Annotated in this window: 56 protein-coding genes (1 of these 56 cut by a window edge); 15 read left to right on the top strand and 41 right to left on the bottom strand. The window is 69.9% G+C overall.

Annotated features, from left to right (window positions below):
- Window positions 1–398: 398 nt before the first annotated feature.
- The gene (locus WME95_RS30105) at window positions 399–1,244 is read left to right on the top strand and encodes a helix-turn-helix domain-containing protein (protein WP_437902786.1); all 846 of its coding nucleotides are present in this window, start codon (window positions 399–401) and stop codon (window positions 1,242–1,244) included.
- A gap of 210 nt (window positions 1,245–1,454) precedes the next feature.
- Entirely contained in the window at window positions 1,455–1,808 is a 354-nt protein-coding gene (locus WME95_RS30100) for a DUF1428 domain-containing protein (RefSeq protein WP_437708444.1), read from the top strand.
- A gap of 50 nt (window positions 1,809–1,858) precedes the next feature.
- Here WME95_RS30100 and WME95_RS30095 read toward each other — a convergent pair whose 3' ends face one another.
- Both WME95_RS30095 and WME95_RS30090 read right to left on the bottom strand, forming a co-directional pair.
- The gene (locus WME95_RS30095; protein ID WP_437902785.1) at window positions 1,859–2,398 is read right to left on the bottom strand and encodes a hypothetical protein; all 540 of its coding nucleotides are present in this window, start codon (window positions 2,396–2,398) and stop codon (window positions 1,859–1,861) included.
- A complete protein-coding gene (locus WME95_RS30090) occupies window positions 2,395–2,766 on the bottom strand; it encodes a hypothetical protein (protein ID WP_437902784.1) in 372 nt (123 codons plus the stop codon). The genes WME95_RS30095 and WME95_RS30090 overlap by 4 nt, the downstream gene beginning before the upstream one ends.
- A 358-nt stretch (window positions 2,767–3,124) precedes the next feature.
- On the opposite strand from WME95_RS30090, the gene WME95_RS30085 reads away from it, so the two are divergent.
- Complete coding sequence (locus WME95_RS30085) at window positions 3,125–3,808, top strand: DUF2278 family protein (RefSeq protein ID WP_437902783.1); 684 nt, start codon at window positions 3,125–3,127, stop codon at window positions 3,806–3,808.
- A gap of 57 nt (window positions 3,809–3,865) precedes the next feature.
- On the opposite strand, the gene WME95_RS30080 is transcribed toward WME95_RS30085, so the two are convergent.
- From WME95_RS30080 to WME95_RS30060, 5 genes are all read right to left on the bottom strand, one after another.
- On the bottom strand, window positions 3,866–4,156 hold the full coding sequence (locus WME95_RS30080; protein ID WP_437902782.1) for a hypothetical protein: 291 nt from the start codon (window positions 4,154–4,156) through the stop codon (window positions 3,866–3,868).
- 84 nt (window positions 4,157–4,240) lie between these two features.
- Window positions 4,241–4,606 carry a hypothetical protein gene (locus tag WME95_RS30075; protein WP_437902781.1) on the bottom strand — a complete coding sequence of 122 codons (366 nt, stop codon included), beginning with the start codon at window positions 4,604–4,606 and terminating at the stop codon, window positions 4,241–4,243.
- Window positions 4,607–4,684: 78 nt separating this feature from the next.
- Window positions 4,685–7,189: a helicase HerA-like domain-containing protein gene (locus WME95_RS30070; RefSeq protein ID WP_437902780.1), complete on the bottom strand. Its 2,505-nt coding sequence runs from the start codon at window positions 7,187–7,189 to the stop codon at window positions 4,685–4,687.
- Window positions 7,186–9,381, bottom strand: coding sequence for a hypothetical protein (locus tag WME95_RS30065; protein ID WP_437902779.1), 2,196 nt, complete (start codon window positions 9,379–9,381; stop codon window positions 7,186–7,188). The genes WME95_RS30070 and WME95_RS30065 overlap by 4 nt, the downstream gene beginning before the upstream one ends.
- Complete coding sequence (locus WME95_RS30060) at window positions 9,378–10,247, bottom strand: hypothetical protein (protein ID WP_437902778.1); 870 nt, start codon at window positions 10,245–10,247, stop codon at window positions 9,378–9,380. Before WME95_RS30060 ends, WME95_RS30065 begins: the two co-directional genes overlap by 4 nt.
- Before the next feature lie 22 nt (window positions 10,248–10,269).
- Here WME95_RS30060 and WME95_RS30055 point away from each other — a divergent pair, with 22 nt between their 5' ends.
- Both WME95_RS30055 and WME95_RS30050 read left to right on the top strand, forming a co-directional pair.
- A complete protein-coding gene (locus WME95_RS30055) occupies window positions 10,270–10,530 on the top strand; it encodes a hypothetical protein (protein ID WP_437902777.1) in 261 nt (86 codons plus the stop codon).
- Between the two features lie 91 nt (window positions 10,531–10,621).
- Window positions 10,622–12,172 carry an outer membrane protein assembly factor BamB family protein gene (locus WME95_RS30050; protein WP_437902776.1) on the top strand — a complete coding sequence of 517 codons (1,551 nt, stop codon included), beginning with the start codon at window positions 10,622–10,624 and terminating at the stop codon, window positions 12,170–12,172.
- 173 nt (window positions 12,173–12,345) lie between these two features.
- Here the strand turns inward: WME95_RS30050 and WME95_RS30045 are convergent, their stop codons facing one another.
- The 8 genes from WME95_RS30045 to WME95_RS30010 all read right to left on the bottom strand — a co-directional run bounded on the left by WME95_RS30045 (window position 12,346) and on the right by WME95_RS30010 (window position 18,884).
- Window positions 12,346–12,897: a tyrosine-protein phosphatase gene (locus tag WME95_RS30045; protein ID WP_437902775.1), complete on the bottom strand. Its 552-nt coding sequence runs from the start codon at window positions 12,895–12,897 to the stop codon at window positions 12,346–12,348.
- A gap of 19 nt (window positions 12,898–12,916) precedes the next feature.
- Window positions 12,917–13,234, bottom strand: coding sequence for an exodeoxyribonuclease VII small subunit (xseB, locus tag WME95_RS30040; protein ID WP_437902774.1), 318 nt, complete (start codon window positions 13,232–13,234; stop codon window positions 12,917–12,919).
- Window positions 13,235–13,238: 4 nt separating this feature from the next.
- Window positions 13,239–14,882, bottom strand: coding sequence for an exodeoxyribonuclease VII large subunit (gene xseA, locus WME95_RS30035; protein WP_437902773.1), 1,644 nt, complete (start codon window positions 14,880–14,882; stop codon window positions 13,239–13,241).
- A gap of 109 nt (window positions 14,883–14,991) precedes the next feature.
- Complete coding sequence (locus WME95_RS30030) at window positions 14,992–15,183, bottom strand: YgiT-type zinc finger protein (RefSeq protein ID WP_269454255.1); 192 nt, start codon at window positions 15,181–15,183, stop codon at window positions 14,992–14,994.
- 11 nt (window positions 15,184–15,194) lie between these two features.
- Window positions 15,195–15,512: a DUF4258 domain-containing protein gene (locus WME95_RS30025; RefSeq protein ID WP_437902772.1), complete on the bottom strand. Its 318-nt coding sequence runs from the start codon at window positions 15,510–15,512 to the stop codon at window positions 15,195–15,197.
- A 194-nt stretch (window positions 15,513–15,706) separates the two neighbouring features.
- Window positions 15,707–16,330 (bottom strand): glutathione S-transferase family protein, encoded by a 624-nt coding sequence (locus WME95_RS30020; protein WP_437902771.1) that lies wholly within the window; start codon window positions 16,328–16,330, stop codon window positions 15,707–15,709.
- A gap of 205 nt (window positions 16,331–16,535) precedes the next feature.
- Window positions 16,536–17,900, bottom strand: coding sequence for an MATE family efflux transporter (locus WME95_RS30015; protein ID WP_437902770.1), 1,365 nt, complete (start codon window positions 17,898–17,900; stop codon window positions 16,536–16,538).
- 6 nt (window positions 17,901–17,906) lie between these two features.
- The gene (locus WME95_RS30010; protein WP_437902769.1) at window positions 17,907–18,884 is read right to left on the bottom strand and encodes a phosphotransferase family protein; all 978 of its coding nucleotides are present in this window, start codon (window positions 18,882–18,884) and stop codon (window positions 17,907–17,909) included.
- A 178-nt stretch (window positions 18,885–19,062) separates the two neighbouring features.
- Here WME95_RS30010 and lepB point away from each other — a divergent pair, with 178 nt between their 5' ends.
- The gene (gene lepB / locus WME95_RS30005; RefSeq protein WP_437902768.1) at window positions 19,063–20,514 is read left to right on the top strand and encodes a signal peptidase I; all 1,452 of its coding nucleotides are present in this window, start codon (window positions 19,063–19,065) and stop codon (window positions 20,512–20,514) included.
- Between the two features lie 289 nt (window positions 20,515–20,803).
- On the opposite strand, the gene WME95_RS30000 is transcribed toward lepB, so the two are convergent.
- Entirely contained in the window at window positions 20,804–21,430 is a 627-nt protein-coding gene (locus tag WME95_RS30000; RefSeq protein WP_437902767.1) for an ABC transporter permease, read from the bottom strand.
- A 288-nt stretch (window positions 21,431–21,718) separates the two neighbouring features.
- Between WME95_RS30000 and WME95_RS29995 the strand changes: the two genes are divergently transcribed.
- Together WME95_RS29995 and WME95_RS29990 are read left to right on the top strand one after the other, a co-directional pair.
- Complete coding sequence (locus tag WME95_RS29995; RefSeq protein WP_437542277.1) at window positions 21,719–22,372, top strand: TetR/AcrR family transcriptional regulator; 654 nt, start codon at window positions 21,719–21,721, stop codon at window positions 22,370–22,372.
- 17 nt (window positions 22,373–22,389) lie between these two features.
- Complete coding sequence (locus tag WME95_RS29990; RefSeq protein WP_437902766.1) at window positions 22,390–23,676, top strand: DUF3500 domain-containing protein; 1,287 nt, start codon at window positions 22,390–22,392, stop codon at window positions 23,674–23,676.
- A 14-nt stretch (window positions 23,677–23,690) separates the two neighbouring features.
- On the opposite strand, the gene WME95_RS29985 is transcribed toward WME95_RS29990, so the two are convergent.
- Window positions 23,691–24,740, bottom strand: coding sequence for an iron-containing alcohol dehydrogenase family protein (locus WME95_RS29985; protein WP_437902765.1), 1,050 nt, complete (start codon window positions 24,738–24,740; stop codon window positions 23,691–23,693).
- Between the two features lie 119 nt (window positions 24,741–24,859).
- On the opposite strand from WME95_RS29985, the gene WME95_RS29980 reads away from it, so the two are divergent.
- Window positions 24,860–25,984: an ATP-grasp domain-containing protein gene (locus tag WME95_RS29980; protein WP_437902764.1), complete on the top strand. Its 1,125-nt coding sequence runs from the start codon at window positions 24,860–24,862 to the stop codon at window positions 25,982–25,984.
- Between the two features lie 168 nt (window positions 25,985–26,152).
- Here the strand turns inward: WME95_RS29980 and msrB are convergent, their stop codons facing one another.
- Together msrB and WME95_RS29970 are read right to left on the bottom strand one after the other, a co-directional pair.
- Entirely contained in the window at window positions 26,153–26,551 is a 399-nt protein-coding gene (gene msrB / locus WME95_RS29975) for a peptide-methionine (R)-S-oxide reductase MsrB (protein WP_012238023.1), read from the bottom strand.
- A gap of 105 nt (window positions 26,552–26,656) precedes the next feature.
- On the bottom strand, window positions 26,657–27,304 hold the full coding sequence (locus tag WME95_RS29970) for an ATP-grasp domain-containing protein (RefSeq protein WP_437902763.1): 648 nt from the start codon (window positions 27,302–27,304) through the stop codon (window positions 26,657–26,659).
- A 987-nt stretch (window positions 27,305–28,291) separates the two neighbouring features.
- On the opposite strand from WME95_RS29970, the gene WME95_RS29965 reads away from it, so the two are divergent.
- A complete protein-coding gene (locus tag WME95_RS29965) occupies window positions 28,292–28,519 on the top strand; it encodes a hypothetical protein (RefSeq protein WP_437902762.1) in 228 nt (75 codons plus the stop codon).
- 50 nt (window positions 28,520–28,569) lie between these two features.
- On the opposite strand, the gene WME95_RS29960 is transcribed toward WME95_RS29965, so the two are convergent.
- The 15 genes from WME95_RS29960 to WME95_RS29890 form a co-directional block, all read right to left on the bottom strand.
- Window positions 28,570–29,031 carry a hypothetical protein gene (locus WME95_RS29960; RefSeq protein ID WP_437902761.1) on the bottom strand — a complete coding sequence of 154 codons (462 nt, stop codon included), beginning with the start codon at window positions 29,029–29,031 and terminating at the stop codon, window positions 28,570–28,572.
- Between the two features lie 361 nt (window positions 29,032–29,392).
- Window positions 29,393–29,797 (bottom strand): 1-deoxy-D-xylulose-5-phosphate synthase, encoded by a 405-nt coding sequence (locus tag WME95_RS29955; protein ID WP_437902760.1) that lies wholly within the window; start codon window positions 29,795–29,797, stop codon window positions 29,393–29,395.
- A 177-nt stretch (window positions 29,798–29,974) separates the two neighbouring features.
- Window positions 29,975–30,382, bottom strand: coding sequence for a VOC family protein (locus WME95_RS29950; RefSeq protein WP_437902759.1), 408 nt, complete (start codon window positions 30,380–30,382; stop codon window positions 29,975–29,977).
- A 168-nt stretch (window positions 30,383–30,550) separates the two neighbouring features.
- Window positions 30,551–30,967, bottom strand: a complete 417-nt coding sequence (locus WME95_RS29945) for a DUF6210 family protein (protein ID WP_437902758.1) — start codon at window positions 30,965–30,967, stop codon at window positions 30,551–30,553.
- A gap of 294 nt (window positions 30,968–31,261) precedes the next feature.
- Window positions 31,262–31,834, bottom strand: coding sequence for a hypothetical protein (locus tag WME95_RS29940; protein ID WP_437902757.1), 573 nt, complete (start codon window positions 31,832–31,834; stop codon window positions 31,262–31,264).
- A 113-nt stretch (window positions 31,835–31,947) separates the two neighbouring features.
- On the bottom strand, window positions 31,948–32,322 hold the full coding sequence (locus WME95_RS29935; RefSeq protein ID WP_437902756.1) for a hypothetical protein: 375 nt from the start codon (window positions 32,320–32,322) through the stop codon (window positions 31,948–31,950).
- Between the two features lie 249 nt (window positions 32,323–32,571).
- The gene (locus tag WME95_RS29930; protein WP_437902755.1) at window positions 32,572–34,002 is read right to left on the bottom strand and encodes an SPFH domain-containing protein; all 1,431 of its coding nucleotides are present in this window, start codon (window positions 34,000–34,002) and stop codon (window positions 32,572–32,574) included.
- A gap of 184 nt (window positions 34,003–34,186) precedes the next feature.
- Complete coding sequence (locus WME95_RS29925; protein ID WP_437902754.1) at window positions 34,187–35,026, bottom strand: SDR family NAD(P)-dependent oxidoreductase; 840 nt, start codon at window positions 35,024–35,026, stop codon at window positions 34,187–34,189.
- Window positions 35,027–35,136: 110 nt separating this feature from the next.
- Window positions 35,137–35,295: a hypothetical protein gene (locus WME95_RS29920; protein WP_437902753.1), complete on the bottom strand. Its 159-nt coding sequence runs from the start codon at window positions 35,293–35,295 to the stop codon at window positions 35,137–35,139.
- Window positions 35,296–35,316: 21 nt separating this feature from the next.
- Window positions 35,317–35,691, bottom strand: coding sequence for a hypothetical protein (locus WME95_RS29915; protein WP_437902752.1), 375 nt, complete (start codon window positions 35,689–35,691; stop codon window positions 35,317–35,319).
- A gap of 127 nt (window positions 35,692–35,818) precedes the next feature.
- A complete protein-coding gene (locus tag WME95_RS29910; RefSeq protein WP_437902751.1) occupies window positions 35,819–36,358 on the bottom strand; it encodes a carboxymuconolactone decarboxylase family protein in 540 nt (179 codons plus the stop codon).
- Window positions 36,359–36,433: 75 nt separating this feature from the next.
- Entirely contained in the window at window positions 36,434–36,898 is a 465-nt protein-coding gene (locus WME95_RS29905; protein ID WP_437902750.1) for a MarR family winged helix-turn-helix transcriptional regulator, read from the bottom strand.
- Window positions 36,899–36,994: 96 nt separating this feature from the next.
- Window positions 36,995–38,224 (bottom strand): hypothetical protein, encoded by a 1,230-nt coding sequence (locus tag WME95_RS29900; protein WP_437902749.1) that lies wholly within the window; start codon window positions 38,222–38,224, stop codon window positions 36,995–36,997.
- Between the two features lie 155 nt (window positions 38,225–38,379).
- Window positions 38,380–39,108: a HEAT repeat domain-containing protein gene (locus WME95_RS29895; protein ID WP_437902748.1), complete on the bottom strand. Its 729-nt coding sequence runs from the start codon at window positions 39,106–39,108 to the stop codon at window positions 38,380–38,382.
- A gap of 82 nt (window positions 39,109–39,190) precedes the next feature.
- Window positions 39,191–39,586, bottom strand: coding sequence for a type II toxin-antitoxin system PemK/MazF family toxin (locus WME95_RS29890; RefSeq protein WP_437555523.1), 396 nt, complete (start codon window positions 39,584–39,586; stop codon window positions 39,191–39,193).
- A gap of 337 nt (window positions 39,587–39,923) precedes the next feature.
- On the opposite strand from WME95_RS29890, the gene WME95_RS29885 reads away from it, so the two are divergent.
- Complete coding sequence (locus WME95_RS29885) at window positions 39,924–41,255, top strand: serpin family protein (protein WP_437902747.1); 1,332 nt, start codon at window positions 39,924–39,926, stop codon at window positions 41,253–41,255.
- 470 nt (window positions 41,256–41,725) lie between these two features.
- Window positions 41,726–43,324 (top strand): DUF885 domain-containing protein, encoded by a 1,599-nt coding sequence (locus WME95_RS29880; protein WP_437902746.1) that lies wholly within the window; start codon window positions 41,726–41,728, stop codon window positions 43,322–43,324.
- Window positions 43,325–43,352: 28 nt separating this feature from the next.
- On the opposite strand, the gene WME95_RS29875 is transcribed toward WME95_RS29880, so the two are convergent.
- The 5 genes from WME95_RS29875 to WME95_RS29855 form a co-directional block, all read right to left on the bottom strand.
- Window positions 43,353–44,291 carry an aldo/keto reductase gene (locus tag WME95_RS29875; RefSeq protein WP_437902745.1) on the bottom strand — a complete coding sequence of 313 codons (939 nt, stop codon included), beginning with the start codon at window positions 44,289–44,291 and terminating at the stop codon, window positions 43,353–43,355.
- A gap of 21 nt (window positions 44,292–44,312) precedes the next feature.
- Window positions 44,313–46,226 (bottom strand): RiPP maturation radical SAM C-methyltransferase, encoded by a 1,914-nt coding sequence (locus WME95_RS29870; RefSeq protein ID WP_437902744.1) that lies wholly within the window; start codon window positions 46,224–46,226, stop codon window positions 44,313–44,315.
- 15 nt (window positions 46,227–46,241) lie between these two features.
- Window positions 46,242–47,447: an aKG-HExxH-type peptide beta-hydroxylase gene (locus tag WME95_RS29865; protein WP_437902743.1), complete on the bottom strand. Its 1,206-nt coding sequence runs from the start codon at window positions 47,445–47,447 to the stop codon at window positions 46,242–46,244.
- A gap of 280 nt (window positions 47,448–47,727) precedes the next feature.
- The gene (locus tag WME95_RS29860; RefSeq protein ID WP_437542242.1) at window positions 47,728–47,946 is read right to left on the bottom strand and encodes a hypothetical protein; all 219 of its coding nucleotides are present in this window, start codon (window positions 47,944–47,946) and stop codon (window positions 47,728–47,730) included.
- Window positions 47,947–48,411: 465 nt separating this feature from the next.
- Window positions 48,412–49,929 carry a xylulokinase gene (locus tag WME95_RS29855; protein ID WP_437902742.1) on the bottom strand — a complete coding sequence of 506 codons (1,518 nt, stop codon included), beginning with the start codon at window positions 49,927–49,929 and terminating at the stop codon, window positions 48,412–48,414.
- Between the two features lie 136 nt (window positions 49,930–50,065).
- Here WME95_RS29855 and WME95_RS29850 point away from each other — a divergent pair, with 136 nt between their 5' ends.
- Both WME95_RS29850 and WME95_RS29845 read left to right on the top strand, forming a co-directional pair.
- Window positions 50,066–51,100: a zinc-dependent alcohol dehydrogenase gene (locus WME95_RS29850; protein ID WP_437902741.1), complete on the top strand. Its 1,035-nt coding sequence runs from the start codon at window positions 50,066–50,068 to the stop codon at window positions 51,098–51,100.
- 158 nt (window positions 51,101–51,258) lie between these two features.
- Window positions 51,259–52,017, top strand: coding sequence for an SDR family oxidoreductase (locus tag WME95_RS29845; RefSeq protein WP_437902740.1), 759 nt, complete (start codon window positions 51,259–51,261; stop codon window positions 52,015–52,017).
- A 55-nt stretch (window positions 52,018–52,072) separates the two neighbouring features.
- On the opposite strand, the gene WME95_RS29840 is transcribed toward WME95_RS29845, so the two are convergent.
- Complete coding sequence (locus WME95_RS29840) at window positions 52,073–52,234, bottom strand: hypothetical protein (protein WP_157906943.1); 162 nt, start codon at window positions 52,232–52,234, stop codon at window positions 52,073–52,075.
- A 613-nt stretch (window positions 52,235–52,847) separates the two neighbouring features.
- Between WME95_RS29840 and WME95_RS29835 the strand changes: the two genes are divergently transcribed.
- Entirely contained in the window at window positions 52,848–53,402 is a 555-nt protein-coding gene (locus WME95_RS29835) for an RBBP9/YdeN family alpha/beta hydrolase (protein ID WP_437542232.1), read from the top strand.
- A 664-nt stretch (window positions 53,403–54,066) separates the two neighbouring features.
- Here WME95_RS29835 and WME95_RS29830 read toward each other — a convergent pair.
- Window positions 54,067–54,716 carry the 3' portion of a hypothetical protein gene (locus tag WME95_RS29830; protein WP_437902739.1) on the bottom strand. 208 nt of this gene lie beyond the right edge of the window, so the window shows 650 of its 858 coding nt (coding positions 209–858); its start codon lies beyond the right edge, outside the window; it ends in the stop codon at window positions 54,067–54,069.

The raw sequence follows: 54,716 nt of genomic DNA, 5'->3' as shown, positions 1-54,716 counted from the left end.
TGAGCTTTACAGGGGAGCGTCGCCCGGAGCGAACACGGTGTCGTGATCGCGCCAGGCGAGGGACGCGCGCCCGAACGGGGCGCGCAGCCATCATGTTGGATCTAGAACACGGTGATTCGGGCGTCCGCGCGAGGTTGCGGCGCGCCGCGAAGAGGACCCCCGGGTGACCTCGCAAGCTTCAGAAAAAACGAATCGGTCTCCAGCTGTCAAGGGAGCTCAGCCGTGCGTGACCCATTCGCCATGATGTATGTGCCCGTGGGGTTCAGGTCGCCGGTGCGCGCCGGGGGCCGCCGCTGTGTGACGCCGCGTCGCCTGCCGGACCGAGGGAGCCTCGAGAGCCTGGGCAGGCCGGTCCAGGAGCCTGCCCCATCAACGCGTGTTACCTTGCGACGGTGGCCATGGAGTCGCAGCTCACGATGGACGCCCTCGAGACCGGCGTGATCCAGGTGCATGCCTGCCGCGCGCCGGAGATCTGCTCGATACAGCGCGCCGCCGTGCACACCTATTCGGTCCTCGCCTTTCACCTCGGCGGCCGGATGCGGGTGGAGCACCGGGGCGAGCTGGAGCTCACGGCTGGCCAGGTCCACCTCATCCCGGCCGGCGATGCCCACCGGTGGCTCGCGGCGAGCAAGGTGGATCTGCGCGGCGTGGCCTTCTGTCGCTCGTGCCTCCCTCAAGATCGTTTTCAGGAGCTGCTCGCCCCGCTCGATCGCGTCCGGCGCGGGGCTTTCCCGGTCGTCGAGCTGCCGACCAGCAGGCAGCCCCACGTGCTCGGCCTGCTCGAGGAGCTCGAGCGCGAGCTGTCGCGGTCGTCGGGCATGCTGCCCGTCGTGGCCGAGAGCCTCCTCGGGCTCCTGCTCGCCGAGATCGTGCGCGCCGCCCCGCGCGAGGCAGCTCCCCCCGAGGCCCCCTCGATCGTCGCCGAGGCGCTCGCCGTGATCGAGGCGCGCTGTCTGGGGCCGCTGACCCTCGGTGAGGTCGCCCGCGCTGTGCACCGATCTCCCGCCCATGTCACGACCGCGGTGAAGCGGTCGACGGGCCGCTCCGTGGTGGCGTGGATCCTCGAAGGCCGCCTCGCCGAGGCGCGGCGCCGCCTGCGCGACACGGATGAGCTCGTCGAGATCATCGCCGAGCGGGTCGGTTATGCCGACGCCAGCCAGTTCAGCCGCCTCTTCCGCCGCCGCCACGGCGTGGCCCCGGCCGCGTGGCGCGCCCGCGAGCGCGCGCTGCCTCGCCCTGGGTGATCGCCCGGCAGGCCTGTCGCGCCGAGCTCGCTTTCCGGCCCGCTCGAACGCCGTGAGCCATTGCGCGCGGCCGCCCGGTGGCCTTGCAGCGAAGTTGCCTTCGTCGATCGCGTTGAGGCATCACCCCGACCCCCGAGCTGGTCGGCGCGCCGCCGCGCGGGTCGCGGCGGCGGTCTGTTTGGAACGGGGCCGAACGAGAGGAGAACAACGATGAGCTACGTCGACGGTTTCGTTGTGCCCGTGCCCGCGGGCAAGAAGCAGGCTTATCGCGATCTGGCCGAGAAGGCCGCGGCGGTGTTCAAGGAGCACGGGGCGATCCGCGTCGTCGAGTGCTGGGGCGACGACGTGCCCGACGGCAAGATCACCGACTTCAAGGGCGCGGTGAAGGCGGAGGAAGGCGAGGTCGTCGTCTTCTCGTGGATCGTCTGGCCCTCGAAGGAGGTGCGGGACGAGGGCAACAAGAAGGTGATGGAGGACCCGCGCATGCAGATGAACAACGAGGACTCACCCTTCGACGCAAAGCGGATGATCTACGGCGGGTTCGACGTCCTCGTCGACGTCTGATCGGCAGGCCGCGGTCCTCGAGCCCCGCGGTCAGGCGGGCCCCGGGCCGGTCACGGCGGGGTGGCGTCGATGGGGTGGGTATCGATGACCGCATCCCAGAGGTCAACGTGGTGGACGAGGCTCACGGCAAAGTGCTCCTCGTCCAGCTCCACGAGGATGGGGTCGGACTCGTCCCAGCTCGCACCGGCGAGGACGGCGGCCACGCAGCCGGCGGCGAGCTCCTTGCGGCCTCCCTCCTTGAGCGCAGAGACCCTGGCGCGAGCCCATCCGGTACGAGCATCGAGCAGCAGAGCGACAGTCGCGGACGGGAATGCGCGCTCGAGGTGGGGGAGCGCTCGAGGGGCGGCTGACGGATCACCTCCAGGGGTGGCGATCAGGACGAAGAACTCCGAGGTACGGGGGTCGCCCTGGAGCGCGGCGCTGTAGCGAAAGTACTGAGGGCTGTGCTCGACGCCAGGGACCGGCAGCATGACGAAGCGGCTCGGCGTGACCTCACCCGCCCCAGGATGGCCGGGCGGAACGAGGAACCCGTCCTCGATCGGCTTCACCTGGGCCGACACGGCGTGCTGGCGCGCCGCGCGCGCCGTCATCCGGGGCCCCGCAGCGCCTCGACGAGCGCCTCGACGAGCGCGCGCACCGGGAGCGAAGACGACCGCTCGCCGAGCAGCTCGAGCACGTCCTCGTCGTCCTCGCCGCACGAGAGCTGCACGGCCGCGACAACGACCCCGTCGCGCTCGACCGCCAGGTCGAAGATCCCCTCCTCGTCGCTCACCGGCCCGCCGAGCAGCGCCGACAGCCGGCGACCCAGGAGCTCGGCCAGCGGCTCGTCACCGTCGAGGCTCGCCTCGTCGGGCTCGATGGTGGCCTGGACCGCGCGCGTCGGCGTCCCGCTCACCTCGGCGCCCTCGCGATCGAGCCGGAAACGAAAGCCACGTGCCTCGAAGAACCCCGTCGTCATGGGCTCGATCAAGGCACGCCGCGTGTGCCCGGGCAAGCGTGAACTTCGACAGACCGACCCCCCGAGTACGGGGGCGGTGGGGACATTGGCCTTTACTCAACCCCCGAGGACGCTCCTCAAAGCCCTCATCGAACGACCGGTGGCCGCGCGCTTGTCCTGCCGTTTGCGGCCCTGCACCGCTCGCGAGCACGACGGAAGAGCGGAGAACATTGGGCGGAGATCTTGCTTCCGTGCGCGTTTTGGTGAATTCTGGCGCGGCCCTCGACGTTGCGCGAGAGCGACCCGGTTCCTCAGAAGGATACGCCCGCGTCATGAGACAGCAGCTGGAACCAGCCAAGTTCGTCGGGAGAGGTGGAGCATGCTGAACGACGGTTACGGTGTACTGGCGGGAACGCTCGCGGGCTTCGAACGGGACAAGCCTGATAACCAGGGGCGGTGGTTCCACGTCAAGCTCTCCGTATCTGCGGCAGGGCACAGTTATCAATGTGCCGTGGACGTCGACAGCAAGCAGAGCAACATCGGGGTCCAGTGGAAAACGGTGGTCCTTCGACCGTCGGAATGGACGGCCATCACCGGTCTGGGCAGCGGGTTTCATCTGCTTCGCGCGGGCAACGTTCCGGGCCCTGGCGCGCCTGATGGAAAGGTCCTCGACTACTTGCGGGACGGTCGATTTCGCGCCAATCCGGGCTGTGTCTTCGTCATGCGCCCGTCGCCATTTGTCGAGTGGTTGAATAGCTTGCTCCGCCGCGTCGTGCCCCCCTGGGAGGCTGGCAACAACGTGCAGGCGGCAGAGGCTCTCGAGGCGCTGCTCTCGGTCGGTCAGCGGATCTGGGTCTTCGGCGAGCCGTACACGGACGGCTTCGGGGTCCACAATATTCATCAGAATCAAGGTGACCCCATCAATAGCCAATGGGCCCAGGAGAACGGCGTCTGGCAAGACGGGGCGACGGTCGTCGAAGTGCCCAGCGGCGGTCTCGTCGCATTTCTCAATAAATTCTCCAGTCAGTCGGACCAGACTGACCAGGATGGGCATCCCGTGTGAAGAGGTGGTCCGCGAGCGAAGACGGTCGACCGCAGGCGCAGCCAGCCCGGGGAAGCCTCACCAGACAGGCTTTCCCGTCCGCTTGAGCGACTGGAGGAAGCGCAGCCGATCAGCCTCGGGCGGCAGCGGATCCGGGCCCTGGGCTTCGACGATGAGGAAGCAGGTCATGTCCTCGAAGTCCACGGTCCGCTGATGTGCCGCCGGCGGCGTCCCCTTCACCTCGAGCCTGTCACCGCCGGGCGCGCGCCTCTCCGGCCCGAGCTTTCCATCTCGCCGCGCCATGCAGCTCGCGCTGAAGGCGAGCCGTCCGGGCGTCTTTCCGCCGACCGTGTGCGTGCGCAGCTCCACGTCGTCGGTCGCCCCGGCGCGGGTTCGAAAGTCGTTGAACGGGAGCCATCTCGTGTCGCGGGCTTTCTGGGGATGTCGCGATCCCTACTCGTCCGGCTGACGCTCGAGGCCGAGCTCGGCCGCGAGCCGGTAGAAGTGCTCGGCCTCCTCTCGGTTGCCAAGCAGCTCATGGGAGCGGCCGAGGTTCACATACAACGAAGGGTAGAAGCTCTGGACACGTTCATCGTCGACCTTCGTCGCGCGAACGAGCGCCTCTCGATTCCACGACATCGCCTCCTCCGGCGTGTCCTGAAACCGTGCGACGTAGTGCGCCGCCACGCAGGCGTCGTAGTCGTCCTTGCAGACAGCCCACGCCTGACGATAGAGCTCCCGGGCATCCTCTTTCCTGCCTTCGAACTCCGCCCGGGTGCCCTCCGCGCAGAGTCGAATCACGGGATTGTCCAGGTCCATGCACCACCTTCGTGCCTACCTCCATCCCGGCGAATGCCTTGCTTGTGAGGAGGCCTCGACCCCGCCGCGCCCGGCGCGTCACCCGCCTGTGCCACGGAGCCCCGCCTCGGTGACGGCCCGCTCCACGCGGTCGGGCGACCATGCGCCGGCGTGGCGCGTGAAGAGCGTTCGCCCCTTGAACGCGCGGCCCGCGAGCTCCGCGGGCATGTCGGGCCAGCGCGCGACGAAGCTCCCCTTCGGCGCCCCCTTCCGCGCGGCGACCCACGGAGGGGCCCCGCCCTCGACGGTGAACCAGTCGATCACGCGCTCCACGTCCTGGGCCGCCTCGAGCCGCCCGATGAGCTTCGTGCTCGTGTTGCCGAACACGTTGTAATCCACCGATCGAGGGCTCTGGGTGCACAGCAAGCAGCCGACGCCGTACTTCCGGCCCTGGGTGAAGAGCCGGATGAGCGGCTGCTTGGCGGGCGGCTTGCTGCCGCCGGCCGGGATCCAGTCGCGCGCCTCGTCGATGTAGAAGAGCAGGTTCACGCCGCCGGAGGTCGCGTCCACGGTCGTGATCATCCAGCGGTACAGCTCTGTCGCGAGGGCGGCGAGGAAGAAGTGTTTCTCGTCGTCGTTGCTGAGCGCGTTCAGGTAAACGACGTTGAGCGGCACGCGCCCCGGCTTCGAGGGCCGGAGCAGCTCGGTGAAGTCGAGGCGCGTCCCCCCCGAGAAGAGCCGCGCGGACGGGCCCTGCACGAACGTGTTGAGCTTTCGCGCGAGCCGCTCGCGCTCGGACTTGCGGATCAGGCTGTCGACGTCGTCGATGCCGAGGTCCTCGGGCGCGGTGACGGCGGCCACGATGTCCCTCAGCCGGACCGGCGCCGCGCGCGGCAGGTGCCGCAGCACCTGGTAGAGGAACGTGCGCTGCGACTCCTCCTCGCCGCCGCACGCGCACAGGCTGACGAGGTTGGCCGCCACCGCCACGAGCAAGCCCTCCTCCTCCTCGGCGCGGAGCGCGGGGTTCGCGATGTGCGAGAGCTCGCCCGCGCTCGGGAGCCGCAGGGGGTCGAGGCAGAGCCGCAGGCCGTGCGAGGACCCGGGCGTGAGGATGCGCGGTTCCATGCGCTCCCGGAGCTCCTCCCACGCGCGGTGCAGCTCCGCTGGCACGTCGGACGGCGGGCGCGCTTCCATCATCTGGACGAGATCGCCCTGGGGGTCGATCGCGACGACCGGGACACCGGCGCGCAGCGCCTCCTCCGCGATGACCTTGGCCATCCACGTCTTGCCGCTCCCCGCCGCGCCGACGACCGAGACGTGCGTCCGGAGCACCGCAGGGTCCACGCAGACGGGCGAGCCGCCGTCGTCGAAGCCGAGGAGCATGCCGGTGACGCTCGCGGTGCGGGCCTGCGGCGGCCTCGCTCCCGCGTCGAGCGCCGCGGGGGGCGGGCGCTCACCGCCTGGCGGCGCCTCCGCGGGCCTGGCACCGCCTGGCGGCGCCTCCGCGGGCGCCTTTCGCCCGCGGCCCCGCGCCGGCGCCGGCTTCGGGCGCTCGACGGCCGGCTTCACGACCGCCAGCGCCTCGTCGAGCTCGGGATCGTCCTCCACCATCGGCTCGTCCGCCGCCGGCGCGCTGGCCGCGGCGGGCTCGCGCCCCTCCGGCGCTCCGCCGCCGCGCGTGGCCTCGAGCGCCGTCCAGCGCCTGTCCCACGCGCCCACGTCCTTGTGGCCGAGCTGCGCGACGCACGCCCCGGAGCGCTCGTGCTTGCAGCCGCCGCAGTACGCGCGGTCGCCCGGCGGCGCGAGCCCGCCCGCGCCCACCGCGTGGTCGGACCAGGCCACCATGCTGGCGATGAGCTCGTGGACCTTGCCGCGCTTCGCCTCGATCTCCTCCCAGCGCGCCTCGCGCACGCTGCGCGTGGGGTGCAGGTAGAACACCGCCACGTCCGGCCGGGTGCCGTGCTGGTGGTGGTGCATCAGCGCGTACGTGAAGATCTGGAAGAGATCGCTGTTCGGGGAGGTCGCGGGCGTGAGCTTGTAGTCGACGATGCGGTGCTTCCCGACCCGCGGATCGAAGTACACGTAGTCGATCGCCCCGGTCACGTGGACGTGGACGTCCTCCCCCACGTGGAACGTCACGTCGACCCGCTTGCGCGAGTCCCCGAAGAGCTGCGCCCGGAGCTCCGCCGCGGGCAGGCCCGCCGCCCTCGCGTGCGCCGCGAGCCGCGCGAGCTCCTCCATGTAGAGCTGGACCGCCGAGATGAAGCCCAGCCGCAGCGGCACCGGGCGCGCCGCGAGCGCGTCGAGGTTCAGGCAGGAGGCGTTGAACCAGCGCATCAGCGCCTGCTGGAGGCCCGGGGCGTCGCCGGCGGCCTCCAGCGCCGCCAGCACCTCGTCCGAGCTCGCCGCGGCGGCGTTGAAGCGCTCCACCGCGGTGTGGAACAGCGCGCCGCAGCCGGGCGCCTCCCCGCCCTTGCGCCAGATGCGGCTCACGACCGTCCGCCCGTCCTGCCGCTCGGCCGTGGCGCGCGCGTCGAACCAGTGCAGCCTCGGGCACGTCGCCGCGACGCGGAGCTGGGTCACGTTGACGTGCACGAGCCTCATTTCTTGCCCCGCAGCTGGACGAAGAGGTCGTCGTCGGTCGCGGTCGCGTGGACGTGGCCCTCGTCATGGAGCGCCTGCGCCGTCTTCTTGATGTGCGACCACACCTCCGGGAAGCGCTTCTCGTGCAGCTTCTTGCGGCTCGCGAAGATCTGCGCGAGCTCCTTCGCCATCAGGCCGAGGCGCCACGACAGCTCGGCCATGATGTGCTCCCGCGTCTGCTGCGGATCCCACGCCGGCGGCGGCGTCGAGTCCCCGCCGCCCTTCACGATCTCCTCGGTGAGCAGCTCGCGCAGCAGCGGGTGCGCGAGCAGGAGGCTCTGGCGCTCGAAGGACGCCAGCACCTCGGCCTCGGTCACCTTGCGGTACTGCCCGCGGGGGTGCTCGATCTCGAGATCATGGCTCCTCGCGGCGCCGAGGAGCCCCACCAGCGAGTCGAGCTCCGCGTGCCCGGCGAAGTCGAGGTGGAGGTGGAGGAAGCGCTGGCGGCCCAGCTTGCAGAGCGCGTCGTACGCGGCCTTGCCGGCGCCGCCGAGCCGGAGCGGCCGGCGCTCCTCGTCGGTGACCAGGATGCGCTTGTCCGTGTGCTTGGTGTCCTCGACCATGCGCTGGAGCGGCAGCCGCGCGCCGTGCCCGCTCGGCGCGCAGAGGAACGTCACGCCGGTGGTCACGATGACGCCGTCCGCGCGCTTCTCCCTGGCCACGAGGTGGTGCGCCGGGGCGGCCTTGCCGCGCTTCTTCGCGGTGGCGTGCTCGACGCTCAGGAGCGTCGAGGCGCCCTTGCCGGCGCACCTGGCGAGCAGGTGGTGGGTCAGGCTCGCGAGGTTGTCCTCGTCGGGCGGCAGCGACGCCTGCTGCAGCCGTCGGCGGGTCGTGCCCTCGACGAGCTTCTTCTTCACCTCGGCGTCGATGACGTCCTCCAGCTTCACCGGCGGCGACTTCGGCCCGTCCTCGGGGCCGGGCCACTCCTTGAGCCAGCGCTTGCCGCCGACGGCCGCGAGCCGGTCCTGCTGCGCCTCCCAGCGGTCGCGCGCCCAGAGGATCGCGTCCCGCGGCCGGAGCTCCTGCACGCCGTCGAGGCGCCGCTCGAGCCACGCGCTGCCGAGCGGGAAGAGCCGATCGCGCTTGCGCGCGGCGATGACCTCCTCGATCTCCTTCTCCTCGAAGCCGGAGAGCGCGGCGTCGAGCCGCCCCTCGAGGATGGCGCGGGCCTCCTCCGGCGAGACCATGTGCAGCTCGAGGATCCGCTCGGCGATGCGGTCCCACGCGGCCGCCGGGATCACCTCGCCGGTGCGCAGGGAGAGCATCGACTGCTTCACGCCCGAGACGATGACGACGAGGTGCTTCGCCCGGTCGAGCAGCGCGTGCGCGTACGACATCAGGGCGCGCACCGCATCGGCGTCGAGGTTGTCGATCTGGTCGAGGCAGAGCACGAGCGGGAGCTCGGCGAGGGCGCACAGGTGCGCGAGGACGTGGAGGACGCGCTCCACCGCGGCGTCGTCCGCGAGGGCGAGGCCGTCCTCCCCGGCCGCCTGCTCGAGCAGGCGCGCCTCGTCGGGCCCGAGCGTCTCGCCCGAGAGCCAGAGCACCGCCGCCTGGGCGCGCTTCTCCGCGCCGGCGTCGCCGAGGCTCGCGTGCGACGTCCCGGTGAGGAACGCGTTGAGCACGGGGATGACGGCGCTCTGCGGGTCGATCTTGGCGCCGAGGCGGGCCAGCGCCTCCTTGCGCGCCTCGATCTCCCTGGGCCCCGTCATCATCTTGCGGCCCTTGAGCGCGCCCGTCCGGATGAGGGCGCGGTTGAGGACGGTGTAGAGGCGCGACTGCGTGTAGTCGCTGCCGCGGTGCCCCGCGAGGTCGCTGACCGTCGCGTTGAGCACGTACCGGAGCATCCGCTCGGGCGACGCGAGGATGTTGTGCAGGTAGACGACAGTCGCCCTGTCTTCCCCGGCCCACTGGAACAGCCGCGCGAGCAGGTGGCTCTTGCCGACCCCGGGCGCGCCGATGAGCAGCGCGCCGATGCTGGTCGGCTCCTTCGCGGCGTCCTGCACGACGCGCACGAGCCTGGTGAAGGCGCTCTTGTGGATCGACTCGACCGTGGCCTCGCCGCCCCCGACGTCGGTGATGCGGTGGCTTCGGAACGGGTTGGTGCCCCGGACCGCCGCGAGGAAGCGCTCGAACGTCGGCTCCTCGCTCATGCGTCGTCCCTCCGCGCCACGTAGACGAGCAGGTTCCCGGCCTCCATGATGCCTGCGTCGCGCTCCGCCTCGGCCATCTGGTGGTGGCGGCCGTCGGACGGGTCGAGCGAGTAGCGCCGCTGCCGCCGGAGCGCTGCGAGCTCCGTGTCGAAGGTGTCGCGCGGGATGTCCGGCAGCGCGGCGCGGAGCGCGTGGAGCGTGACGTAGTTGAGGCGGCCGGAGGCGCGGTCGAGCGAGGAGAAGGCGGCGTCGAAGCGATCGACGAAGGAGATGGCCGGCGCGCCGGGGCCGCTCTGGGCCGAGGTGACGGGGCCGTTGGAGATCGCGCTGCCGGCGCCGTCGGGAGCCGCGCGGCGGGCAGCGTCGTCGGTCGCGATCGCGGCGGGCCGCGCCGGCGCGCCGGCGGCCGGGAGGACGGCGTCTGCGAGGAAGAAGAGCAGCGGCTTCTTCCCGAGCAAGGCGCCGATGGTGCGGGGGAGCCGGCGATCGACGATGCGCTGATCGAGCGCCGCCCTGAACGCGCGGCCCAGGGCGGGAAGGAGGCCCTTGGGGAGCTGCGCCAGGTCGACAGCGGGAGCGTCGGGTTTCCGCGCCGACTGCAGCTGTACCTCGAGGAGCCGATCGGACTGCGCGACCGCCTCCAGGTCCTCCGCGAGCAGCACCAGCGTGGCGCCGGGGGCTGGCTTCTTCTTGCCTCCCGCGGCGCGGGAGAGCAGCACGCGCCCCTTCGCCTCCCTGGTCGTCAGGGCCTTGCTCGTCACCGCGAGCGTGTCACCGGTCAGCTCCGTCAGCCGCTCGAGCGTCGGCGGGTACGACGCGCCGCCGAGCTGCTTCTGGGACTCCAGGACGCCGAGGAGCTTCGGCACCGGCGAGGGCGGCGGCTCCTTCTTGCGCGCCGCGCCCTTCTGCCTCGCGGGAGCCTTCGGCGCGGCGGCCTTCCGCGGCGCGGCGGACTTCTTCGGCTCCCCGGCGCTGCTCTTCCTCGCTGCAGTGGTCTTCGTGGTCGTCGCCCGCGAGCGCGGACTCGATGCGCTGTTCCGGTTCGTGGCCCACCTCCGAGGAGCCGAGATTACCCCGGTATCCGGCCATGGGAAGGGGCTCCGTGCCGCCTTGCTCTCTCCGATTGACACCCAGCTCGATTCCGCGTGACGTAGATTCGGGGCCTCGTGCTGCAGAGGCGACGGAACTGGCGTGTCGGGTGGCCGATCGCCGCTCACCTCGATGCCCCGGGAGGAGCACCATGAAGCGCATCTTCTGGGTCCGGTCCGCGATCGGGGCCGCCCTATGTCTCGCCTTGCTCAGTGTCGTCCTGGGGAGCACGGCCATGGGCACGGGCGCCGGGCGCTGGACCGTCTATGGCTACGATCTGGCCAACACGCATTACGCGCGCGACGAGCACCACCTCGGGCCATCGAACGTCGCATCGCTCGCCGTGAAGTGGGCCTTCACCACGACCGGCATCGTCCCCGCGACGCCGGCCGTCGACCACGGCGCTGTCTACTTTCCGGACGGGGGCGGCAAGCTGTACAAGCTCGACGCCAGGACCGGGCACCCGATCTGGACGCGCACGATCGCCGCCCTCACGGGCACGGCCGGCGCCGTCTCGCGCACGACCCCCGCGCTCCACGGGCACACGATGTTCCTCGGCACCCTCGCCGGCGCGCACATGATCGCCGTGGACACGCGCACCGGGGCGCTCCTGTGGAAGAGGCAGCTCGACACGCACCCCGCGGCGATCATCACGCAGTCTCCCGTCGTGCATGGCGGCCGCGTGTACGTGGGTGTCTCCTCGCGCGAGGAGCTCTTCGCGGCGGACAACGCCTATCCGTGCTGCAGCTTCCGCGGCAGCGTGGTCGCGCTCGACGCGGGGACCGGGGCGGTGCTCTGGAAGCGCTACACGGTGCCTGCCGGCTACACCGGCGGCGCCGTGTGGGGCGGCGCGCCCGCGATCGACCTCAAGCGCCGCACGCTGTACGTGACCACCGGCAACAACTACACCGTGCCGCCGTCCGTCTCCGCGTGCGTGGAGGCCGCCGGCGACGACCCCGTCGCCGCCGAGGCCTGCCTTGCGCCGGACGACTATATCGACGCCGTCCTCGCGCTCGACCTCCGCACCGGCGCGCTGAAGTGGGCGCGGCGGCTCCAGGGCTTCGACGCCTGGACGGGAGCCTGCTACTTCGGCGGCGACTGGTGCCCCGATCCGGCGGGCCCGGATTACGACTTCGGCACGGGCGCCACGCTCTTCACGGCCGGCCACGGGGCGGAGCGCCGCGATCTGGTCGGCGCCGGCCAGAAGAGCGGTATCTTCTGGGCGCTCGATCGGGACGACGGCAGCGTGGTGTGGAGCACGCTGGTCGGTCCCGGCGGGGAGCTGGGCGGCATCATGTGGGGAGTCGCCGTCGACCAGAACCGGATTTACGTGCCGATCGGCAACAACGGCCAGGTCGAATACACGCTGCAGCCCTCCGGGGAGGTCATCAACTGGGGTTCGTGGAGCGCGCTCGACACCGCCACGGGCGACATCCTGTGGCAGACGCCCGATCCCACGCCGGGCGCGCAGACCAGGGGGCCGCTGACGGTCGCGAACGGCGTGGTCTACGGCGGCTCGATGAGCGGTGACGTCCACGCGCTCGACGCCGCGACGGGCGACGTCCTCTGGAGCCATCCGGCCGACGGCTCCGTCAATGCCGGGCCGGCGGTGGTGCGCGGTACGGTGTTCTGGGGGAGCGGCTACGAGAGCTTCGGCATCGGCACGCCGGGCAACACGCTCTTCGCGTTCGACCTGCCGTAGCGCTGCCCTGTCGACGGACGCCGGCGCCCGGCCGTGCCGTGGTGCCGGCGCGGGCGCCGGTGGCCGTCCCCACGCTCTGCCCCAGCGACCCGCGCGCCGATCCGGCGCGACCTCAACCTGGGTGACCTGGGTCGCCTCGAAGGTCCGATAGGAGACCCCTGCGTGCCGGCGGCTCAGCTTCCTCCGCCCGAGGTCAGCGCGCCCCGCAGCCTTGCCCTGTCGACCTCGGCGGACGGCAGCCACTCCAGGATGCCCTCGATGGCCCGATCGATGGCGATGCGGTCGGCGCCGTCGCTGAGCATGTACTCCTCCGCGACGACCTGCCGCGGCACGTCGATCGCGAGCAGGGCCGCCGCGATGACGACCCCGGTCCGGTCTCTCCCCGAGGTGCAGTGGACGTAGACAGGCCAGGGGAGGGCGGGGGCCGCGAGCGAGGAAAGAGCCTTTCCAATCCAGCTCCTCACCCGTCGCTGCCGCGTGTCGTAGTTCTCGATGTCGTCCTCCGCGGCGACGTGGACGACCTCGACTCCCGTGAGGTGACCAGGATCGGCACCGCGCCGGAGGTTCAGTATCGTCCCGGGAAAACCGAGATCGCCCGCCGTCGTCATGGTGTCGAATCGCCCGCCGCGGAGCAGGCGGCCGGCAGGGATCGGCGAGACGTCGAGCCAGAGCCCGAGCATCTCGCCGACATCCCGGTAGTTGGCGGGCCGGAACGTCGCGCTCATGGGTTTCGCCTGCGCCCCGCTACTCGTCGTCTTCGTCGTCCTCGTCGTCTTCGTCCGTGACCGTGGTCACCGGCGCCTCGCGCTCGAGCTGCTCGGTGATGGTCTGCACCTGGATCTCCGCGGCGTGGATCTTCTGGCGGCAGAGCGTCACCAGATCCGCGGCCTCCTTCACGAGCGCGGAGAGCGCGTCGATGTCGACCTGACCTTCCTCGATGTTCTGCAAGATCTCCTCGAGGCGCGACGACGCCTCGCCATACGAGACCTCTTTCGTGGCGCGCTGCGGGCTTGTCGTGTCCCCGTCGGACAGCTCCTTCGTCCCGCGCTTCGGCTTTGCCATGACCCTATGTCTCCTCCGATCCGTCCGAGCGAAGCCGCAGCACGCCCCGCTTCAGCTCGGCGATGAGCGTCGTCCCCTGGGGCGCGCGCGCCGCGTCGGTGAGCACCGCCCCTTCCGTCGTGCGCAGGATCGCATATCCCCGCTCCACGACGCGCCGCGGATCGAGGAGGCGCAGGCGCCGTTCGCGCGACTCGAGGCGCTCGGATTCGAGCGCGAGCCTCCGGGACGAGCGCGGCCCGAGGAGCGAGGCCACCTCGTCGACCCGATGCGAGGCGGCGTCGAGATCGCGCCTCGCCCCCTGGCGAAGCTGGCGGACCGCCTCCTGGAGCTGGCCCGCGCGGCGCGCGATGAGCAGCGACGCGGAGCGGGGGACCCGGGTCGCCCGGCGGGTGAGATCCGACGAGGCCGACCGGAGGACCCGCCGCCCCTGGTCGAGGATGCTCAGGAGCGACGACTCGACCTCATCCCGCGCGTCCGAGACGCGTTTGACGAGCATCGCGGCCGCGGCGGTCGGGGTCTTCTCGCGAAAGCCCACGAAATCGAGCGCCGAGATGTCTCGCTCGTGGCCGATGCCGACGACCACGGGGAGCGGGAATGTGGCGACGGCGCGGGCGATCGGCTCCGAGTCGAACCAGGCGAGGTCGGTGCGCGAGCCGCCGCCGCGGCAGATCAGCAGCACGTCGAGCTCCGCGGCGCGCGCCCGGAGGTAGTCGAGGGCGTTCAGCACCGACGGCTCCGTCTGCCGCCCCTGGACCCGCACCCCGTGCGCCACGACGCGGAAAGCGAAGCCTGACTCCCTGAAGGTGCCGAGCACGTCGTTGTAGGCGTCCGAGCCCAGGCTGGTCACGAGGCCCACGCGGAGGGGCAGGGCGGGGAAGGGCAGGGAGCGGTTCCGATCGAGCAGCCCTTCCTCGGCGAGCCGGCGCACGATCTCTTCTCTCCGCCGGGCGGCCTCGCCGAGCGTGTAGCCCACGTCGAGGTCCTCGATCAGGAACCGGTACGAGCCCCAGGGGACGTAGAGCTCCACGCGCCCGCGCACGCGGATCTGGATCTCGTCCTCGATCAGGAACGGGTTACCCGCCGCGGCGAGGCGCCGCTCGATCTCGGCGCGCGCGCTCTCGAAGAGGGTCGCCTTGACCTGGGCGATCTCCTTTCCGTGGGCGTCGCGCTCGACGAGCTCGAAGCCGACGATGCTCTTGTGGGCGGCCCGGTTGAACCCGCAGACCTCGCCCACCAGCCAGATCGAGGCTGGAAACGCCGCCTCGAGCGCGGCGCGGACCTGTCCGTTGAGCTTCGAGACGGTGAAGTCGGACGCGGCCACCGCTGGCCTCGGCCGCGCGTCCCCATTGCGCGGCTCATCGGCTCGGGCTGGCTCCACGGCGGGGATCGGCGTGACGCCCCCCTCGTCGAGGGCGAGGGCCCCGCCGCGTTCCCGGTAGAGGCGCTGCGTCACCTCGCAGAAGCCGAACCCCTCGGCGAGCAGCACCTCCACCACCGCGACCACGTGCGTCTCCGGGACGCGCCAGGTCTTCTGTTCGGGATTCCAGCGGCGGGACGGGAGCGACTTCACGACCTCCACCAGCCTGCGATCGAAGGCGAAGTGGATCTGGAGGCTCCCGGTCCCGTCGCTGCTGACGCGGCGGCTCATCGCGCCACTCTATCATCGCGGGCGGGCATCGGCCGGGCATCCCTCCTGGGCTGCTCGCATGTCGAGCTCGAGGGCGCGCTGCGGCGGCTCGCTGCCCTCGAACCGTCGATCACGCCGCCTCGGTCTCGCGATCGAGCGCGTCGAGGGCGCGTTGGATACGTGCGACCTCGGCCGATTCGAAGTAGGGCTCGCCGCACTGCTCGCACACCCATGCGGGCACCGCGTCCCAGCGCACGTGATATCCGTTGCGGTCCACGCTGAACGGAGCATGGGAGCGCTTCATCTCACCTCTACAATGCATGCACTGCATGATCACTTCCTCCGTTTGAAGTCGGCCGACCACTGATCGGGGTGGGGTATGTAGGCCGTGATGATGGCCAGGTAATCCGGCTTCGGTGCACACACGACGTGGATAGGACGGCCGCTGTCCCCCGACCCCAGGAGCAGGCAGCTGTGGCCACGCACGTCCTCCGGGTAGTCTTCGATCAGCTCGCCCGCAGCGATCGCGGCGTCGATCTCGGCAGGCGAGATCATCCGACTGGGCCGGCTCATCTGCCGCACCGCGTGGGGGAGGTAGAGGACCTTCTTCGCCGCCGCCGCCCGGACCTGGTCGAGAACGTTTGCCGCCATCGAGCTTGACCGTTTCTTGCGGCAGTATGCCCGAAATCTCGTTCACGCTCCACGCCCAGGTCGCTCGGCGCCTACACGCTGGGCGCGGTCGACCGCCCAGATGTGTTCCGGGACGGAGGCGCCGAGGGGAGGCTGCACCGGGGCTCCCAGGGGCCCAAGCGCGGCAAGCGTGCGCCCCGAGGCGGCCGAGCGCATCACCCCTTCAGGCTGGCGAACGCCTGGGCGATGCGCGGGGCCGCGTGAGGGCGCGCGTACATCCGGTCGATGTAGGTCCGAAGCTGCGGGAAGTCGCCCAGGAGATCGGCCTCGCTGGCCCAGTCGAGGGTGTAGGCCATCACGAGATCGGCGACCGTCAGGCGGTCGCCGACGACGAACTGCCGCTGATCCATGTGCTTCTCCAGCACGGCGGCCATGGCCTTGAAGTCCTCGCGGGCGACGGGGATGTCGCCCGGCTGGCGTTTGTCCTCCGGATACAGAAACTTGTGACGCGCGATGCGCCACAGCGGCTGCTCCAGCTCGGTCGCCGCGAACAGCAGCCATTGGTTGACCTTGGCCCGCTCCCTGGGGTCTGCCGGGAGCAGGCCCTTCTCGGGGTACTTCTCGGCCAGGTAGAGCACGATGGCAACGGACTCGGTGAGCACCAGGTCGCCGTCGACGAGCACGGGGAGCTTGCCGGCTGGGTTGAGCTTGAGGAACTCAGGGCGGCGATTCTCGCCGGCCCGGAGGTTGACCTGGACGGTCTCGAAATCCACGCCGAGCTCCTGGAGCGCCCAGCGCACACGGATCGAGCGGGTAGGAGCGAACTCATAGAGCTTCATCGATGCCTCCCTCCTCAGCCGCGCGCCGCGGCTGGTATCGTTGCTTCTGTTTACTTACGTCCGGACCTGCTGTGTTTCGAGACGAACGGTGCCAGCCAGCAGGCGAATGGCCGAGTGTATAGCCGCACCGCGCGACGAGTGTCAACGGACACATTCGCCGTACGCAGACGGCCTCTGCGCCGGTTTCGGCCGTCTGGAGGCGGGCTCAGCCCGCATCAGGCGCTCTTCCCATGCCATGCCCAGAACCAGCGTGGGCGTTCTTCAGCAGCACGAAGGAGACGATGCAAAGAATCAGCTCCGAGATCGCCTCGGAGGCCCAGATCCCGGTCAGGGAGAACAGGCGGGAGGCCAGCAGCAGCACCGGGAGCTTGACCAGCAGGATGCCCCCGAGGGTGAGCAGCAGCGCCTCCCTGGCCCGGCCCACCGACTGAAACGAGGCCGCCGTGACCATGGCCACGCCGGTCAGGGGGTAAGAGAGCGCCAGCAGCCGCAACGCCGTCTGCCCTTCAGCGATGATCGCGCTCTCCCTGGACAGCAAAGCGATCAGCGCGGCCGGCATCACCAGGCAGGCGCCGCAGACGAGCGATCCATAGGCGACAGCGGCGCCAAGGGAGAGCCGGATGGCCTCCCGCACCCGCTCGAGCTTCTTCTGGCCGAAGTTGTACCCCACCAGCGGCTGCATCCCCTGGACGATGCCGGTCAGCGGCGCGAGCATCCCGGAGTAGAGCCGGCTCACGATCGCGAACACGCTCAGCGCGCTGTCGCCGCCGATCCGCCGGAGCAGGTTGTTGGTGACGATGGCGATCAGGCTGACGCTGGCGTTCTTGATGAGCGATGGGGATCCGATCTTCACCACCTCGATGATGATGGGCCAGTCCGGCTTGAAATAAGACGCCTTGATGCGATAGGAGCGGTTCTTCCTGAAAAAGAAGAAGTGGAGGCCCATGCCGGCCGAGGTGGCCTGGCAGCAGACCGTCGCCAGGGCGGCGCCGGAGACGCCCATCTGCAGGACGAGGATGAAGAGCCAGCACAGGACGATGTTGACGCAGATCGGGATGATCCACATGGCGGTCGAGTACCTGGCGTTGCCATCCGCCCTGACGATGGCCGAGTAGCCGGTACCGGCGATGGCGCCGAGGAAGATGATCCGCCCGTACTCGATGGCATAGGGAGCGACGCTGTCGGTGGCCCCGAGCAGGTAGACGAGCGGCTCGATGAAGACCGAGCCCAGGACCGTGATGGTGATCGCCGCCGTCCAGAAGATCAGGAAGGTGCTTGCCACCGTCCGGGAGGCCTTCTCCAGGTCCTGCTCGCCGAGCGCCCTGGAGACCACCGAGGCGCCGCCGGCCCCGACGGTCGTGGCGACGGCGCCGAGGGCGATCTGGACCGGCGAGATGATCGAGGCCGCGGCTGCGGCCAGCGAGTTGACGCCCACGGAGAGAAAGTAGATGTCCGTGAGGCTGTAGACGGTAAAGACCAGCAGCGAGAGCGTGGTCTGGGAAGACATCTCCAGCAGCAGCTTCCCGACCCGCTCGGTCCCCAGCTTTTCAACCCTGGAGCTCTCGCCCATGAGCGTTCAGTTTGCGCTCAGCCAGGCCATGTGTTCGCCCATCCACTGCCTGGAGAGGTTGAGGATGGAATCGGTGTCGTAGTTGCGGTAGTAACACTCCGTGTTCATGACCAGGGCGAGGTGCAGCGAGTACAGACGGCATCTTCGTTCTTCCTCGAAGGTGAAGGAGGTCTTGCCGTAGCCGCGCATGCAGCTGGTGATGCCCTCGGCGGAGAGCAGCCGGAACTGGGCCTCCATCAAGGGATCGGCCCAGAGCGCCCTCTCGAAATCGATGATGCCGGCGACCCTGCCTTCCTTGACGAAGACATTGGGGTTCCAGACGTCCCAGTGGACGAGGCAGGGCGTGGTGACCTCGTCCAGCGCGGGGGCGTGCCTGAGGACGGCGGCGCGGATCTCGTCGTAGCCCTGATCGTACGCCACGCCTTTCCGGGCGCCGTCTTCCAGCACCGACTCCATGATCCTGGTGAACGCCTCTCGCCAGGTGCTCGCGCGCAGGTCCGGGTTCCCATCGTAACCAAAATAGGTGCCGGTGAAGCCGTTGATCGCCCGGACGATCTCGCCGATGTGCACGTCGATGGACGCCTGCGTCTCGGGCGGGAGGCTCGATTTCACGTGCTCGAGGTTGTCCGCGGCGATCTTCTCCATGAAGAAGTAGTCCGAGTCGCACAGGTCGCGGGCGTCGTCGAAATGGTAGATCTGGGGCACCGGGATGGCCGGGTTTCGCCGGACCAGGCGCATGGCGGCGACCTCGGTGGTCATGATGTTCTTTTCGTAGAACATGACCTCCGCGCCTCTCGGCGGCGCGATCTTGAGGATGACCTCCCGGCCATCGGCGAGCCGGATGTTGTAAGCCGCGTTGAACCAGCCGTCTTTCAGCTCGACCACGGCGCCTTCGCCGTCCGCGAGCGCCATGCCGCCGAACGCCCTGGCGGCCATGGCCGCGATCTGCGGGCGTGTCTTCGTGTTCTTGGTCTTGCTCTCCACGGTCTTCCTTCGTCGATTGGCGGCCCTTGGGATGAGCGAAATGGCGTCCATTGTGCTGGATCCAGGGAAGCTGTCAAGTCGCGGCCTGGAGTGTGCCGCGGCCTGGAGCGAGAGGGGGCCAGAGTCGCCGGCGTGGCCGGCGGGGGCTCACACGGGTTATCGTGTTATCCTGCGCCCCATGCCGACCTACGATCCCGAGGAGAGCTGCAGTCGCGGTGTGCTCGCCATGCGCATCGAGGCGCCCCGCGCTCGTCGCATCTTCCGCGGTTCGTTCCTGGTCGCGTCTGCCCTCGCGGCGGGTTATCTCCTCGCCCTCGCAGGCTGCGGCGGGAGCACGCCCGGACCGAGCGCGGCGATGGGACCGGTGCCGACGGGGCCGGCGGAGCCCCAGCCGGCAGAGGACCGGCGGACGTTCGCGATGCGGGCGCCTGCACGGACGCGTTTGCTCGCGCAGCTCGATCTGAAGGCTCTGCCCGTGGCCGATGTCGGCGCCGTGGTCGGGTGGGGCGCCGCGCGGTGCGGCGTGGACATCGAGCGGAGCATCTCGCGAATTCAGATCGCCGTCGCCGTGCCATCGGAGATCCGCGCCGACATCCTGGGCTCGCTCACGATCGAGGACGTGGGCTGCCTCCTCGAAGCCGAGCAGGACGGTGGCAGGCTCCGCGTCGGTCCGCTCGAGATCGTCCCGCTGCCCCACGGCGGCGTGCGCGTCGCGACACCCGGCGCCCTCGCTGACGGCCCAGGCGCGAAGGAGGCGCTCGCGCGGCGGCTGGACGAAGCGCTCTCCCGCAGCGGCGCCGCGGTGGTCGCCGACCTCGGGTCCGCCAATGCGCCGATCGAGCTCGTCGCGACCGTCACCGATCACCTGGAGGCGAGGCTATCGTCGCCCGGTCGTCCCGACGCGTCGCTCGCAGGAACGCGGCTCGGCGAGGCGCTGGCCGCCGCCCGGCAGAGCGGGGCGGCGGGCCTGGAGGCGCTGGAGATCGCGGCGGCTCCTCCCGACGGCTTCGTCATGAGGGTCAAGGTCGCGACGGACGCCGCGCGCGCCGCGGGCACGGCGCTCGCCGTGCGGCGGCATGTGATCGAGTCGTTCAAGGTGCCTTCCGCGAGCATGAGCCCGACCGTGATCCCGGGCGACCACCTCTTCGTGCTGAAAGACAAGCGTGGCGAGCGGGCCGGCCGGGGCGATGTCGTCGTGTTCCGCTCCCCAGCGAACCCGAGCCAGCGCTTCATCAAGCGGATCATCGCCACCGGCGGAGATCGCGTTCAGATCGATGATCGAGGTCTTCGGATCAACGGTCGCCAGGTGCCTTCGGAGCTCGTCGGCGCGGAGCACCGCATCCCAGGAGACGACGGGCAGATTCATGAGTTATGGCAAGAGACCCTCGACGGGAGGCGTTATCCGATCTTGCGCACCCCCGGCGTTCCTGCGTCGAGCGCCGCGATCGATGCGACGGTGCCTCGAGGGAGCGTCTACGTCATCGGCGACAACCGGGACAACTCGCATGACTCGCGGCATTTCGGCCCCGTGTCCGTCGACGCCATCGAAGGGGTCGCCGCTGTGATCTACTTCTCCGTCGATACGAAGGGCCTGGGCCGCTGGGAGCGCACCGGGCTCGCGGTGCGGTAGGAGGCTCCCCCGAAGTGAGCTCTGGCCGATCTGGGCGGCCTTTCGTGACGTGCAGGGCGTTCGGCGTCTGTGATCGGGGTGCGGGGATGGTCGCAGGCGGGCCGTCTGGAATCGACACGATGCCCTTCAATCCATCTTGCCTGCGCGAGCCATTGGCACGTGGAGCAGCGCGAGCGCATGTCCTGCGGCCCATGCGTCGAGGCGCGCAAGACCGGGGCGACCGGCGCGAGCCGCCGCGCCCGCGAGCTCGAGGGCGCGGCGCCGACGCTCGATCACATCACCTTCCGCTTCATTTTGGATGGGTCAGCGCGTGCTTCCCGCGCGCGGTCAGGCGATGGCGCTCGAGGACGGTGGCGACGGCATAGCCGCCGCCGCCGGCGATGGCGAGGACCCAGAAGATGCCAGGAGTACCGAGGAAGAGCGCTGCGGTGGAGATCAGGGCGAGCCAGGTGCCGAGGCCGTAGTGCAGCAGGTTGCGGCGGGCGGCGCCTTCGCTGACGTAGATCAGGCCGACGATGAGGCCGGAGCCGGTGGGCCAGAGCATGGGCTGCAGGTCGGGCATGTCGAGGGTGTACGAAAGGCCGGTGATGGCGAGGAACAGCGCGGTGAAGGCGCTGAGCCAGGAAGCGCCGAGCAACTTGCCGGACAGGGCGTCAGACTCGCTCACGCCGCGCTGGGCGCGGGTGGCGGCGACGGTGGCGTAGACGGTGCCGACCGCGAGCCCCGCTCCCAGGAGCATCATGGGCACCCAGCCGGGCAACGCGAGAAGGGGGCTGGCTCCCTTGGAGATCGCCGCAGCGCCGTGACCGAGAACGTAGGCGAGCCCGAAGCTGATGTAGGTCGCGCGGTTGTCGACCTCGCCCGAGGGAAGCGCGATGTCGGCGTCGGCGGTGGCGGTGGCGGTGGCGGTGAACATGGCGGGAAACCTCCGGGTCATGGGTGCGAGCCGAGAACGTGGGGTGTGAAAGGAAGCAGGAGACGCCATCGGCGTTGCCTTACGTGTGTAACCTTATGACTGTCACCTAACGATTGTCAACTGACGCCGGCCAACAAAAAGCGCCCCAGCGCCTGGCGGGCGCGCCGGAAGCTCGCGGATGCGGACCTGCAGGCTGCGCGGCAGTCTGCTTACAAATGTGATTTTTATTACGTTAGCTCGAGCTTGCGAGGGCTAACGGCGATAAGCTTTGGGGTGTAAGGTGACGCCATGGGAGACAGCGGAACGGCGGCATCGGCTGCACAGAAACCGGCCCGCGGCCGCAACCGCCGCGGAGAGGGCGCCCGCCTGCGCGCCGACATCGTGGCCGCGGCGGTCGAGCTGCTGGACGAGGCCGGCGACGAACGGGCCATCACGCTGCGATCGGTAGCCCGCCGGGTCGGGATCGCCGCCCCCTCGATCTACCCCCACTTCCCCGACCAGCCGGCCATCATGCTGGCCGTCGTGCAGCAGGCCTTCGCCGAGCTGGAGAGCAGGCTGCGGAGCGCCGTGGAAGAGGCCGGCGACGATCCTCGAGAGCGCCTGTACGCCGCTTGCAACGCCTATCTGGAGTTCTCCCGGAGTCATCCAGAGCGATACCGCACCATGTTCGGTGGCCTCTGGATGCCCACCCTGGGCGACAGCTCCGTGACCGAGCGGGACCTGACCACGCTCGGCCGAGAAGCCCTGCAAATCCTCGTCGACGCCCTCGGCGGCTGCGTCGCCGCCGGGCATTCCAGGAGCGCCGACCCGGTCGCCGACGCGATCGCGCTGTGGTTCGGCCTTCATGGATTCGCGCACCAGCGTGCCGTGAGCCGCGTCTTTCACTGGCCCGCCGACACCGCCGAACGCATCATCACCGCGCTTGCGCACCTCAATCCCTGAGCCGCGCACCGGCAGACGTGAGCGCCACACCTCGATCAGCGGGACATCGCCTCGCCAGCCCCGGTGACGGCACGATCGCGCGGGCCGGCGCGGCCCCGCGCGCGCTCCAGCCGCGCCGCGCCCGCCCTTCCGGGCCCCGCTCGTGGATCGCGATCCTGCTCGCGCTCGTGACGACGACCTCGTGCAACAGCATGCGAACCCAGGAAGGCCCGGCCGGCGAGCCCGCCGCCGCGCCGGGCAGCCCGCCCGCGCCGGCACAGCAGGCCGCCGGGCAGGGCGCCCTGCCCGCCCCGCCCGAGCCTCCGGCGCCCGCGGGGCCTCCGGGCGCCGCGCCTCCGCCCGGCGGCGCTGCGGGACGCGCCACGGCCGAGGCGATCGCGGCCTCCGCGCGCGCCTTCCTGGACGGCCTCGACGGCGAGGCGCGCGGCCGGGCGCTGCTCGCGTTCCAGAGCGGCGAGCGCGAGGACTGGCATTACATCCCGCGCCGCCGCGCCGGCCTCGCGATCGGCGACATGGACGGCGGCGAGCGCAGCGCGGCGCACGCGCTGCTCCGGGCCGGCCTTGGCCCGGAGGGCTACCGCAAGCTCGAGGGCGTCCTGCTGCTCGAGGGCATCCTCGGGGGCATCGAGGGCAACCCGGCGTTCCGCGACCCGGGCCGTTACCACCTCGCCCTCTTCGGCCAGCCCGGGCCCCAGGCCCCGTGGGGCTTTCGCTTCGAGGGACACCACGTCTCGCTCAACTTCACCGCTGCAGGAGGCGGCGTGGCCACCACCCCGGCGTTCCTGGGCGCCAACCCGGCCGAGGTGCCCTCGGGTCCGCGGAAGGGCCTGCGCGTGCTCGCGCTCGAGGAGGATCTCGGCCGCGCGTTCCTGGCCTCCCTCACCCCCGCGCAGCGTCAGCGCGCCGTGATCGCCCCCGCGGCGCCGCCCGATCTCGTGACCGAGGCCTCCCGTCGGGCCGCGCTGGCGAGCTTCGACGGCCTGCCCGCCGCCGAGATGACCCCGGCCCAGCGCGCGGCGCTGCTGCGCCTCCTGGAGGTCTATGCCCGCAACTTCCCCGCCGACGTCGCCGACGGGCACCTCGGCCGCATCGCGCGCGCCGGCGTGGAGCGCCTGCACTTCGCCTGGGCGGGCGGCGCCGCGCCGAAGCAGTCGCATTACTACCGGATCCACGGCCCCACCCACCTCATCGAGTACGACAACCGCGGCGGCGATCACATCCACACCGTGTTCCGCGACCTCCAGGACGACTTCGGCGACAGCCTGCTGGCGCGGCACCTCCGGGAGGGCCACGGCGCGGACTGAGCGCGGCTGGCGGGTCAGGCGAAGCACCCCTTCAGGCGCGGATCGGTCCGGAGGATCGCCTCGACCTCGGATACGCAGTCGCGGGAGGAGAGGACCGTGTGGTAGCCGGGCTTGATCTCCGGCGCGACGCGGACCGCCTCGATCCACTCGTCGAGCGAGAACGGGTCTGCCCGGATCGCTTCCCAGAAGCCCGTCGCGTCGAGGACGGCGGCGATGAGGTCCGTGTCCCGCCCCTGCAGCTGGCTGACCACGTAGGCGGCCGTGCCGACCTGCAGGCCGTGGAGCCGCGGCCGGCTGGAGGTCTGGTCGAGCGCGTGCGAGATGAGGTGCTCGCTGCCGCTCGCCGGCCGGGACGACCCGGCGATCTCCATGGCGATGCCGTTCAGCATGAGCGCCGTCGCGAGCAGGCGCATGCCCTCGAGGTCGCGCCGGGGGCGCGCCATGAACTGGAACACGGTCGCGTCCGAGAGCAGGGCGGCGAAGTCGTTGACCGGCTCGCCGCGCGCGTGGAACGCGAGCTTCCAGTCGTGGACCGCGGTGACCTTGGCCGCGAGATCGCCCACGCCGGAGAGCCACAGGACCTCCGGCGCGTGCAGGCAGACCTCGGTGTCGACCACCACGCCGAACGGCACCGCGCACGGAAGCGAGCGGCGCCTGCCGCCCACCGTGAGGCTCGCCGAAGGGCTGCAGAAGCCGTCGTTCGAGAGCGAGGTGGGCACGGCGAGGAACGGCAGCCGGGCGAGGGACGCAAGGTATTTGGCCGTGTCGAGGGCGCGGCCGCCGCCGAGCCCGACGATCGCGTCGCAGCGCGTGGGGAGCGCGGGCAGGAGCGCCGAGGCCTCCTCGACGCTGGCCGAGGCGACCTCGCGCCGGGCCACGACTTCGATCGCCTGCGCGTCCAGGCCCTCGCGCATCGCCGCCTCGATGGCGGCCGGCGTCCCCGCGCTCGCGAGCAGCAGGACGTGGCGGCGCGCCGCCCGCGCGAGGTAGAGCCCGCTGCGCGGGAGCGCCCCGGGCTTGATGCGCACCAGCGTGGGGATGCCGATCTGGGTGGCTGCGGGCATGCGCGGTCTCCTAGGCCCGCCGCCGCGGCGCGGCTAGCCGCCGCGGGCTGCTCTGCTTCCGGCCGAGCCTGAGGGGCGCCGAGTCGTCCTGATCCAGTGAAAAGTGCGATGCTTGACCCGTGTCCCGCGTCGCTCTCCTCTCCGATCTCAACCGTGCCTTCGATGCCCAGGCCGACCCCCGCAACGTGGCCATGATCCGGCGTCGCCATGCGTTCTGGGCCCAGCTCGCCCGCCTCCATGGCTGGGACCTCGCGGTCTGCGACGTCACCCGGCTCGACGCGCCGCAGGGGGTCAGCGGCAGTGTGTCCTGGATCGATCTGCCGATGCTACCCCGCGCCGCATACCACTCCATCTTCGCTCGAGCGGTCGCTGCCGGCGCCGCGTGTGTGCTCGACCTCCCCGAGCATGTGGAGCGGGTCCTCGGGCTCGATCGATTCTACTCGGTCCTCACGAACGCCGGTGTCCCCACGCCACGCACCGCGCTACTGCCCGTGGACGCCGCCGTCGCTGCCGCGATCGACTCTCCCGCGGCCGTGCGCCGTCTGTTGACCGAGGCGATCTACGGCGCCCTCTTCGATGCGGAGATCGATCCCCACGCCGGGGTCTTCGTCCGCGGCTTCTACTCGTCGGCCAAGTCCGCCAACCCGGAGCTCTACTACGGCAGCAACCAGGCGGACATCGAGGCCACGGTCTTCGAGGTGGTCCGCCGCCTGCGTGTCGCTCTCGATGTCGGTGGCCTCGCCTTGCGCGAGCACCTCGACCTCGAGCGCATCGAGCTCGCCACCCTTCCCGGCGACCGCAACGCCATCCGGGTGCCCTTCGAAGTGCGGCTGACGGTGCTGGGTGGCCGTCTCCTCATGGCCAGCTACCACGGCCCCTTCGAGGTCCTCATCGACGACGCGCGCCGGCTCCTCGCCGATGAGCTCACCGCCAGGCGCGACGTGGTGCAGCGGGCGGTTCGCGACCTTGTCCCTGCGCTCCTCACGGCTGATCTCCCGGCGAACTACGTGGCTGATGTGGCTTTCGTTCGAGACGGCCAGCCAGTGGTCCTTGAGCTCAACCCACTCTATGCCGCGGGGTACAACGTGCCCTCGGCGCACGCCCTGCTCGTCGCTGCGCTCGGCGCCGACCTCGCCCACCGTGCCGGGTACGCAGCGTTGCCGTGGACCGAGATCCTCGACAGCGCTGCGATACTTGCCGGCGAACGTGTCGAGCAGAGCCTGGCGGTATGGCTGCTCGGGTAATCGGTTTGCCTGGCTGTCCAGCCGGCCGACCGGCGATGTAGCAGCTGGAGCGCCGCGTGGCCGAGGGCATCCCACTCCCCGGCGACACCCCAGGTGCTCCGAGCGGCGCTCGGCAGGACCCTGCCGGTCACGGCCCAGCTGTCGACGTGACGTTCGCCGTCTCGCGGGTCATTCGCTCTCGAACTCGAGGCAGGCGGAATTGATGCAGAAGCGCTCGCCCGTCGGCGCTGGCCCGTCGTCGAAGACGTGCCCCAGATGTCCATCACAGCGCGCGCATACGACCTCCACCCGATCGAGGCCATGCTTCCGGTCGGCTCGGCGCTCGATCCGCTTCTCGTCGAGGACAGCGCCGAAGCTGGGCCAGCCCGTCCCGGAGTCGAATTTCGTCTGCGACGAAAAGAGCTGGGTGCCGCAGCCGGCGCATCGATAGACGCCCGTGCCGTGGTGGTTCCAGTACTGCCCCGTGTACGGACGTTCGGTGTTGCCGTAGCGGAGCATTCGGTAGCGATGCGGCCCGAGCAGCAAGAGCCACTCGGGTTCGGTCTTCGAGATCTTCTTGTCTGCCATCGCTGGATCCCATCGTTGCGGTGCCAGTCTGACGACCTGGCGGTGCGCCGCGGGCGCGACGCGCCCTTCGGCATCAGCGCCTGATTGAGCAGAGGTCGGCATGATCTAGGTTGCCCGCTCCTGATGCTCGGAGACGGTTCGTACGAGGCGCTCCACGTCTGCCGAGTAAAAACGGCTTCCGTTGAAGCAGTTGCACTCGACAATCTTCCACGCGCCGTCGACCCGCGCCACGTCAAGAACGAACACACTCGCCGGCGCCCATCGCGAGGCCGCTCTCTCCGCGAAGTCCATCAGCTCGCGAGGGAGGTGTGAATCGTCGCTCGGCCGGTACATGCTACCTGTCACAACTTCACCGTCTACGACAAACAGCCGCCATTCTCCATCGATCTCACGCGGTTCGCCAAGGACGACCTCGGACGTGGGCTCCACCGGCCTCGCTGCGCCTCGTAGAGCTTGAAACAGAGTCACGCATTCCGAAAAGCGAAGAACTTGTCCAGTAAAGCGCTTCAGATCGTCGTTCGGCTTCAGAAAAACAAGCTCGTTCGGGGCACGTGGCTCGGCGAGGAGCCTCTCCCATGACATGACCTGCGCATCGGCGTTCAGCATCTGGTCGCCGTACGCAGCCACGTAGGATCGATGTTGAAAGCGCGCGGGGTCGAAGAAGACTCCGTGGCGCCATCTCGGGTGCTCGAAGGCGCGCAGGATCAATGTCGTTCGACCGTGAAGGACGACCGGGCCGTCGATACGCGGCATCTCAGGGAGCATCGCGGAACCAGCAATGACAGAGACTTCATCGAAGGGCCGCTGCTCCGTGGAACACGCACGACGCAGAGCGGCTGGGGATGTCGATCCAGGCTCGACGTTCGTCTGAACGATCCAGGTGGTTCGCATGGTTCGGATCTCCGCTCGCTGCGGGAGGTCTTGTTCCTTCTGTCCAACGGAAGGCATCCCGGACCGGCATCGTCGTGGTGCGATGCTACCACGTTCTACCGCACACGGCAGCCGATGAGCCAGTTCGAGGTGCCGTCTGTAGCGTTCGGCTTCGTCCGCCGGCTTCGTTCTGCGCCTGGCAACCACGCGTCGTGGCAGAGGCTCGTCGTGGTAGCGCCTGGGTGAGATGGTGTCGGCCGCGCGCGAGCTGCGAAGGAAGCTCTCTGGTGGGCCCCGTGTCGAGGATCTCCCCCTGACGTCCGGCCGATCGCGTTCGATCGGGAACCCGGCACGCCTCGAGGTGTCGTGCACGAGGTGGACGACGTGTTGCCCCCTCGGGTGAGCGGTCCCTATCGGAGCCCCTCGCCTGTTCCTCCAAGCGCTCCGCCTGCACCCCGAGTCGCCGGGCTCTGCCTCAAACCAGGCGCGTGTGCGCTCGCCGTCGTTGTTTCGGCGCTCGTCCATGGAGCAGTCCTCGCAACCTCCGCCGTGGCTGCTCCTGGAACGTCGACGCCGGCACATCCGGAGCCGCCGCAGAACTTCATGCGGGGCGACGTGGCGTTCTTCGTGCGCGCTGCCCCTTTCTGCGGCATCCGTTCGTGCTTGACGTCGGGGCCGCCGTCGTCGGAGGTAGCGGCGTGTTACAGCCGCCAGGAGCTCTGCGAAGCCGGCTACGAGTTATCTCGTGCGGAGGCGTATGGATACTCCGCCGCGCGTGAGCGAAGCTGGCTCTCGGTTACCACAGGAGAGAACGCAGGTGGCGTGACGGATGTTTCGAGGGAGTCATACCACGCACTCATCCGTGGATGCATGATCCGGGAAAGTGGACACGGCGAGGTATTCCTCCGCATCGAGCGACGGCGCGACGGGACCGGCATCGCGCGGGCCGAGGCGCGGGACGGTCTGGTGGAACCGGACCTACTGTGCTGTCTACGCGAAGCCCAGAGCACGCTCGTGCGGGCGCCGCGCCCCGGCACGGCACGCGTGCTCATGGTCCGCTTTGGCGGTCAGGATGGGTTTGAAATGACATCCTTCTGACTGGCGCCGAGTCGAAACGGCGGTCGGCTCGCGCAGCCGCAACGGGCTTTCTAGCCGGCGGTCACGGTCGTCGCTCGCTTCTGGACTGCGGCGGCGCCCAGCGCGCGGACGAGCGCCTGTGCGATCTTCAAGCCGCCGGCGCCCGACGGCTCGATGGCGTTCGCGAAGTCCCCCGCCTCCGAGCAGACAAGGCGGAGGTCGACGACGTCGAGCGCGCGCGAGAAAGCTTGACGAAGGATGACGTCATTGAACGTCATCAAGGCGATGCGAGCTCGCTCGGCCTCACCGGGAGCGAGGTTGCCGTTGTAGATCGTGCAGACCGTGGTCGGTCGACCGAGCGCGACGACGGCCTCGAGCGCCCACGAGTACGATTGCTCGAACGCGTCCACGCGTTCGCGGAATATGTCCAGCGCCTCGGCCGTCGACCGGACGGGCAGTCCGAGAATCTCGGCGTTCGAGAGCGCGTCGTTTCCGCCGAGCGAGAGGAGGACGTGGGTCGTGTCCTTCGGCATTCGATCGAGCTGGGGTCCGATATCAGAGGTGGTCGTACCGTCGACCGCACAGGGTGACTCGCCAGGAGGGTAAGAGAGCGCGAAGGTGCGAAGCGACATCGGGCTCGCCGTTGGTATACGAACCATTGTCGAAGATTGAATCACCCAACAGAACGACAGACGACATGATTCTCTCCCGTGAAATGAGCCGCAGCGGCTGGGTCGGCGGTTGGTCGGGTCGCTTGAGCGCGGCAGCGCGAGCCCGCGCCGTCACGTCGGAGGACGAGGCGGAGCGGCGTTGACGGCCCCGGAGAGCGGGCCCCCAACGCGCAGAGGAGGCGCGCGGCAGCCACCACCCCGTCTTCATCCGCTGCGTCGGCGATCATGCGCTCGGCCGTGCTCGGGAGCGGGCGCGGCCCCGGACCCGCTCGTCGTTGCGGCGCGTGGTGCCGGCGGTCCGCGTCGAGGCGCCCGCGCGGTACTCAGTGAGCTCCACGAGGTCGGGCCGCTCGCGGATCCGCGTCCAGTACTCGACCCTGGCGTCCTCGTCGATGTGGACGACGCCGCCGTAGAGCTTGTCGGCGCCGTCCTTGCGCGGGCCGGAGACCCAGTACGCCTCCCGGGTCTCTGCGTCGACGCAGTTGTACTTGTATCCGCTCCCCGTCCTGGCCAGGTGGCGACCGCGGTAATGGTACGTCCGCCCCGATCGGGAGAGCTCGACCCAGCCGATGCGGCCGTCGCCGTCGAGCCCGCCGCGCTTGTTCTCCACGTACATGATCCGGCGCATCGCGACCCCTCTCGCCTGTTTCTATCACGACTCGAGCTCGAGCTCGTCCGCGAGCTCGTGCACCCGGTGCTCCGAGACCCGCGGCGGCCGGGCCGGCCACGGGCCGGGCGGAGCCTCGATCGGCCTCGGGGCCCCCGCCCAGCAGGTTGGCGATCGAGCCGACCGACGGCCGCACGGTCAACGTTCGTGCAGCACCGCCTCCAGCCGGTGGCCGTCGGGGTCGCGAACGAACGACGCGTAGTAGCCGGGATCGTAGTTCTCGCGAACGCCGGGGGGGCCTTCATCGACACCGCCCTTGCCGAGGGCCTCCGCATGGAAGCGATCGACCGCCTCGCGGCTCGGCGCCACGAAGGCGAGGTGGAAGCCTCGACCCGGTGCCTTCGCGTCAGGACCGGACGCGACGATGGCGAAGGGCGGCTCGGCCTCGTATCCCTCGGGCCCGTACGCCACGTGACGGGCGTTCTGCGAAAGCCTGACAAAACCGAGCGGCGCCAGACAGGCGTCGTAGAACTCCGCAGCACGCTCGAGGTTCTCGACACCAACCGAAACGTGATCGAACACGAAGACTCTGGCGTCCTTGGGCATGGGTACGAGGTACCTCTCGCGCTCGTCCGTGGCAAGCGACAAGGCGCGGGCGGACCTGTACGGACGCGCCGGAGAGAGCGGTACCGAGCGGACAGCCGAAGACTGCCGAGGACAAGAGTCGCCTGGCGCTCGCCGCCGAGCGGCTCGCGCCCGACGAGCGCGCGGCCCTCAATCGGAATTGGGCCAAGTAAGAATCCCAGGACGCGGGTACGGTCCGAACCCAGTGAAACAGCTCCAGTCCGATTCGCCTTCTATCACAGCGTGCACCCACGCTTCGTGCGAGTCCACGAGACGTGCCCGGTCGGTCACAATGCCAACAATGCGACACTCGCGCAGGATGCGGTCAACGACATCCGCGTCCTCCTGGTCAAGTCCGAGCATCGCGCCGCTGCCCATGTACTTCGGTCCTTCGAAGTGCGTCGCGAGGGCGCGCCACCCGTCTTCGGCGTCGAGCGGAACGAATACGCCCTCGATCTCGGGTTGCATGCAACTGTTCCCACAGGTCTGGTTCGAGTAGATGACCCCGCTCGGGCAGGGGATGAGCAGGCCGAGGCCTGCGTCGTATAGCCTGATGATCTTGTTCATCGCCCTCGCCTCCCGAACGCCTGCGGCGCTGCCGCGCCGTGCAGCGGCGTCGATCGCCGCCGCTTGTTGGGCACCTCGCGCGACGGTTCGCGAGCGAGCCGGCCTATCTGGGTCCGCGATTTTTGCCCACGAGCCAATGGGTGGTGGTCAAAATCGAACATGAAGGCGGGAAGGCGGGAAGGCGGGAAGAAAACCTCAATGATCTTCCCGCCTTCCCGCCTTCATGTGAACTCTCTCCGGGCAAAGTTGACCACTACCAACCAATGGCTCCAGACCGTGAGCCATGGCGCAGGTTCAAGGTGATAATTTGAAGGAGGACTCCACCAGCTCAAGACCGGGCTTCGCATGCGTCATGTCATCGTCATAGCATTGCTCCACCGCGATGAACGAACGTTTGTCATTCGCGTGAGAAAACACTCGCACTGAGCCCGCGCTCACGCCCAGGAGCTTCCCTTTCAGGAGCATCCCTTGTCCGGCGTATTTGCCCCACATGGTAAACGGTGTGCGTGCAGGCGCAGAGAGCAGCTTGGGGACGAACCCGTCGATCTGCGCCTGAACGTTGTCTGCGGGATCGGTCGGCACGTCAAGGACGAAGAGCATCGTCATGCACGAGCCGGGGCTCTCGACGTTCACGTGGTGATCGGGATCATTGTCCGGCGGGTCCGCCTCGACTCTCCAGTTTCCTGGGTATTTGAACGAGAAGCCGGGCCGCACATAGCTCTGGGCGTGCGCCAGATCGGCAGGCGCCTCGCTCGACGCGAGAGCTTCGAGGAACGCAGCGCCGGCCTTCGTCGCTCCGATTCCGGCGAAGAACCCCACCACGAGCCCGATGAACAGGAACAGGAAAGCGACGGCGGTCTTGCTCATTCCGGGTGCTGGTTGCGGCCGGCCGTGGGGTGTCATCCTTGGTAGATCCTGCTGTGTTTCAGGCTGGCAACTACAGTACAGCAACCTGATGCCGTACCTGTCCAACGACTTGTTCAGGCGCGCGCATTCTGCGCGTCAATCGACTGGGCGCCTCCTACGGGGCTGTTTCTGGTGCCGAACAATGCGAGCATCACGAGCACGAGCCCGACCAGCTCCACGAGGTGAGAAACGAGACCGGTCAGGGAGGCAATCCAGACCAGTCCTTGCGCTGCGCCACCACCCCGAAAGCTGGATATCTGCCAGAACATGTACACAGCATTGATGAGCCAGCCCATGACAAACAAGAAGAAGCCGCAGCCAGCAAGGAGAGCCGGCTTGCCTTGCGTTGGATAACGAGAGAACGCAAGAGCGATCGCTACGATGTAGGCGATGAGAAAGGGTGCGCGGAAAATCTGAGTCCCTAGAAACGTCAGCATCGTCTCACCCATGATTGTACGCAGCTCCTCTCGATATCCGCCGTTAAAGGTAGCGTAGCTGACGGTTGCCCCGCCTTGTCAAGGAGACCAACGCGTGATCGTGCGGGGGGCGAACGGGCCCTTGATGCAGCGCCCTCCAAGCCGACAAAGTGGCCCTGCAGCGGCCCGGCGGATGTGCGTCTCGCGCCGCGCCGCCGAGTGAAGCAACCTTGTCCGGCCCGCCTGGCTCCGCGCCAGAATCGCGCGACCACGGCGCCGGGCTCAACGCCGGCTGCTGTCCAGCCCGCTCTCCTCGGTCAGCTCCGCCTTCTGCGCGCGCGCCGGCGGCACCTCGAGCCCTGCCGCGCGCGCCAGCCCCATCACACCCTCCACGGCCGCCGCGATGTATCCGAACGGGTTCGCCCCATCGACGGCCGTGACGTGCACCTCTCCCATCCGCTGCTGGAACGCGGCGGCGAGCGCCGGCATCTGCTGCGCGACCGTCAACCGGATGACCTCCGGCGACACGGTGTTCTCGATCTCCCGCAGCGCCCGCGCGCGGTCGATCTCGATCTCCTGCGTGAGCCGCGTCTTTTTCGCCTCGATCTCGGCGATCGCGAGCTCGGCCTCGGCCACGAGGCGGCGCGCGCCCGCGATCGCCGCGCGCTGCCTGAGCAGGTCGATCTCCTGGGCGCTCGCGGCCATCTTCGCCGCGTGGCGCGCCGCCGCCGCCTCCGCCTCGAGCGTCGTCTTCTCGATCTCGGCCCTCAGCGTGAGCGCCGCGATCTGCTGCTCGTGGGCCAGCCGCGTCTCCTTCAGCCGCGTTTCGGAGGCGAGCTCCTCGAGCCGGGCCTTCTCGCTGGTCTCCTGGCGTCGCGTGCGCAGCTCGACCTCGGCGGAGAGCTTGGTCAGCTCGATCGCGCGCTGCGCCTCGGCCTCGCCCTGCCGGACCGCGCGCTCGGTGAGCAGCGACGCCTCCCTGGCTTTCCGCTCCTGCTCCTGGCGATAGTGCGCCTGCAGGTTGCCGAACACCGCCGGAGAGAGGATGCGGACGTCCTGGATCTCGATGGTATCGATGAGGACGCCCCACCCCTTGTCGGTGGCGTCCTCGGCGCTGCCCCGCCCGGACACGACGGGCACGATCTCTCGTATCAGCTCGCTGGCGAGCCCTTCCTTCCGCCGCGTCAAGCACTCCTCGACGGAGAGGTTCGCGACCAGCCGGCGCGCGGCGCCGGCAAACATGTCCACGAGGAGCGCCTCGAGCTTCTCCTGCGCGCGCTCGGGGAACGAGAAGTTCAGCATCCGGAACGCGATGAGCGGCTCCACGATGCGGTAGACGGCGAGCCCGGTGATCTCCACGCCGACCTTCTCGAGGGTGACCTGGTCGGCCGTGAACTGGAGCTTCTGGACCGTGGTCGGCACGATGGCGACGCTGTCGCCCGGGAGCTTGAAGCACGAGGCGCCCTGACCGGAGGTGGGCCGGAGGCTACCCCGCCGCATGTGAATCAGGTATTCGCTCGGCTTCGCGCTGACACGGCCCCATTTCTTGAGCTTCTCCGGATCTTCGGCCGGCTTGCCGGCGCGCCAGCCCTGATCGTACCGCCCGCGATTCGCCGCCCCGGTCCCGTGATCGTCCGCGTGGAGGACCGCCGCGGCGCCGCCCGGCACGCCGTTCTCGTGGATGATGACCCTGCGTTGCTCGATGTGCGTCATGACCTCTACCTCGCGAGAACGGCTTTCGCAGGAAGCGGGCCAGGCAGGAGACACGGCGAAGGAGGCGTTCCGGGGCCGCGCCGCGCGCCGCCGACCCGCGACAGGCGAGGCGCCGATCCGGAATGGAGCGCAGCGCCGATCCGGAATGGATCTCAGTGCCGGTCCAGGATGGATCGCAGTCGCCTCATAACCAGGAAATTATCCGTCGGTGCTGTACGAGCTCACCATGGACTACGCGCGTCGACTCGGCGGGTTGCGTGCAGATCCAGAGGACGTTCTTTGCGGCATCCGCTGGCGACTGCGCCGACGACATGTCGTCGAACCACGGGCGCGACGCGTCGGTGTCCACGAGCCCGGGGCAGAGCGCGGCGATGGTGAGCCCGCGCTGTGCGGCCTCGGCCTGCCGCTGGCGCGCATAGATCTTCATCGAGGCGACCTGCGCGACCTTGGACGGGATGTTGATCCACGCGGGCCAGTGGTGGGCCTCTGCTTCGCCGCGCTCGACCAGCTCGACGTACTCGTCCATGACGCGCTCGATGTCCTCGAGAGATCGCGTGGCGGGGTCGAAGCGGTGGTGCAGCCGCGAATCCAGCTTGCCGAGGGAGCCGAAGGCGCTCGCGACCACGAGCAACCGCGCGCCGTCGCGCAGCAGGGGCCCGAAGGCGCGGATCATCCGGTAGGCGCCGTGGTTGTTCGTGTCGATGAAGGTGCGGACCTGGACCGCCTGCGGCAGGTCCTTCACGATGCGCGCGGCCGCGTTCGAGAGCACGATGTCTATCCCGCCGTGGCGGCGCGCCACCGTCTCCGCCAGGGCCTGGACGCTGGCGTCGTCGGTCACGTCCAGCCGGGCCAGCGACGGCTGCAGGCCTTGCTCGCGCAGGCGCGCCACGGCCGCCTCGCCGCGCTCCGGATCCCGCGCCCCCAGGTACACGGTGCTGCCCGGCGGCAACTCCTGGCACAGACGGGCCACCATCGCGTAACCGAGGCCCTGGTTCGCGCCTGTAACGAGTGCGATTTTCGACATCGATCCCTCCTCACCCTGGCGCCACGAAGACGTGGTGTTCGAGACGTGCTACCCCAGCCTGGCTCGGGGCGCGGGCTTGCCACGCGCTCTCCCGGGATCAGGAAACGGCGTCAGTACTTGCGGGAAAAGGCACGCTCGACCCACGCCTCGATGTCCTCGTGGGAGCTCCCCGGGCCTGGCTCATCCGTGCCCGCGACGCGGCTGCGGATGTCGGCCATCGGCTTCGAGCAGTCGATGACGCGCGAGATGCGTCCCGCCTCGAGCTCCACCTCGAGGACGTGGGCGTATTTTCACGCCGGGTGGAAGCCCATGTGAACATACAGATCGAGCAAGAAATCGCGCGCGAGAAGCAGGCCGCCGCTGAACGGGACAGGGAGCCCGATGCCTTCGTAGGTGGCCGTGAATCCCAGGGGCGTCGTCGGCTTCTGTGGCATCTTGTCCAACAGGGGAGGAGCGTCGCCTTCGAGCGCGACGTCCAGGCCGCCGAGGTACAGGGCGTTGTCGCGAAGCTCATAGCGACAGACGAAGCCACGCCAGCACGCAGTGCTCGCCGGGCGAACACGAAGTCCGTGGCTCGCCGGGTCGAACAGCTCGCCGCCGTTCACGCCCGCCAGGCTCCAGTCAGCGCCCGCATAGGCGACGTCGTCACCGATCTGCGCAGTCATGCGTCTGCTACCTCGAACCCTTCTGTCGTGGAGAGCCAGCGTAGCTGACGCTTCCCCCGCCTTGTCAAGGAGACCAACGCGAGATCACCGCGGCGCTTCCGCTCTCGGGCCCCGCGCTTCGGTGCGATCAGCGCAGCGCGTGGGAGCGGGTCATCCGGTTCGCGAACGTCGACAGCGTGTAGGTGCCGATACCGACGATCACCTCGAGGGCCTGCTCGGCGGTGAAGCCCGCGCGGAGGAAGGCGTCGAGATCGGCGTCCGGCACCTGGCCCCGCTCGCGCAGCGTCGCCTCGGTGAACGCCGCGAGCGCCTGGAGGCGCGCGTCGGGCGCCGGCCTTCGCTCGAACAGCGCCGCGGCGACCTCGGGGGAAGCCCCCGCGCGGAGGAGCAGCCCGCGGTGCATCGTGCGGCAGAGATCGCAGCCGTTCTCGCCGGCGATGACCATCACCACGACCTCGCGCTCCACCGGCGAGAGCGTCGCCCCCTCGAAGACCGCGAGGAGCTCATCGAAGGCGCGCACCAGGAGCGGCGAGGTCGCGAAGCGCGCCAAGGGCAGCGGCAGGAAGCCGAACTTCCGCGAGGCCTGCTCCAGCGCGGGGCGGGCCGCCGCGGGCGCCGTGTCGAGCGTGTGCGCAGGAAAGTGAGGGGAAGCAGCGGTCTGGCTCATGCGGGTCTCTCCTGAATTGGTTGTCTATGCAATTAATTGATGATGAAGAAGGCGGCGTGGGGGGCGGGGCTACCTTCAGCCCTCGGGCTCGAGGTTCGCGAGGATGCGCTGCAGCGTGCGCCGGGTCGTGAGCAGATCGTCCTCCGGGATGCCGGCGCGCGACGTGTCCACGAGGGTCTTCGCCTCGCCCGACAGGGCCTTGCGCAGCGCTCGCCCGCGCGCGGTGAGGTAGACGAGCCGGGCGCGCCGGTCCGTCGGGTCGGGCCGGCGCTCGACAAGCCCGTCGCGCTCCATGAGCGCGAGGATCCGGCTCATCGTGGGCACGTCCCGGAAGGTGCGCTCGGCCAGGTGCGTCTGCGTGACGCCCTCCTGCTCCCACAGGCGGACGAGGACCATCCATTGCTCGGGCGTGATCTCGACGCCGTGCGCGCGGAAGCGCCGGTACATCTCGGCGCGGGAAGCGAGGTAGACGCGCGCCACCCAGAAGCCGAGCGCGTTGTCGAGGACGATCCCCCCGTCGGCCGTGAACTGGTCGCGCATGACGGCCGATCCTACCGCACAGGATGTGGTTGTCAATGCAATCAATCGTGTGATGTGCCGCACGGCCTCGCCGGGCCCTGTCGAGCGACATGGCCCTCAGGGCGCCGCGAGCTCGGTCTCGATCAGGTGCGCGAGCGCGCTCCGCCGCTCGTACATCGACGCGTGCGAGGGAAAGGATCTCGCGGACTGGGCCAGAGGACGAAGCTCCGCGTAGAGGGCGTCGCTGGCGATCGGCTCGACCTGGAACGCGGAGCTCGTGGCCGGCAACAGGTAGCGCGGCACCGCGGTCGGCCCCGCATCCCTGGAGACGAGCAGATCGCGCATCACGTCGTCGCGGGTGATGAACTCCGCCCACGCGGCGGCGGCGGCATTGCAGGCTGGGTCGCCGGAGCATCCCTTGCGCCGCACGAAGGCGTCGGTGAACAGGAGGGGCGTGGCGCTGGTGCCGAGCGGGATCGTCGACACACGCAGCCCCTCGACGGGCACGCCCTGCGCCTTCATGAGGGTGACAGTCCGATGCAGGCGCTCGCTGTATCCCCAGTACCCGATCGCGCTGCCCTTCACGAACTCCTCGACCGGACCCTCCAGTGTCTCGTCGTACGTCCCGTCGATGCAAGGGTTCCTGTCACCCTGTCGGCAGAGCGCGGCGAGCTGCTTGAGCGCCGCTGTGCTGCCGGCGTGAAGGGGTGGCTTCACGGCGTTGCTCAGGGTCAGCGGGTTCGTGGCATCGAGCCCGTTGTCGACACGCGCGTCCAGGTAGAGGGCGGGTAGATCCCAGCTGCTCACGAAGTTCCCGAGGAGCGGCTTCCCGCTCTCGCGCGCGGCCTTCACGAGGCCGGCGATGCTGGGAGCGGCGTCGAGCTTCTCCGATCTCGTGACAAGGAAGAACCCGCAGCTGAGGTGGGGTACACCCCACCAGACGGACTTGCCACTCCGGTCGATCTCGGTGCTGGCTGACCTGGCTGCTGCCAGGTAGTCGCGCTCCGGCACGGAAGGCCACGGCTCGAGGACGCCGGCGTCGATCAGATCTCCCAGCACCACGGTGTCGATCTCGACGAGATCGTGGCGACCGGACGCGAGCCATCCGGCGAGGCGCGTCGGATTGTGGTAGCTGTCATCGGACTTGACGAGGCGAAGCTCGAGATCGATCGCCGCGTGCTGCGATTCGAACCCGTCCTCGATCATCGTTCGCAGGGACGCGAAGTCATCGCCGGCGGCGTCTGGAATCCACGGGATGAGGGCCACGCTGAGCTTCGTGCGGCCAGGCTTGCCGGCGGCGTCGACCGGCGAGGCCGCCGGAGGCGGTGTGGGGGGTGGGCAGGGCATGCTGGCGGCGGAGGGGCCCGCCGCGCCTCCGCAACTGGCAGCGGAGAGCGCGAGCACTGCGGTCCGCAGACGGGGGCTCGGTCGTCGGCTCATGGTCATGTCGTCCATGGACGAAGGCGCTGGGATGGCCTCGCGTGCGCGGGAGATGAACCCGTTCAGGGATCACCCTGGGTCGCACGAAGCTCCCGTACGAGTCGCTCGAGCGTGAACCTCGATTCATGCCACCACGTGTCGCTCTGGCTGAGCTGGGAGGTTCGGTCCAGGAGCTCGTCCAGCTCGGGCAACAGCGCGGACGCACCCCGTCCAAGGGCGGTGACCGCGCGCAGCCAGCCATCGAGCCGATAGGGAGCAAGCCGAGCGTCCAGCCGTGGACGTGACGCCGCAAGGACCGGCGCCAGCGGATGGTCATCGCCGCTGCGCGCGAGCGCCTCCACCGCCAGCCAGCGCACGGTGAACAGCTCGTCGGAGAGCGCACGACGGAGCGCCGGCGCCTGCTCGGGACACGGCGCAGCGCGCGCGAGCACGCGGGCCGCGGCGATCCGAGCGGTGGGCTCCTCGCTCGTGAGGGCATCGGCGATCGTACTCAGGACAGGCCGCGCAGCCACCCCGGCTCTCTCGAGGGCGACGAGGGCGGTTCGCTGGACGTTTGGGTTGGATGCAGGTACCCAGCGGGCCGCGCTCTTCACGCCACGCTCGGTCGGGGCGACCGGCGGCAGCCACTTCAGACATGAAACCTGGCGGCCCCACGCCCCGGCGAGCGCGAGCAGGAACCGCTCAGGCTTCGGCTCTTCCCCCGAGAGACGCTCGATGGCCGAATCGATCCGCGCCCGATCCTGGGCAAGCGCCTTCTTGAAGTCGTCCTCCGGGTCACCGTGGTAAGGCATTCATCGTCCTCCAGAGAAACCGCGCTCGTCCAACGTCGCTGCCTCGGTGAAGTCGACCTGTCCCACGAGGCGCACCCGCTCGCTACCGCCTGAAGAACGATACCTGCTGGAAGCGCAGGCCGGCCAGGATCTGATCCACCCGTGCGTCGGACAGCGACCCGATCCGCTCGCCCAGGCGGGCCTTCTCGACCGAGGAGATCTGCGACACGACCACGACGCTCTGCCTGGGAAGGTTGCCCTCGCCCACGTCGAGCAGGACGTTCCCAGGCTCGTTCGCCCGGCCCAGGTTCGACGTCAGCGCGCACACGACCACGGTCGTGATGCGCGAGTGGTTGAAGACGTCGTCCTGGACCACCACATGGGGATGGGAATAGCTCGGGACAGGCCCCCGCGAGTCATCGGGCCCTATCCAGAACACGTCGCCGCGATCGATCCGCGCCGAGCGCGTGCCTGTCGGTTCTCCTGCGCCCTCGTCCATCTTCATGTGCCTCTCGCGTCGGCCCGAAGGATGGTCCGTGGCGCACCTCGGCGCAACCCGCTCGTGCGGCACGACCTTCCCAGCACACCACGGGGTCTGGCAAGGAGGCACAGGCACATCCACCCCCGCCGATCCCTCGGTTTCGTCGCCATTGACGCATCCCGGCTCACCCGTGAGCACCCCGTTCGGCTCATCTTGGCACAATTTGCTCCAGGCTTGCCGGGTCTGCGCGTCTCCCCCAGGGCGAACATGCGATTTGCGGCGCAAAAGCGCACTGGCACGCAGGCTGCAAAACCCTGGCATCATGAGAACATCAATTGTCTTGGCGACCCTTGTCATGTCGGCTCTCGCGGGGTGCAACTCGAACGATGGAGGCGGCACCGGCGGCGGTGGCTCGGATCAGGGACAGGGCGGCTCGGGCCAGGGAGGGGGCGGCGGGGCCGTCGAGTGCTTCGAGAAGAAGGCTGGCTGCGTGCTGCCCTCGGACGCGGCGCGGATCGAGAACCCGGTCGTCTCGGAGGAGGATCGGGTGTTGTTGACGCGCAACAACGCGAGCTTCGCGCTCGACCTCGGCCGCGTGCTCCCCAGCGCGAACGGGAACGTCGTCTACTCGCCTTACAGCATCTCGACGGCGCTCGCGATGACGTACGCGGGCGCGCGGACCACCACGGAGCAGGCGATGGCCACGACGATGCGGTTCGAGCTCCCGCAGGAGCGGCTGCACCCGGCGTTCAACTACGTGGATCTCGAGCTCCACAGGCGCGCCGAGGGCTCGAGCAACGTCGAGGGAGGCGGCTTCCGGCTCCATACGGCCAACGCCATCTGGTCGCAGATCGACCTCCCGCTCGAACAGCCGTTCTTGAAGGTGCTCGGCGAGAACTACGGGGCGCGCGTGCGGCTCGCCGACTTCGGTGCGCCGGACGAGGCCGAGAGCCTCATCAACGCGTGGGTGAAGGACCAGACGGAGGGCATGATTCCGGAGCTCCTCAAGAAGAACGTGAACTCGGAGACGCTCGCCGTGCTCACCAACGCCATCTACTTCGACGCCGCGTGGCACACGCCGTTCAACGAGGACGCGACGAAGCCCGGCGCGTTCCAGCGCGGCGACGGCGCGAGCGTCACCGCCCAGATGATGCACGGCACACAGGAGACGCGCTACGGCGCCGGCGACGGCTGGGAAGCGGTGGAGATCCCCTATGCGGGCACTCCCGTCTCGATGTTCCTCGTCCTGCCTGCCGAGGGGAACGCGGACGCGCTGGCGGAGTCCCTCGACGGCGCGGCGCTCGAGACGATCATCGCCTCGCTTCAGTCGCGGTCGGTCGACATCACGATGCCGAAGTTTTCGTTTGGCACCGGGGCCTCTCTCAAGAAGGCGCTCACGGATCTCGGAATGGGCGCCGCCTTTGGCCCCAGCGCCGACTTCTCGGGGATCCTCGCGGATGGAGGGCTCCAGATTCAGGACGTCATCCACAAGGCGGTCATCGACGTGGACGAGGCCGGGACCGAGGCCGCGGCGGCGACGGCGGTCCTCATCGGCTCCACGGGCTCGGGCTTCTTCCCCGAGCCCGCGGCGATCATGCTGGATCGGCCGTTCTTCTTCTTCATCAGCGATCTGCACACGGAGGCGCTCCTCTTCGCTGGGCGCGTCAACGATCCGACGGCGCACTGAGGAGACGTGAGGCAGACGGGACCTGGCCCGCGTGGCACGGGAGCCAGGTCCTTCCAACCGTCGTCGGATCGACTGCCCTCGTGAGCACCGTGGCCTCACGCCACGAGCAAGACCATCACTGCCGTGCCGGGCGGCGGATCTTGTGGTGGTCGTGCCTGTAGGTTAGAGTACCTCCCTCGATGCGCCCCCGTGACGTCGCCACGGCCCTGAGGCGGGATCACCGCTCGGAGAGGCTGCTCCAACGATGGGCTCGGCGCGGCGCGATCACGGCCCGGGGGGCTGGGGGGCGCCTCGGCGCAGCGCCTGCGGGCGTGTGGCGCGCCTGCCGCGCGCTCGCGGTCTCCACGCTCATCGCAGCATCCTCCGGGTGCCAGACGCAACCACCGAACGTGGCGGTGACCGTGCCCTCGCCCTCCCCGTCTCAGACCGCTTCGTCGCGCCGGGATCGATATGCCCAGGAGCTCCTGCAGGTGATCGGCCAGGCTGCGCCGGAGCAGGTCGGTTACCTGGGCGTGGAGGGCTTCGAGGAGGCCGTCATCGACGTCGCCGTGTCGTCCGATGAGCGCGACGTGCGGGCGCTCCAGGCCGTCGCCTCGCGCTTCGCGGACGGGCGCAAGGAAGAGCCCGACGCGGACGCCCGCACCGATCTGCTGATCCTCGAGGACGCCGCGAGGAGGATGGCCGAGCGGACCCGGCTCTCCACCCGCGTCATGGTGCGGGTGACCGATGTCGGCCAGACCATCTACCAGGGGCTCGCCCCCCTGCTCGGCGCAGAGGCCCCGACGGGGCACCGGGCGATCGGTGAGCGCCGCGCGCGGCGGTACCTCGGCGACGGCGCCGTGCCCCTGGTGGACGCGGCGATCGCCCGGATCCGCGAGGACGTCTCCGCGCGCAAGCTGCCGCCGACCCGGCCCGAAGTGCAGCAGCTCCTCGTGAACATCCCCTCGCTCCGCGACGCGATCGTGGCGCTTGCCGGCGAAGCGCGGCTGCCGCAGGCCGAGGCGCTCGGGGCGGCGCTCGACCGCTGGCGGCGCTTCGTCGAGACGGAGCTCCTGCCCACGGCGCGCGACGACTTCCGGCTGCCGCCCGAGCTCTACGCGATGAACCTGCGCGACGCCGGCGTCGACGATGCGCCCGCCGCGCTCGCCGCGCGCGCCCGCGCGGCCTACGACGAGACGATGACGGCCTGGCGCGCGCTCGCGGGCGAGATCGCCGCCGAGCGCCGGCTCGCCGACAGCGACCCGGCGCGCGTGCTCGCGGCGCTCAAGCGCGATCAGCGGACAGGCACCGATCTCCAGGCGCTGTTCGGGCGGCGGATCGCCGAGATCGAGCAGGTGATCCGGAGGGAGCATCTGATGACGCTGCCCGGCCGCCCGCTCCTGTTCCGCGCGGCGACCCCGGCCGAGATCGCGCTCAACCCCTCGCCGACGATCGACACGCAGGGCTTCCTGAAGGGCGAGCGGGACATCGCGGTGCTGATGCCGGGCGCGCCCGCGCCGGGCGCGCCGCCTTACGACGACTTCACCTACGAGGCCGCCGTGTGGCCGCTCCTCGTGCACGAGGGGCGCCCCGGACACGAGATGCAGTTCACGACGGCGATCGCGCGGGGGATGTCGCCGGCGCGCACGCTGTTCGCGTTCAACGCCGCGAACCTCGAGGGCTGGGCGCTCTACTGCGAGGACCTCATGCGGCCCTTCATGCCGAAGGAGAGCCGCTTCGTCGCGCTGCACTATCTCCTCGTGCGGCAAGCGAGGGCGTTCCTCGATCCCTGGCTGCAATCCGGGCGCGTGTCGGTCGGCGAGGCGCGCGACGTGCTCCACGCCCAGCTCGGCACCTCGGAGGCGCTCACGGACGCCGAGATCCAGCGCTACACGTTCCGGTCGCCCGGCCAGGCGACGGCGTACTTCTTTGGCCTCGAGAAGTTCAGGCAGCTCCGGAGCGAGGTCGAGCGCGCGCTCGGGTCGCGCTTCGACCAGGCCCGCTTCCATGACGCCATCCTGCACCAGGGCTTCGCCCCCCTGCCGATCGTGGCGGAGGGGGTGAAGCGAGAGCTGAACGCCGCGCCCTAGCGGGCCCCGGAGAGCGCCCCGGGAGAGCTCAGGCCGCGGTGCTCGCCTCCAGCTCCTGGAAGCTCGGGACCTGGGTCGCCCCGAAGTTCTCCCGTGCTTGCTCGGGGGTCTTGATACCGACGATGGTCGTGCTGATCGCCGGCTCATCCAGGACGAACCGCAGGGCGGCCTGGCTCAAGCTCACGCCGGGCCGCTCGAGCCGCCGCAGGGCGTTCGCGAGGGCCACGAAGAGCCGCCGGCGCCCCATCGGCCAGTGCCCGCGGTTGTCGCCGGCGCCGTACCGCGTGTCGAGGTCGTGCCGCCCGGAGAGGAAGCCTGCGGCCAGCGGCTCACGCGCGATAAGGCCCACCCCGCGTTGAACGGCCCGATCGAAGATGACCCCGAGAGACGACTCCGGCTCGAGGAGCCCAAACAGGTTGTAGACCAGCTGGAGCGCCTCGGCCCGCTGCCCCTCGATGCACGCCTCGCCTTCCTCCGCGGTGTGTATCGAGACGCCGTAGTGCCGGATCTTGCCGCTCCGCTTCACCTCGTCCAGCGCGTCGAACGCCTCCCCGGACCGGATCAGCTCCACCGGCGGGTTGTGCAGCTGGTAGAGGTCGAGGGTGTCACGGCCGAGCCTGCGGAGGCTGCCGTCGATGGCGGTGACGATGTGCTCCCGCGAGAAATCGAGCACGGTGCGCCCCGTGCTGAAGTTCCCGCCGACCTTGCTCGCGATCACGACGTCGTTCGTCCGCCGCGCCTCGCGGAGCGCGCGCCCCAGCACCTCCTCGCTGTGGCCGTACCCGTAGACATCGGCGGTGTCGAAGAAGGTGCATCCCAGGTCGAGCGCCGTGTGGACGGCGGCGATCGAGGTGGCGTCATCGGTGGGTCCGTAGCTGTTTCCTGTCCTGTGTCCGCCGATGGCGAAGGCCCCGAAGCCCAGCTCGGATACGAACAGATCGGTCGTGCCCAGTCGCTTGATCTTCATTCGCGTATCCTCCTGCGGCCGCTACCAGTTGGGGTTCGACGGGAGCGCCAGGCTGAAGTACTTGTCGTCCTCGCCGAGCATCAGCCGCGCGCGGCAGAACTCGTCCATGGCCTCGCGGACCTCGTCGGCGGAGTACGCGTGCTCCGCCGACAGAGCACGCAGCTGCTCGGCCACCTGGGCCGGCGTCCGGATCGTCTCGGTGCACAGCTCGTAGATGGCGGCGTTGGCGCCGCTCACGCTGTACGTCTTCTGGTGCTCGGGGCCCCGGTTGACGTCGATGAGGATGCCGCTCGTCGTCCGGCGGTACGTCAGCGTGTGCTTCGCGTCGGAGCGCCACGTCTCCCGCCATTGCTCGACATGCGCGTGCGTCGCCGCGTGCGCGGCGGACGCCACCGTGTCACCCATCTCGTAATCGAAGAAGTACGCGGCCTTCATCAGGTCGACGTGCGGCGGATACACGTGGCCGTAGCTGGCCTCCGGGCGCATGTTGCTCACGGGGAAGCTCTTGTCCGTGAAGTGCGGAGAGAAGCGCTCGAGCCAGATCCGGCCGCTGCCCACCGGCGGCTCGAGGTGCGTGATGCACTGCAGCACCTCGAGCTCGCGCTCGTAGTCTTCGACCGCCTCGCCCGGGAAGCCCCAGATCAGGTTCCAGTTCACGCCGATGCCGTAGTACATGCACCACTTCAGGCAGCGCACGTTCTGGAGCATCGTGCAGCCCTTGCGCATGAGTTCGAGGATGTGGCTGCTCATGCTCTCGATGCCGGGCTGGACGCGCCGGATGCCGCCGCGGTAGAGCGCCCGTATCTGCTCGCGGGTGAGGTTCGCCTTGACCTCGTAGAAGAAGCAGTAATCCACCTTGGCGCGCTCGATCTCGCCGAAGAAATCCTTGACGTATTTCTGGTCCAGGATGTTGTCGACCGCCATGAACGAGCAGATGCGGTGCTTGCGCGCGAGCACGGAGAGCTCTTCCAGGACGCGCGCCGGGCGCTTGGCCCTGTACGCCATGCCCTGCCCGTTCAGCCCACAGAACGTGCAATGGTGCTTCTGGCCCCACCAGCACCCCCGGGAGCTCTCGTAGGGCAGCGTCCACGTCGACCTGTAGTACGGCGACAAACCGAGACGGACGGCGTGCTCGAAATAGGTATCGTAGACGGGTACGGGCAGCTGATCCAGGTCGTGGACCGGCGGCGCCTGGCCTCCGTCCACGAGCCCGAGCCGGGTGCGCGCGATGACGCCGGGGAACCGGAGGTGGGTCTCCTTCCGCGAGAGGGCGAGCAGCAGCTTGGGGAACACCTCGTCGGCTTCGCCCGAGACCACATAGTCGATGCAAGGGAAGGCGCGCGCGTACTCCCGCCCCATCTCGCCTTCCATGTTTGCGCCCCCGAAGACGATGTGGACCTGGGGGTGACGTTCCTTGATGCGGCGCGCGAGCGCGAGCGACGCGACGTTCTGCTGGAACAGGGAGCTGAAGCCGACGATGCGGTACGAGCCCCAATCCACCGCGTCGAGGCAGCGATCGATGAACGCGGGCAGGATCTGCCGGCGCAGCTCCGCGAAGTACGCCCGGCCCTTGCCCAGGGTCTCGACCCACGAGACCTCGCCAGGGAACGCCTTGAGATAGCTCTCCTCGTCGCCCGGCGCGGATTCCCCGAACGCGGCGCGCGCGAAGAGCCACTCGCCGGTCATGTACGAGCGCCGCTCGCAGAGCTGCTCGTAGATCGGCGGGGTGAGCTCGGCCGCGAGGTCCAGGTTGAAATGGTAGAGATCGGCCGTGAACCCGGCCGATCGGGCGATCGCGCCGATGAGCCCGAGCTGGATGGACGGCCGGTCCGCCGACGCGAACGGCATGCATACCAGGGCCACGCGGAAATCGGCCACGTCGCGCGACGGAGCGACGGGCATGTGAGGTTCTCGCACCAGGGGCAGCGACGTCATGCTCGGACCTCCTCGCTAGGCGTGCAGAACATGGTAGAGCGGCTCCCACAGCGCTCGCCCGAGCGGCGTGAGCGATCGGGCGTTCTTGAGCGGATCCTCGATGGCGCGGAGCTGCTTCGTCAGCGTCTCCTCCCGGCTCGCGAACGCCTCCGAGGTGATGACCCTCTCCGGCACGAGGCCCCGCTCGCGGGCGGTCCGGTAGAACATGAGGACGTTGGCGAAGGCGTGGTACGCCACGACGATGAAGAAGATCGGGCGCTCCTTGTTGCGGAACGGAGAGAAATAGAGGTTCTGGTCGGTCCCGTCGTCGAGGGGACCCAGCCGGGTGATGATGTGCAGATACTGGTGCGTGGCCTCGTGCACCAGCATCTCTGCGAGCGGCCACCGGAAGGGCTGGTCAGAGACGCAGACGACCCCCGGCGAGAACCGCTCGCTGCCGCTGTTGAACGTGGACGGCCTCGCCCGCAGCGGGATGAGGTCCCGCAGCACCCGGTCGACCCACGTCGCGTAGAAGTCGGCCGTCTCTCGGATCAAGTCCAACGCGGCGTCGCAGGTGGCACGCCACGCGTCCGCCGTGCTCACCTCGGCGCGATCGAACTGGTATGCGTCGGCCTGCAGGAGGCGCTCCGCGCCGGACGGCGACAGGGACTGCGCCGTCGACAACGTGAACCGGAAGTCCGGCCGCTGGCACGTGGCGAGGACGTCGACGTCGTCCCCGTCCACGAGCGCCCAGCCGCGCTCGCCGTCGCGTAGAAACGCGGCCGAGCGCCACTCGCCGGCGGCTCTGGTCCGGACGGCGGCATTCTCGGCCGCCGCCGAGACCTGGATGGCCTCGGCCGCCGGAAGCAGCCACCGGCCGAACCGGAGGCGGGCCGGGGCGGGGAGCTCGGCCTCCCACGCGCCCGCGTGGCCGCGCTCGTTCATGCGCAGCGCGAGCGCGCTGGCGCACCGGACCACATCGTCGGCGTGCGAGAGCAGGAGCGCGTGCGCATCCCCGAACGCGAGGTTCCAGACCGTGTCGAACCGCTCGTCCTCGCGCGTCAGCCACGCTGTCAGGACCGTCGAGAGCCCCGCGGCATGGCGGTCGAGGTGAGCGCGGTGCCGCTCGAGATACGTCTCCACGACCTGCCGCGCATGACCGACGGCGACGACGTCGAGCACGTCGTCGCCGAGTCCAACCTGGGGACATGAAAAGCCAGAAAAATCCAGTGCTTCACTCATCGCTGGGCCTCCGCTTCTCGCCACCACGCCGTGGTCGGCGTCGCGAGTTGCACAACATCCAGGCGAGTCGTCACGCGCGGCCGGGTCGGGGGGCATGCCGCACGGGCAGCGGATGCCGCCCCGTGCGCGCATGCGGTCGACCGCGCCGTGGCGCTGGGCGGCGGGGATGGCGTTCGGCTCGCGATGCGGTCTACTGGCCATTCCACGGTGTCGCCCTGCGTCGGTGTGACGAATGGTTGCGCGGGTGGGTTCACCGCCCGGGCAAGGCAGCTATCGCGGTCTAGAAGCTGATGCTCTGACCGATGGAGCTGCTGATCGCGACCTTGTCGCCGGGCTTCAGCCCGAGCGTCTCGCCGCTCGCGGCGAGCTCGGCGTTGAGCGCGTTTTTCAGCTGGGACCGGAGCCGCAGCTTGGAGTCGTCCGACAGCGCCGCCCCGGCGCTGGTGACGAGGGTCTGCCCCCTGACAGTCTGAAGCTTGAGATCCTTGGGATCGGCCATTGTGCACCTGTCCTTCTTTGAATCACGTTCCGCTAGCCCGTGTGGGCGTAGCGATGGTGAAGGTACTAAGTCCCAGGAAGATGTGTCAATCGTGCGAGCCTGTCGGATATCACGGGTTCTGGTGGTGCGTTCGTGTGGTGTGCTGAGGTTCGATTTCGATTTCTGTCGGGTGCTCACGCTCGTCGGCGGATGGATCAGGGGAGCGATTAAAGAATTTATTGAATTTTCATTCGGCCGACGCGTGCACGCAGAGTGTCGGCCGTATCGTCCGGCGTGAGCGGGTCGATGAACAATCGGGCGTGGGGACGCGAAACCAGGGAGCGATCGCGTCGCACGCAGAGCCGCTCGCTGAGCTCGGGCAGGCCAATCAAGACGAGCGAAAGCAGCGCGCGGCTATCCTCAGGCGTAGTTCGGTGGGCGACCGGCGCCGCGCCCGGCTTGCGCCAAGAGGAGAGCGAGCCGCGCCTACTCCCTCGTGAAGGCCGAGAGGCGGCGCAGCAGCCCCGAGAGCTGCGGATACATGTCGCGGTAGATCCCCAGCAGCGCCGCGTAGCGCTCCCGGCGCGCGGCATCGGGATGGAACGTCGCCGTGGCGGTCCCGCGCATCGCCCTCGCGGCCGCCTCGATGCTCCCGGCCAGCCCGGCGCCGGCGGCCGCGCACATGGCGGCGCCCAGGCACGCCGCCTCGACCGTCTCGGACCGCTCGATGGCGACGCCCGTCGCATCGGCCATCACGGCGCACCAGAGGTCGCTCGCGGCCACGCCGCCGACCGCGGCGAACTCCGCGACCTCGACCCCCGCCGCGCCGCGCATCAGGTCCAGCACCAGGGCCTGCTCCAGCGCGACGCCCTCGATCAGGGCGCGGTAGACGTGGCCGCGCCCGTGCGCGTCCGTGAGGCCCAGGATCGCGCCGCGGGCGTCGGGATCCCAGTGCGGGTTCATGGCGCCCTCCCAGTATGGCAAGAGCAGCAGGCCGCCGCTTCCGGGCGGGAGCGACGCCGCCTCGGCCTCGAGCGCGGCCATCGCGGCCCCGTCGCGCGGGTCGACGCCCAGCTGGCGGCGCAGGTACCAGTCCGAGAGCAGCGCGCCGCTGCGCAGGCTGCTCTCCAGCACGTAGCCGCGGCCGGAGGCGCTGGTCATGGTCCGCCACGCCGGGTCCTGCCGCGGCTCGGGGCTCCAGACCCCGAAGACCACCGCCGTGCCCAGGTTCAGGTAGGCGCGCCGCGGGTCCAGGGCGTCGACGCCGAGCCCGGCCATCTGGCCGTCGCCGCCGCCGGCCAGCACCGGCGTGCCCTCGCGCAGCCCGGTGGCCGCCGCTGCGGCCGCCGACACCGCGCCGAGCGGCGCGCCGGGAGCGAGCGCCTCCGGCAGCCGGTCGGGCGTGATGCCGGCGGCGGCGCAGAGCTCCTCGGACCAGCGGCGCGCGCCGATGTCGAAGAGCGCGAGCGGGTCGGCGCTCGCCCAGCTGGTGCGGGCGCGCCCGGTCAGCGCCTGCACGAGGTACGCCTGCACGTCGCAGAAGAGGGTCGTGCGGCGGTGGGTCTCCGGCTCCTCGCTGGCCAGCCAGGCGATCTTGGGCAGCGCCGGGCCGAAGTCCGCGGCCTTGCCGGACAGCGCCCGCAGGCGGTCTTGCCCGATGCGGTCGATCACGGCGCCGAGGTGCCCGCGCGCGCGGCCGTCCAGCCAGAGCATGGCGGGACGGAGCGGCTCGCCGTCGGGACCGAGGCAGGCGAAGGTCTCGCGCTGGTGCGCGATCGCGAGGCCCGCGATGCGGCCCGGGTCCACCGCGGCGGTGACGCCGGCGACCGCCTGGCACAGGGCAGCCCACCAGTCCCGGGGATCCTGCTCGAACCGGTCAGGAGCCGGCCGGGCCAGCGAGAGCGGCGCCCGGCCGGCGGCGTGCAGGCGCCCCTGGACGTCGAAGGCCGCCGCCTTGGCGGCGGTGGTGCTCAGGTCGATGCCGAGGACGAGGTCGGCCGGCATGGCGCCTTCAGCGACCCGGAACGCAGGATTGACAAGCGATCACGGGCGCAGACTACAGTAGGGAATCGCGCCGGCACAATCGTCCAGCGCGGCGCCGCCGGGGAGCCGGCGGAGCCTTGAAAGGGAGACTGGAACAGTGCGCGCAACGTTCATTCACGGCATCCGCGATGTCCGGCTCGGCGAGGTCGAACCTCCGCGGCCTCGCGAGGGCATGGTGACGATCCAGGTCGCGGGCTGCGGGATCTGCGGCAGCGATCTCCACTATTACCTGGAGGGCGGGATCGGCGCGGCGCAGGTCCGCGACCCCTTCGTGCCAGGGCACGAGTTCGCCGGCTGGGTCGTCGACGACCACCCGGCGCTCGGCCTGTCGAGGGGGCAGCTTGTCGCCGTCGACCCCGCGCACGCCTGCGGCCGCTGCGAGTGGTGCCACCGCGGCCACGTGAACCTGTGCCCGCACGTGGAGTTCCTTGGCGCGCCGCCGCTCCACGGCGGCATGGCGGAGCGGCTGGCGGTGCGCCCCGACCAGGTCGTGCCGGTCCCCCGCGGCTTCTCGGTGCGAAAGGCCGTGATGCTGGAGCCGCTGGGCGTCGCGGTCCACGCGATCGACCTGGCGCGGCCCCACCTTCAGGAGACGGTGGTGGTGCTGGGGTGCGGGCCGATCGGCCTGTGCCTGGTCCAGCTCGCGCGCCTGGCCGGCGTCGCGCGCGTCTTCGCGGTCGACCCCGTCGCGTACCGGGCCGAGGCCGCGCGCCGGCTGGGCGCGCACGACGCGGCGCCGAGCTTCGCGGCCGTCGCGGAGTGGACGGGCGGCCGGGGCGTCGACCTCGTGCTCGAGGCGACGAACTCGCCCGAGGGCTTCCACCACGCGGCCGAGGCCGCGCGCATCGGCGGTCGGATCCTGCTGGCGGGCATCCCCGACGGCGACCGCTACGCGCTGCCGGCGGCGCTGTGCCGCCGCAAGGGGCTGAAGGTCAAGTTCTCCCGGCGCATGGGGCACGTGTACCCGCGGGCGATCCGCCTGGTCGCCGAGGGGGCGGTGGATGTCGAGTCCATCGTCACCCACCGGTTCGACCTGTCCGAGGCCGAGAAGGGCTTCCGCCTGCAGGCCGATTGCCAGGACGGGGCGCTGAAGTCGATCATCGTTCCGGACGAAGGCGACACGCCGTTCTGATCGGGGTCGTCGCGCGGGATCTCCAGGCGAGGCAGCGCGGCTGTCATTTTTCCTTCGCCCCATGTCACACGAGCTAGACCCGCTTCGTCATCGAGGGCGAGCGCGGGGTCACAGGAGCAAGGCGCCGGTCGCTCGCGTGACGGACAAGGGAGAAAGACATGAAGATCGTGGTTATCGGTGGAACCGGCCTGATCGGGACGAAGCTCGTACGCAGGCTCCGCCTGAAGGGCCATGAGGTCGTCGCGGCGTCGCCTTCCACGGGCGTCAACAGCCTCACGGGCGAGGGGCTCGCCGGAGCGCTCGCGGGAGCCGAGGTCGTGGTCGACGTGGCGAACTCGCCGTCGTTCGAGGACAAGGCGGTCCTCGACTTCTTCGAGACCTCGGGCCGCAACCTGCTCGCCGCCGAGGCCGCCGCGGGCGTCAAACATCATGTGGCGCTCTCGGTGGTCGGCACCGATCGAATGCTCGGCAGCGGCTATTTTCGCGCGAAGATGGCGCAGGAGGCGCTGATCGAGGCCTCCGGGATCCCCTACACCCTCCTGCGGGCCACGCAGTTCTTCGAGTTCATGGACGGCATCGCGCGCTCCAGCGCCGACGCTGAGCGGGTCCGCCTCTCGTCGGCGCACCTGCAGCCGATCGCGTCCGAGGACGTCGCCGAGGCCCTGGCCGACGTCACGCTCGGGCCGCCCGTGAACGGCATCCTCGAGGTGGCCGGCCCCGAGAGGCGCCCGCTCGCCGAGTTCGTCGGCAAGTACCTGAGCGCCAAGAAGGACCGCCGCGAGGTGATCGCCGACGCGGAGGCGCCCTATTTTGGTCTCCGGATCGACGATCGGTCGCTCACCCCCGGCGACGGAGCGCGCGTCATGCCGACGCGCTTCGACGACTGGCTCGCCCTGTCGCTGGCTGGCGCGGCGTGAGGCATCCGATGGGACGCTCAAAGCGAGCTATTGATCGTATCTCTGCGAGGCGTGATCAGCGCCGTCCGAGCGGCTTCACGACGAGCGCCCCGGTCTTGACATAGCGCTCGTAGACGACACGCAGCTCCGCGTCGTTGAGCCCCTGCTCGTCGTCGATGAGGTAGACCCCGCGCTGCGGGTCGCGGTAAACGTTCGCCTGGAACTCCTCCCAGCTCATGATCTCGTCCCCGTTTGGCGTGGACTCGTCAGACTCGGAGGAAGAGGAGGGCTCCGTGCCGCCGCAACCGGCGAGCGCGAGCGCCACCACGGGCACGCAGAGAAGGACAGACAGGGAGCTCCCGACGCGGCTCCTGGACAGACGTCTCGAAGACGATCCTTGATTCATTGAAACACCTTTCACGGTAAGGTCACACGTTGTTCGCAACCAAGAGAATCCTGCCGGCGGCGATTCGACATTCAGCGCCGACAGCATCTGGCATATTTACACAGGAATCGAGGGACATGGAAGTCCCATGCGGGAGTAGCAGGGCATTTTCATCGCCGCATTGCCGCATCGCCGCATCGCCGCGTTGCCACCAGCGGGGGGTGTGGTCTCGGCGGTGACTGCGCCTCGCGAGCCACGAGCGCGAGCCACGAGGATGAAGAGAGGCGCGCACGGCGTCTGCCACAGGTCGTGTAAATCGAATGAATCCGGCGCGCCTGGGCTACCTCGGCCCCATCACGGCGCGCGTCGGAGGGGTCGACGTGGCTCCGGGGTCAGCGGGGGGTGACGACGTGATTTTCACCCACTTCCTCTGTACCCTCTTCGTTCGCGGGGAGGTCTTGTCACGATGCTTTCGCTTCTCATCGTCCCTGGCTACAGCGGCTCCGGCCCTCGCCACTGGCAGACGCTCTGGGAGCAGAAGCTCTCCTTCGCGCGCCGCGTGGAGATGCCCGACTGGGATCACCCGGACCGACGCGCGTGGGTCGAGGCGCTCGACCGGGCGGTCGCCGCCAGCGCCGAGCCCCCGGTGCTGGTCGCGCACAGCTGCGGCGTGAGCACGGTCGTCCACTGGGCGGCGCCGGGCGCGCGACCCGTGCGCGCCGCGCTGCTCGTCGCGCCGGCCGACACCGAATCGCCGAGCTACCCGCGCGAGGCGTCGACGTTCCATCCGTTGCCCGGCGTCAGGCTGCCGTTCCCCTCGATGGTCGTCGCGAGCGCGAACGACCCGTACTGCACCCCGGAGCGAGCCGAGGCCTTCGCGCGCGCCTGGGGGAGCCGGCTCATCCATGCGGGGCCGTGTGGGCACATCAACGTCGACGCCGGCTTCGGGCCCTGGCCCGAGGGCGAGCGGCTCCTCGCGGCGCTGATAGGCGAGCCCGTCTCACGGGTGTTTCGCGCTTGAAAAACCCGCGCGATCCGCTCCCGTTTCCGTTCTTCCCAACCCCCGGCGCGCCTCGTTACTCTCGCCGGATGTCCCTCGACCCGCAGCGCCTCGCCCGTGTTCGCGCCCATTTCCTGGCGGCTGCCGCGCTCGTCACCGCCGGGTGCGGCGGGAGCTCCGCGCCGGACCACACGATCAACGAACCCCCTTCCCTGGACGACGCCCCGCCGACGCCCACCGCGACAGCGCCCGCGGCGTCCTCCGCTGCGACCCCGCCAGAGCCCACCGCGACAGCGCCCGCGGCGTCCTCCGCTGCGACCCCGCCGGAGCCCACAGCGACTCCCCAGGAGCCCCCGGCGGGCCGTACGGACGACGGGCCGGGCAAGGCGGCGATGGACGTGAACACGCCAGCGCCGACGCTGCCGACGACCCCTGCGGCGTCGTCCTCCGCGACCGCGCGTCGGCCTTCGCCCAACGTACCGACCCCGGGCCGGCCGACGCACCTCAACACCCCGGCTCGGCCGACGCACCTCAACACCCCGCCTCGACCGAAGCCGTGACGCCGACGACGTTGCCATCGTCCCGTCCGGTTCATGGGCCGTGGCCTGAGGGGAGCGGCTCCTCGCGGCGCTGATCGGCGAACCCGTCTCACGGGTGTTTCGCCCTTGAGTTGGCGAGCGCCGTCTCAGCGATTCTCGGCCTGGGCCGGGACTTCGAGGCGCAACGCCCATGCCTCGTACGCCGGCACGCCCAGCGCGGCGAGCGAGGGGAGGATCACACGGTCGATCCGGTCGTAGAAGGCGCGCGCCGCGGCCGGGCGCGAGGGGATCCCGAGGTTCGGGCCGGCGGGCGGCGGCGCCTCGGGCAACGGCTCGCCGTCGGCGCGCGAGGCGCCGGCGTGGATGCGGTCGTAGTGCGCGAGCGAGAACGCGAGATCGGCGGCGAGCCAGTCGCGCTCGTCCTCGGTGAGGCGCGGCAAGACGAGGCGCGCGAGCGCCCAGCCGAAGCGGTCGTGGAGGATCTCGTCCCGGAGGAGGGTGCCCACGACCACCTGCAGGCAAGGATCGGTGGTGTGCTGCTGGAGGACGTCGAGGATGCCGACGGACGCAGATTCTCCCACGCAGAACATCGACGCGGTCCACCGGGCGACGAAGAGATGGGCCGGGAGGCCGTTCCGCGGGAGGTGGAGATCGGAGGGGGCGAGCGTCGCTCCGTGGTTGCCGCCGAGCGCGTCGGCCGCGCGCGCGCACAGCTCGGTGTGGCGAGCCTCGTCCTGGAGGAGGCGCGAGGCCGCGGTCGTGACCTCCAGGGGCAAGCGCAGCTCGGCGAAGCGGG

The organism is Sorangium sp. So ce327 (genome assembly GCF_051530205.1).
GTDB lineage: Bacteria > Myxococcota_A > Polyangia > Polyangiales > Polyangiaceae > Sorangium > Sorangium cellulosum_B.
This window is presented reverse-complemented; position numbering and strand designations above follow the sequence as displayed.

What these genes read in the sequence shown, in the direction of transcription:
- WME95_RS30105 (WP_437902786.1), top strand. Translation starts at nt 399, where the DNA reads ATGGAGTCGCAGCTCACGATGGACGCCCTCGAGACCGGCGTGATCCAG.
- WME95_RS30100 (WP_437708444.1), top strand. Translation starts at nt 1,455, where the DNA reads ATGAGCTACGTCGACGGTTTCGTTGTGCCCGTGCCCGCGGGCAAGAAG.
- WME95_RS30095 (WP_437902785.1), bottom strand. Translation starts at nt 2,398, where the DNA reads ATGACGGCGCGCGCGGCGCGCCAGCACGCCGTGTCGGCCCAGGTGAAG.
- WME95_RS30090 (WP_437902784.1), bottom strand. Translation starts at nt 2,766, where the DNA reads ATGACGACGGGGTTCTTCGAGGCACGTGGCTTTCGTTTCCGGCTCGAT.
- WME95_RS30085 (WP_437902783.1), top strand. Translation starts at nt 3,125, where the DNA reads ATGCTGAACGACGGTTACGGTGTACTGGCGGGAACGCTCGCGGGCTTC.
- WME95_RS30075 (WP_437902781.1), bottom strand. Translation starts at nt 4,606, where the DNA reads ATGGACCTGGACAATCCCGTGATTCGACTCTGCGCGGAGGGCACCCGG.
- WME95_RS30070 (WP_437902780.1), bottom strand. Translation starts at nt 7,189, where the DNA reads ATGAGGCTCGTGCACGTCAACGTGACCCAGCTCCGCGTCGCGGCGACG.
- WME95_RS30065 (WP_437902779.1), bottom strand. Translation starts at nt 9,381, where the DNA reads ATGAGCGAGGAGCCGACGTTCGAGCGCTTCCTCGCGGCGGTCCGGGGC.
- WME95_RS30050 (WP_437902776.1), top strand. Translation starts at nt 10,622, where the DNA reads ATGAAGCGCATCTTCTGGGTCCGGTCCGCGATCGGGGCCGCCCTATGT.
- WME95_RS30045 (WP_437902775.1), bottom strand. Translation starts at nt 12,897, where the DNA reads ATGAGCGCGACGTTCCGGCCCGCCAACTACCGGGATGTCGGCGAGATG.
- xseB (WP_437902774.1), bottom strand. Translation starts at nt 13,234, where the DNA reads ATGGCAAAGCCGAAGCGCGGGACGAAGGAGCTGTCCGACGGGGACACG.
- xseA (WP_437902773.1), bottom strand. Translation starts at nt 14,882, where the DNA reads ATGAGCCGCCGCGTCAGCAGCGACGGGACCGGGAGCCTCCAGATCCAC.
- WME95_RS30030 (WP_269454255.1), bottom strand. Translation starts at nt 15,183, where the DNA reads ATGCATTGTAGAGGTGAGATGAAGCGCTCCCATGCTCCGTTCAGCGTG.
- WME95_RS30025 (WP_437902772.1), bottom strand. Translation starts at nt 15,512, where the DNA reads ATGGCGGCAAACGTTCTCGACCAGGTCCGGGCGGCGGCGGCGAAGAAG.
- WME95_RS30020 (WP_437902771.1), bottom strand. Translation starts at nt 16,330, where the DNA reads ATGAAGCTCTATGAGTTCGCTCCTACCCGCTCGATCCGTGTGCGCTGG.
- WME95_RS30015 (WP_437902770.1), bottom strand. Translation starts at nt 17,900, where the DNA reads ATGGGCGAGAGCTCCAGGGTTGAAAAGCTGGGGACCGAGCGGGTCGGG.
- lepB (WP_437902768.1), top strand. Translation starts at nt 19,063, where the DNA reads ATGCCGACCTACGATCCCGAGGAGAGCTGCAGTCGCGGTGTGCTCGCC.
- WME95_RS30000 (WP_437902767.1), bottom strand. Translation starts at nt 21,430, where the DNA reads ATGTTCACCGCCACCGCCACCGCCACCGCCGACGCCGACATCGCGCTT.
- WME95_RS29995 (WP_437542277.1), top strand. Translation starts at nt 21,719, where the DNA reads ATGGGAGACAGCGGAACGGCGGCATCGGCTGCACAGAAACCGGCCCGC.
- WME95_RS29985 (WP_437902765.1), bottom strand. Translation starts at nt 24,740, where the DNA reads ATGCCCGCAGCCACCCAGATCGGCATCCCCACGCTGGTGCGCATCAAG.
- msrB (WP_012238023.1), bottom strand. Translation starts at nt 26,551, where the DNA reads ATGGCAGACAAGAAGATCTCGAAGACCGAACCCGAGTGGCTCTTGCTG.
- WME95_RS29970 (WP_437902763.1), bottom strand. Translation starts at nt 27,304, where the DNA reads ATGCCGCGTATCGACGGCCCGGTCGTCCTTCACGGTCGAACGACATTG.
- WME95_RS29965 (WP_437902762.1), top strand. Translation starts at nt 28,292, where the DNA reads ATGATCCGGGAAAGTGGACACGGCGAGGTATTCCTCCGCATCGAGCGA.
- WME95_RS29960 (WP_437902761.1), bottom strand. Translation starts at nt 29,031, where the DNA reads ATGCCGAAGGACACGACCCACGTCCTCCTCTCGCTCGGCGGAAACGAC.
- WME95_RS29955 (WP_437902760.1), bottom strand. Translation starts at nt 29,797, where the DNA reads ATGCGCCGGATCATGTACGTGGAGAACAAGCGCGGCGGGCTCGACGGC.
- WME95_RS29950 (WP_437902759.1), bottom strand. Translation starts at nt 30,382, where the DNA reads ATGCCCAAGGACGCCAGAGTCTTCGTGTTCGATCACGTTTCGGTTGGT.
- WME95_RS29945 (WP_437902758.1), bottom strand. Translation starts at nt 30,967, where the DNA reads ATGAACAAGATCATCAGGCTATACGACGCAGGCCTCGGCCTGCTCATC.
- WME95_RS29940 (WP_437902757.1), bottom strand. Translation starts at nt 31,834, where the DNA reads ATGAGCAAGACCGCCGTCGCTTTCCTGTTCCTGTTCATCGGGCTCGTG.
- WME95_RS29935 (WP_437902756.1), bottom strand. Translation starts at nt 32,322, where the DNA reads ATGGGTGAGACGATGCTGACGTTTCTAGGGACTCAGATTTTCCGCGCA.
- WME95_RS29930 (WP_437902755.1), bottom strand. Translation starts at nt 34,002, where the DNA reads ATGACGCACATCGAGCAACGCAGGGTCATCATCCACGAGAACGGCGTG.
- WME95_RS29925 (WP_437902754.1), bottom strand. Translation starts at nt 35,026, where the DNA reads ATGTCGAAAATCGCACTCGTTACAGGCGCGAACCAGGGCCTCGGTTAC.
- WME95_RS29915 (WP_437902752.1), bottom strand. Translation starts at nt 35,691, where the DNA reads ATGACTGCGCAGATCGGTGACGACGTCGCCTATGCGGGCGCTGACTGG.
- WME95_RS29910 (WP_437902751.1), bottom strand. Translation starts at nt 36,358, where the DNA reads ATGAGCCAGACCGCTGCTTCCCCTCACTTTCCTGCGCACACGCTCGAC.
- WME95_RS29905 (WP_437902750.1), bottom strand. Translation starts at nt 36,898, where the DNA reads ATGCGCGACCAGTTCACGGCCGACGGGGGGATCGTCCTCGACAACGCG.
- WME95_RS29900 (WP_437902749.1), bottom strand. Translation starts at nt 38,224, where the DNA reads ATGCCCTGCCCACCCCCCACACCGCCTCCGGCGGCCTCGCCGGTCGAC.
- WME95_RS29895 (WP_437902748.1), bottom strand. Translation starts at nt 39,108, where the DNA reads ATGCCTTACCACGGTGACCCGGAGGACGACTTCAAGAAGGCGCTTGCC.
- WME95_RS29890 (WP_437555523.1), bottom strand. Translation starts at nt 39,586, where the DNA reads ATGGACGAGGGCGCAGGAGAACCGACAGGCACGCGCTCGGCGCGGATC.
- WME95_RS29885 (WP_437902747.1), top strand. Translation starts at nt 39,924, where the DNA reads ATGTCGGCTCTCGCGGGGTGCAACTCGAACGATGGAGGCGGCACCGGC.
- WME95_RS29875 (WP_437902745.1), bottom strand. Translation starts at nt 44,291, where the DNA reads ATGAAGATCAAGCGACTGGGCACGACCGATCTGTTCGTATCCGAGCTG.
- WME95_RS29870 (WP_437902744.1), bottom strand. Translation starts at nt 46,226, where the DNA reads ATGACGTCGCTGCCCCTGGTGCGAGAACCTCACATGCCCGTCGCTCCG.
- WME95_RS29865 (WP_437902743.1), bottom strand. Translation starts at nt 47,447, where the DNA reads ATGAGTGAAGCACTGGATTTTTCTGGCTTTTCATGTCCCCAGGTTGGA.
- WME95_RS29860 (WP_437542242.1), bottom strand. Translation starts at nt 47,946, where the DNA reads ATGGCCGATCCCAAGGATCTCAAGCTTCAGACTGTCAGGGGGCAGACC.
- WME95_RS29855 (WP_437902742.1), bottom strand. Translation starts at nt 49,929, where the DNA reads ATGCCGGCCGACCTCGTCCTCGGCATCGACCTGAGCACCACCGCCGCC.
- WME95_RS29845 (WP_437902740.1), top strand. Translation starts at nt 51,259, where the DNA reads ATGAAGATCGTGGTTATCGGTGGAACCGGCCTGATCGGGACGAAGCTC.
- WME95_RS29840 (WP_157906943.1), bottom strand. Translation starts at nt 52,234, where the DNA reads ATGAGCTGGGAGGAGTTCCAGGCGAACGTTTACCGCGACCCGCAGCGC.
- WME95_RS29835 (WP_437542232.1), top strand. Translation starts at nt 52,848, where the DNA reads ATGCTTTCGCTTCTCATCGTCCCTGGCTACAGCGGCTCCGGCCCTCGC.